Source organism: Colwellia asteriadis (assembly GCF_039523295.1).
Lineage (GTDB): Bacteria > Pseudomonadota > Gammaproteobacteria > Enterobacterales > Alteromonadaceae > Colwellia > Colwellia asteriadis.
The window spans coordinates 1-57,671 of record NZ_BAAAFA010000009.1 but is presented as its reverse complement, the minus strand read 5'-3'; the positions used below and the strand labels follow the sequence as shown (position 1 = coordinate 57,671).

Genomic DNA, 57,671 nt, shown 5'->3' with positions numbered 1-57,671 from the left:
AGCGTTAAATAAGAATGCTGTTGCAACCATACCGCCGAACACACCTAAAACGATGCGCCATGAAGCAATACCTTTATAAAGGATATATGCACCACCAAGTAAAATAGCAAAAGTTGATACTTCACCAACTGAACCTGGGATGAAGCCCCAGAATGCATTCCACCAATCAGCGTTCATTGAATAATCAACAAGACCTTGGTTAGCTGCACTTAGCATAGTAGCACCTGAGAAGCTGTCAGCAGCAACCCAAACAGCATCACCTGAAATTTCAGCAGGGTAAGCAAAGAATAAAAACGCACGACCCGCTAATGCTGGGTTTAAGAAGTTTTTACCTGTACCACCGAAAATTTCTTTAGCGATAACAATACCAAAAGTAATACCAATAGCGACTTGCCATAATGGAATACTAGCTGGAAGAATAAGCGCGAATAAAATAGAAGATACGAAGAAACCTTCATTCACTTCATGTTTACGAACCGCTGCAAATAATACTTCCCAAAAACCACCAACAACAAAAGTTACGGCGTAAATAGGTAAGAAGAAACAAGCACCGTATAGCATCATACTAAAGGTACTCGCATCTGCAGTTAATACACCACCTAAAAAGGTGAATAAATCAACTTGCCAAGATTGTGGTAAAGCATAATCCGACGCTAAAGCATCTACAGCTTGATAACCAATGTTATACATGCCGAAGAACATCGCAGGGAAAACCGCCAACCATACAGTGATCATGATACGTTTTAAGTCAATACTATCGCGAAGGTGAGTTTTGCCTTTATTTACATAACCTGGAGTAAACAAACCTGTTGCAATGGCTTCATATAGCGCGAACCACTTTTCATGTTTGCCGCCTTTTTCAAAATGCGGCTCAATATCTTCAATAAACTTTTTCAAGCCCATGACTAACCTTCCTTCTCGATTGTGGTTAGGCAATCACGTAGAAGTACGCTGTAATCTGTTTTGCCTGGGCAAACAAATGTACAAAGCGCTAAATCTTCTTCGTCTAGCTCTAAGGCACCTAGTTGTTGCGCGCTGTCGGTATCACCGGCACAAAGATCGCGTAATAATAAGGTAGGTAAAATATCTAACGGCATAACACGCTCATAGTTGCCAATTGGCACCATAGCACGCGAACTACCATTAGTGGTGGTCGTCATGTTGAACAATTTACTTGGGAATAAATGCGACATGAAAGCACGAGTTACTGAGAACTTATTAGGTCCTGGGTACATATAGCCCATAAACTCTTTTTCACGACCTTCAAGAATCAATGAAACTTGAACATCGTAACGACCAAGGTAGCCGTGAACAGCAGAAGCTGTAGCACCTAATAATAACGAACCAGAAACTACACGTAGTTCACCATCAACAGCTTCATCAGCGGTTAATTGAGCTGTACAAGCGCCTAAAACAGTGCGAACTAAACGCGGGTTTTTCGCAGCAGGGCCTGCAAGCGAAATAACACGTGTACTATCTAATTCACCAGTAGTGAATAACTTAGCAAAAGCAATTACATCTTGATAGCCAATGTGCCATACCACTTTGTCAGCACTAACAGGCTTTAAAAAGTGGATGTGCGTACCAACTAAACCAGCAGGGTGTTTACCCTTAAATTCAGTAACGGTTGCATTGCTATCAACAAGAATATTTGCACCTGGAGCTTTGCTAACAAATACTTCACCGTCAGTTAGGCGAGATAAAATGGTTAAACCATTTTTAAATGCTTCGCTTTGCTCACCAATAACAACTTCTGGATCAGCAGCTAATGGATTAGTATCCATAGCGCTAACAAAGATTGCTACAGGCGTGCTATCTACTGCGGGTATTTTGCTAAATGGGCGAGTTCTTAACGCAGTCCACAAGCCAGAATCAATTAAGTTCTTCGTCACGTTCTCACGTGAGATAGAAGCTAACTCGCTTGCTGGGTAACTGGTAAATGTTTCTTGATCGTAACCATCAACATCGATAACTACTGATTGTAAAACACGTTTTTCACCACGGTTAATTTCTTTAACAACACCGGCGGCTTGAGCTGTGAATTTAACGCCAGGATTTTTCTTATCTTCAAAAAGATCCTGACCTTTTTTAACGCGATCACCCACTTTAACAAACATGGTTGGACGCATACCCACAAACTCTTCACCGAGTGTTGCAACGGTTTTGATGGACGGACCATCATGGATTACCTGCTGGGGAGCACCTTTAACAGGAACATCCAAGCCTTTTTTTATTGTAATCATAAACACTTGCACTACTTTTGATGGGAGTATAAAAGCTAGTTCATTAACTTATCTAATAAACACCTTAGAATTAAGTTTAAATTAATCCTTAGATATCAATTAGATAAAACTTAACTTGCCAACTTCAGTGTATTTCAGTGAGTACATGCTTTTTTAATGTTGCCATTAGAGAAGCAGACCCACCGGCTCTAAGTTAAAATTTTCTGGCGCGATATTACCATAAAACGCTCTTTTTGTTCTACGACCATTCGCTATTTTTCATTACAATTTAGTCTATTAATATAATTTTTTCCTTTATTTTGACTATAAATCAACCAAATATTTATACGTGATAAAAAAACAGCCTTTTTTAGCAAAGAAAACCCAATACGTTTAACAATAAATACAAGATGAAATTGGTAGCTGGTAGCAATTAGGTTAGAACGCGTGATTAAGGCTTAACCGAGAAGAAATCAAAACCTTAAGGGAAGAACTTAAGGTAAAAAACTAGCGAGCTAGTTTGAGGGAGTATTAATTAAAATAGAAAAATCACAGAAATTAACGCAAAAAAAAGCCTACAAAAAATGTAGGCTTTTTCTTTTTATATGGTGCCCCGACCCGGATTTGAACCAGGGACACGAGGATTTTCAATCCTCTGCTCTACCAACTGAGCTATCGGGGCATCTACTTAAACAGAGCTTGTCCGTGAAAGTGCGCGTATAATATAGTGATTTAATTGGTGTCGCAACCGTTTTATAACTTTTTTTCGATAAAAGGTATTGGTTGCTACATAATCCATCAAACTGAGCAATTTAGCAACAACCCCATAAAAAATCACGACATTAACTGTACACAGATAACAGAATTTAATGCGCTTACCGTTATTAATGATAAGTCGCTGGTGTAATATTTTTAATAATAAAAATACCACCCCAATATTTACGCCATTCATTACTCGGCAACGTTTGTTGATAGTCATTTGCAAAAACTTGTAAATCACCTGGAGCTGACGATAAATCTTTCATATCAATAAAGTTAATTGGGGCACTACTGTGTTTATGCATAAACTGTTCAATAGCATTGTCAGCAAGTGGGGTTTCTCAGCACTACAGGAAAAACGGTTTTTAAAGTCATAAGTAACGTCCGTTGTGTGAAAACTATCGCTAACTTATCCCTATTTAAAGGGTATGACAATATTGAAATATTTTAGGCTAGAGATCAAAATCACTGAAATCTAAACTATCGTCATTTGCAATACTGCTATTGGCTTGGTTGGATTTAGCTGGTGGGTCTAGTAATGAGGGTTGTGGGCTTTTTACTACTTCTTGCTCCACCACTTTAACTTTAGCGGCCCCTGCTTTACGTTTTTTACGTTGCTGACAGCGCTTGATTACTTTTTGCTTATCATCATGATTAAAGCTCGACCAATTCAAGCGTTCGTCACGCGTACGCATACAGCCAATACAATGACCTTTGTCATCTGCTTGGCAAATTCCGACACATGGGCTTGGAACATCAAAAAACTCTAATTGCATTTAATTTTCACAAAGGTTTTATCAATAGCACTTATAAAAAATGCGCTGTAGTTATGTACCCGTACCACTTAAAGATGCTCGCTTCTAATTAGAGCTGAACCCTGCATCTTCAGGTGGAGCGTGTATAAGAGTATAACTTACAGCGCATTAATAAGAAAAGGAAAGAAAACCGCTACGCTAGTTTGTCACTAACAATATGGTAGTCAGGGTCTTCTATAACATTAAGTTCAACAAGCTTATCTGCTTTTTCGAGCAGTAATTTACACTCTTCATTTAAGTGCTTTAAATGCATAGTTTTATTGCGCGATAAATAACGCTCAGCCAAGGTGTCAATAGCTTCAATAGCAGAGTGGTCAACAACACGTGCATTTTTAAACTCAACAATGACATCTTCACTATCATCTTCTGGCGTAAACTGCTCTAAGAAGTTAGCAATAGAGCCGAAGAATATCGCACCATCAACTTCATAATAAGTTGAGCCGCTTTCAGTCAGTGAGCGTGTTACCCGAATTTGTTTAGCATGTTCCCAAGCAAAAACTAACGCTGAAACAATAACACCAACTACCACGGCTACCGCAAGATCTGAATATACGGTAACACCCGAAACTAAAATAATAACAAAGGCATCGGCTTTAGGTACTTTGTTTAAAATTCTAAAACTCGACCATTCAAATGTACCAATAACAACAATAAACATAACACCAACCAACGCTGCTAATGGTATTTGTTCAATTAAGTCAGAAGTAAATAAAATAAAGCCAAGTAACGCTAACGCTGCTGTTATCCCTGATGCACGACCTCGGCCACCTGAGTTAACATTAATCATAGATTGACCAATCATGGCACAACCACCCATACCGCCAAAAAAGCCATTTACTGTGTTTGCTGCACCTTGAGCAACACACTCTTTATTACTTTGGCCACGGGTTCCCGTTAACTCGTCAATTAAAGTGAGTGTTAATAGTGATTCAATTAAACCAATAGCAGCAAGTACTAACGCAAATGGTAAAATTATTTTAAAAGTTTCTAGGGTAAAAGGAACATCAGGAATAGAGAATGTTGGTAAACCGCCAGCAATAGAGGCAACATCACCAACTAGCTTGGTGTCTAAATCAATTGCGAAAACAAGCACTGAGACACTAACAATGGCAACAAGGGTAGATGGAACCGCTTTAGTTAGTTTTGGAAATAAATGAATAATTGCCATGGTCAGAATAATTAAGCCCGCCATGATATACAATGGTGCTCCTTGCATCCATTCAAGCTCTCCTGCACTGTTAGTCACTTTAAATTGTCCAAGCTGCGCTAAGAAAATAACAATAGCTAAACCATTAACAAAACCTAACATCACTGGATGTGGCACTAACCGAATAAATTTACCGAGTTTAAATACTCCCGCGAGAATTTGTAAAATACCAGTCAACAATACGGTCGCAAATAGGTACTCAACCCCATGAATGGCGACTAAACTCACCATAACAACAGCCATAGCACCCGTTGCACCAGAAATCATTCCTGGGCGACCACCAAAAATAGCGGTAATTAACCCCACCATAAAGGCCGCATACAAACCGACTAAAGGCTCTACGCCAGCAACAAAGGCAAAGGCAACGGCTTCAGGTACAAGTGCTAAGGCAACCGTTAAACCTGATAGCACATCATTTTTCATGTTAGAGACTTTACTAGCGTGTAATTCAAACATTTTTATCTCATTGGTTTTATTAGTATATTATTAGTGATTTAATAACTTACTAAGTAATTAGCTGTAACTATCACCTAAGCATAGGCGATAACAGGAAGGATTTCTGTGATTTTTAAGCGCGGGAATACTATAGATATCAACGGAAAAAGTCAATATTTGCTTACTTTTACAACACTGTAACAATTACTGATGCTTGAATAAGCGTATATTACCTTAGGGTTAATTTTCAGCGCACTCTCTTTGTATAAGAAAGCTTTTAATGGCTTCTTTGGAGCTTAAAATATGGTGCTTTAAAATAGCCACGGCTTGTTCAACGTCCCCAACTTTACACGCAGTTAAAATTTGTGCATGTTCAGGGCCTGCTTTAGAGATGCCACCAGCCCATAATAAATGCATACGAATATAACGATCAGCATTTTTATTTAAGGTATTCACTAATTCTTGAGTTTGTGGTTTATTTGCTGCGGAATATAAGCAATTATGGTACTTAGCATTTAATTCACTCCAAGTATTCGTGGCATTTTCTTTACCTAGCGCATTATCGAGTGCGGCTAAAATCTCAGTCGCCTCTTCCAGCTTTTCATGAGTGAGTAAAGGTAGTGACGCGGCGAGTAAGTCACATTCAAGCATTACGCGTAAATCAAACAACTCGGCAACATGGTTAGAATTTAATTGTGTCGCCGTTGCACCTTTGTGAGCTTCAAAGGTCACTAAACCTTCGCCTTCTAATTGCAATAATGCTTCACGAATAGGGATACGACTAACATTAAGCTCTTGCGCCAATGCCGCTTGCCTTAATGGCTCACCCGCTTTTATTTCACCACTGAGGATTTTTTCTCTTAGCGCTTCTACTACTAACTGTGTTCTAGTTTTATATACTATGCTCATAAAGCGCCCAAACCAATTTAATTATCATCATAGAATATTGATTATAAAAGCCAAATATTAATAACTCTAAACTGAACTACTAACGAACAACCTATATAACCAACTTCAAAACCAGATCAATAAAGCGTCAAAAATACTATAATGATTGACGCTATTCGTAAGCTATATCTATTCAATAACCCACGATACTTCTTTAAGTGCACCATTACGTAAGAACTTAAAATTAACTTTGTCACCTTTGCTATAACCAGCAAGCTTTTGCTTCATCATAATCGCTGAGGCTAAGTCTGTAATAGTATAGCCAGCAACTTCAAGTAAAATATCTCCACCTAACAAAACTGGAGTATGACCAATAACAACATTAATATTACCGCCTTTAAAGCCAAGTTTGTCGGCTAACGTTCCAGGAATAACGTGCTGAATTAACATGCCATGCCCTGCTGCATTATTTAAGGCGTAAGACTGTTCTTTATTAAGTAAAAAAGGAATGAAACCAGAAAAAGTACCAGGGTCGCCATTAATTACATCGTGAATAGTATCAACAGAAACCACAAATCCTAAACCATTGCTACCACCGGTTTTAGACAAAATATGACTCACAATACCCACTATTTCGCCATTAAGGTTAAACATAGGGCCACCAGAGTTACCCATATTTATCGCTGCATCAGTTTGTAATAACCTTGGTACTAAATTGCTGCCTGGAATTTTTTTACCATCACGGATACCACTTAAATAACCCACAGACAAACTATGACTTACTCCATAAGGTGCGCCAATAACAACAACTTGCTCCCCTACTTGGTAATTTTTAGCTTTAGCTAATACGAGTGGCTTTACAGCACTAGGTACTTTACTCACTTGGATCATCGCAAGATCAATTAATGGCTCTATCCATACCACATGACCAGTACTTTTACTGCCATTAGAAAAAACAACTTCAATGGCGGTTGCTTTATCTACTACATGAGCTGCAGTAAGTATGCGCCCTTCTTTACTTACTAACGCACCTGAGCCTAACGAGGTCGACTTTTCAGCTTGATCAGCGCTATATGAAACTTGACCAGCTTTAGGCGCAGCAATTGATTGAACATGCAACTCTACAACTGCAGGGTTAACCGTTTTATAAAGTTTCTGTATTGAGTTTTCTGCTGCCTGTATTACATTGCCATACATCATTGTTAGCATGACAATTGGAAATAATAACGCTCTTTTCATGGTTTACAATCCAGTGATTTATAATTAGCTTCAGTTTAACTAACTACAAATAAATAATCAGTTCTTTTCTTACGTTACGGTAAGTTAAGTTTTTGCTCCATTAGCATCAGTGCTAACCCGCAATGTCCTTCTTCTGTCTGTGCACTACATCAATGAAAATACTCAATAAGCACATCAAAAAATACTGTTTTAAGTTAATATAAGCCCCTAGATAAAAATTTATATTTAAGTGTTATTATACTGCGATGAATTTATAGAGGATAACTGATGGAAATTATTGCGTTATTAGCATTACTCGCATTACTTTGGTTAATATGGCAACTGGTAAAAGCTAAGCGATTTACTCGCTTTAAGCAGCTAATAGACAGAGAATTAAAAAGCCAAGTTATTGACAATATTATTGCTGAGTTAGAAGAAACTCGTAGCGATGTTTACCCTAACAATGCTTGTCATCAAGAAGCAACCATTGCTTTTTGGACTCAATACAAAAGTAGAATTCTTCATGCGGCATTGCAGCGAGAAATAATAGGTCAACAGTGGTTAAAAGATAGCGGTAATTTGCGTAATGCCCAGCATCTCTTTCATGTAGAGCGCCAATACTTACCTTAATATAACGTAAAGCGCATACAATAAAGAATATAAAACAAAAAAGCGATATCCATAAAATGGATATCGCTTTTTCATTAAACTGGGCAGAACATTTTAATCGCTACGACTTAAGCATTATAACTTTAGCGCTATGATTTTTTGAACTGTAAATCCCAAACGCCATGACCTAAACGCTGACCACGGTTTTCAAATTTTGTTAACGGACGAGAATCTGGGCGAGGTACATAATCATTGGTTTCTGATAAATTTTCATATCCCGGCGAGTTTTGCATGTCTTCTAACATACATTCCGCATAGTTTTCCCAGTCAGTTGCCATGTGAAAAACACCACCAACTTTTAGTTTGTTACGAATACTCTCAACAAAGTCAGCTTGTACAATTCGACGTTTATGGTGTTTCTTTTTATGCCAAGGATCAGGAAAAAACAACTGCACTGTATTTAAGCTATTATCAGCAATACAATCGGCTAATATTTCTATAGCATCGTGCTCATAAACCTTTAGGTTACTAACTTCTTGCTCTACCGCTAAAGAAATACAAGCGCCAACTCCCGGCTTGTGAACTTCAATACCAATAAAGTTGAGCTCAGGCGCTGCTTTAGCCATTTCAACCAACGACTTGCCCATACCAAAACCTATTTCTAACACCACAGGGTTATCGTTGCCAAATAAAGCTTGTACATCAATTAAACCATCGCTGTGATTTAACCCCATATTTTGCCAATGATCCGTTAACGCTCGCTCTTGTCCTTTAGTTAATCGCCCTTCGCGCTTAACAAAGCTACGAACTTTACGAATGTACTTACCTTCTTGTTCAGCTTGCTCTATGGTTTTATGTGTTTTTTCTGTCATAACATTTCTTAATTTACTATTAACTGGACTGGTAGCTGAGCTCATAAGCAAGCATTAACCTTATAATAACCTCGATATGAGTTCAGCTATTTCTATCTAGCGACCTATGCGCTAACTTTTTAGGTAAGACTACGCCCACCACACATCATAAAGTTCACTCACAGCTACAGAACTAGCACCATGTGCTGTTAACCATTTTTCAACCGCTGCACGATGTTCTTCGGTACATGAACCAATGGCATGAGTACAAATTAAACCGTGCCATAAAGTATCGCCTTCACCACCAAAGCTTAACCCACAAGGTTGAATAACTTCTTCGAAAAATTTATCTATAAAGGCATCAAGCTCTTCACCGGTAATACCGTCTTTTAATTGCCAAGCAACATCAAAACCTAACTCTTTAAACTCATCAACACGTAATTTTTTACGTAAACGACGGCTACGATTTTTTGCTGTAATTTTCATTTGAAGATCCTAATAAACATAATTGCCGCCATTATACCCAAGCTACTACAAAATACCTATACCCAAAGCATCCCAAACCACTAAGCGAATAAAAGCAAATTGGCAACTAACGATAAAAATACCACAAGCAATAAATTACTCTTGTTAAATGATTAGGCAAATACTTTTGAGCAACACTTAACTATTGGTTACACTGCAGCAAATATTGGCAAAGTATTAGTGAAATAACATTATCAATACCTTAACAACAATTGAAAAAGAGTCTGCATTAAAATTTGGTGAGCAAGTCGTTCGCTGGTATCACAAGCAAGGACGCAAGCATTTACCATGGCAACAAAATAAAACGCCTTATCGAGTATGGATTTCAGAAATAATGTTGCAGCAAACCCAAGTTGCAACAGTTATTCCTTATTACCATCGTTTTATGGAGAGCTTCCCAACCATTAATGATTTAGCCAATGCTGAAGAAGATGTAGTACTACATCATTGGACTGGACTAGGTTACTACGCACGCGCTAGAAATTTACACAAGGCAGCAAAAATAATTCAGCAAGATTATCACGGTAAATTTCCTGAAAATATTGAACAAGTTATTGCTTTACCCGGTATAGGTCGTTCAACCGCTGGGGCTATTTTAAGCTTATCTCTGAATCAGCATCACCCAATACTCGATGGTAACGTAAAACGTGTTTTAGCCCGAAGTTATGTGGTAGAAGGCTATAATGGCCTCACTAAATTTGATAAAGCACTTTGGCAGTTAAGTGAGCAATTAACGCCCGCTATAGAAACCGCCAGCTTTAACCAAGCCATGATGGACTTAGGCGCGACCGTATGCACCCGCAGTAAACCTACATGCGAAGTTTGCCCTGTTGAAAGCGCCTGTTTAGCTAACGCTAGTGATCAACAAGCCAACTTTCCACAAAAAAAGCCCAAAAAAACGATTCCAGAAAAAAGCACTATTATGATCATTCCTCGACTGAGACAAAGTTTAAATGATCATTTAACCAATAAAGCCACAAGCAAACACTCAACCAAATATTCAACCAAGGTACTGATGGAGAAACGCCCACCTGCCGGTATTTGGGGCGGCTTATGGTGTTTTTATGAAGTTTCGAGTACTCGTGATATACCAAAGCAACTAAAACAGTTATCACTTAAGGCTATTTCAGAGCAAACGTTACCAACATTTCGTCATACTTTTAGCCATTTTCATTTAGATATAACGCCAATAGTTATTGACTGTGAAATGCTAACTACAGAACAAAGCGTGGCAATAGCTGAGCCTAACCAACAAACATGGTACGATTTACATCAACCTCTTGATGTTGGTTTAGCCGCATCAACCAAAAAGCTATTAAGCTTGTTAACCAAAAACATTAACGATACAGGCGAAAGTCATCAAACTATTTAAGCGCGACACACCAACGCTTAATAGGGTAAAATGATGCTATTAACCTTTATTATTTTTATCTAATACTTTATTTAACGAGAAACATTATGAGTCGCACAGTATTTTGTCAAAGCTTAAAAAAAGAAGCCGAAGGTTTAGGCTTTCAATTATACCCAGGTGAAATTGGTAAACGTATTTATGACAATATTTCAAAAGAAGCTTGGGGTATTTGGCAGAAAAAGCAAACCATGATTATTAATGAGAAAAAAATGAACATGATGAACCCTGATGATCGCGCTTTTTTAGAAGCCGCTATGATCGGATACTTATTTGAAGGTAAAGAGCCTGAAATAGAAGGTTACGTACCACCAAGTAAATAACGGCTACTTTATGACTGTTTTATGTGTATTTAGCAAACACACAACACTTTTTAGCTTTAAAATTAAGCAAACAAACATTTTTTATAAAAAAAGAGTTGACGGCAAAAAGGAAAAACAGTCTAATAGCGCTCGTCTTAACGGGGAAGCAAAATAAACCTGTTAAAGATAAAGCCCCGATAGCTCAGTTGGTAGAGCAGAGGATTGAAAATCCTCGTGTCCCTGGTTCAAATCCGGGTCGGGGCACCATATTTTTAAGTAGTGAATTTAATTCATTATTTTAGTGCCAACGCACACAGTTTAGTGTGCCGACTTAGCTCAGTTGGTAGAGCAACTGACTTGTAATCAGTAGGTCGCCAGTTCGATTCCGGCAGTCGGCACCATTTATTTAGTAGCTTAAATAGAAATATTTATACTGAAATAAATAAAAAGAAGCCTTAACATTTGTTAAGGTTTTTTTATTAGAAAAAAATTTAGTGCCAACGCACACAGTTTAGTGTGCCGACTTAGCTCAGTTGGTAGAGCAACTGACTTGTAATCAGTAGGTCGCCAGTTCGATTCCGGCAGTCGGCACCATTTATAACAAAGCCTCAGCATTTATGTTGAGGCTTTTTTATTTATCTGAGCTTACAACTTGAATATAACCCGATAAACTGCCCTACTGATAAATCAGTAGCTAAGCCGTCTTGGCAGTTCGATTCCGGCAGTCGGCACCATTTATTTAGTAGCTTAAATAGAAATATTTATACTGAAATAAATAAAAAGAAGCCTTAACATTTGTTAAGGTTTTTTTTCGTCTCAATAAAAGCGATTACCTGCTGGAACTGCCCTACTGATAAATCAGTAGCTAAGCCGTATTAGCAGTTCGAACCCGGCAGTCGGCACCATTTATTCCGCAAGGAAGAAACGAAACCTTAGCAGTAATGTTAAGGTTTTTTTTCGTCTCAATAAAAGCGATTACCTGCTGGAACTGCCCTACTGATAAATCAGTAGCTAAGCCGTATTAGCAGTTCGAACCCGGCAGTCGGCACCATTTATTCCGCAAGGAAGAAACGAAACCTTAGCAGTAATGTTAAGGTTTTTTTTCGTCTCAATAAAAGCGATTACCTGCTGGAACCACTATAATTACTCCACTACTAATAAATCGCTTATCGAGCGAGTTATCATTTAGCAGATCCAGCGGAGTTCCCCGTTAAAAATGATATTTAACTAACGCATTAACATTGCGTTCATCAACTCCTGCTACACCGTACTTACTATTCCAATGAACATATTCTATCCCTACATATAACGGAGTATCTAAGCCTAAATAGCTTGAAAGATTGTACTTTAGTTGGCTAGTTGCATTTATAGATGAAGCAGAAGTAAAGCCATTATCTTTTTGGTAACTGCCCATAACATCAATAAAACCATCAACTAGAATATTTTCATATAGTGGAACGGCCCAAGAAAGTGTTAATTGTTCGCTACTGTCACCATCGCCATTATATTTATAATACAGGCTCAATTTAGCGTATTGAAAATAAGGAATATTTAAATCTGTTCCTAAACCGGCTAGCCAATTAGTTTCAGGACCAAACTCGGCAACTGGAGTAAAGTATAAGTTTTCGATTACTCCTAACTCAAAAGCCGTTATATGAATACGGGGCGAAACCTCAGAGTAGGTTGAGTTATCCCCATTTGATGATTCTGCTCTGTCCATAAATAAAAACATATCACCCCAACTATTAGCACTAGCATATTCAAAGGTAATAATTTGCCTATGGTTATCTCCTAACTCATAACCGGAGCCATTAAGATAGGTGAACGACGGGCTAGACCAATTGGTTTTAGCCATTGAAGCAGTATTGAACAACACAGCTAGCAAAGTTATCGTTAATAATATGGGTTTTAACATACTTACGCTCCCGTTAGACGGAAAACGGCTAATTGCTCGCTTACTTGACTGGCCGAGTGCTTCATTTCTTCACTCTTAACATTTAAAGTATTAATGGTATCGGCATTACGTTCAACTGCAGACTTAATAGTATGCATGTTATTACTTATTTCGTGAGCAACTGCGCTTTGCTCTTCTGCGGCTGACGCTATTTCTTGTGATTGCAAACTAACAGCCGAGACCTTCTCTTGAATATCTCGCATTAAGCCATTAGAGTTTTCAATATAGCAAGGTTTATCGTTTTCAACTTAGTCATAGCTTACTACGCTCCTTTGATTGTCATCACTAAGTACTCATATTATTAATAGCAATGACGATAGACATTACAATTATCCTAGTTCAGTTTAAGTAAAAGTTCCTATTTTAACTTAAACATAACAAACTGTTATTAGAAGGGGGAAGCTGTTGAGAAATTCAATAAATTAAAAATAGAAGCAAAAATCTACTAGACATAAGGGCAAGGAGTAGGCATAAAAAAAACACCAATTATGAAAATTGATGTTTTTTAAATATTTAAAAGTAGTTAAGGTTACTTTATAAATCGACGTGACGCTAAACCAATCATTCCTAATACCAAAATAGCAATTGTTGATGGCTCTGGTATTGATACTTGTTGCTGAGTACTAATGCGGCGCAAGGCAGTACCAATAAAGTCATATTCCATATAAGCATGACTGTATCCATCTTTGTGTTTACTAACCCTCCCGGTACCTTCATATAAAATAAAGCCACTGGTAACTCCACCAGGTGTAAAGTCTTTTACATGAAACCAAGTTTGATTAACTGCATTAGTATAACCAAAAAGCGGTTGCAATATAGCATTCATGACATTATTTGAAGTGCTATGAGTAGCGGTTTTATATGCCGAGTCTCCACCTGCATTATCAAAAAGTTCAAAAACATTATCAAAAGTAGCTAACTCCCAACCATAAAAGTCTCCACCTGCTTGTAACTGTATCAATATATCATTGTATGAGTAGTTAACAGTCTCACTGAGCTTTAACCAGTCATGACCTGAGTCGGTGTCTGTGAAGTAATTAGTATTGTCAATTAGAGTAGCATTGGCAAAGCTACTAAAGATCACCATTAAAACGGTGAATGCGATAGCATTAAATTTCATTATATATCCCTTTGAATTATATCCATTAATTTATGAAGTAATCTGACTGAGTTTTGATTACTCATTAAAAAAGCAAATTGTGTACCAATAAATAATAGTTATATTATTCAATGACATAAGATAAAAACATCAATAACAACGCTAATAACTGTAAAGATAACTGACACTATCTCTTTGAATTTAAATGATAATAGCTATAACGGAGTACTTAACACTCCTTAAATAATAAAGCCTACAACTAGGTCCATTTAGTATCTTTGTACTATTATCAACACAGATAAATACAAACATAACCTTGATTGTGTCCTCCTTCTTTAAAATAGCGATTATAAACACGTTGCTAAGGTAAGGTGGTTGCTCCCGCCTTGAACCATTTGTAATTAAAACCCACCGCTGAGCACTCTTGTTGTTAACCTTTCCATGTTATCACCATTCCTTTTAAGCACTTTTATTTTCTCTTAACCTTAAATGTCCTTACCCCAAGAAATTATAGGCCGATAGTAAGCTGTGAAAAAATCACATTAGCTCGCTTACGCCATATAGGTACTTCAGCATCTTCTTGAAAATATTTTTGCTCAATTGACCAAGTTAACCACGGTTTTTCAAGCTCTTTTTGTGCATAGTGCTTTGGGTTACTCAGCGCTGAGCTAAACGGAAAGGTATACACTTTTTCTTCAAGTTCACGTTCAATTGCCCGTTGCTGTTTAATATGCATATCTCGCCAATAACGCTCAGGACGACTATGTTGCTGGTCATATTTAACGGTAACGGGATCTAAGTGCCGATAAGCCTCTAAGTCAGGCATATCTGGCAAGGGTAAGCTGTTATCGGCAAAGCGTTGAATTAGCTCCCACTCCATTCGACAAAAGTTAGGGTTATGAGGATTGTCCTTAACGCTGGTTTGTAAAAAAGCACCACTGTAAGTCGCGTGATCTTTATGGGCAATACACAAGGCGTGAGTTGAGCCGCCATATTGATTTTTAAGCTGCATTGAATAAAACGCTTCCATATCACTTAACGGAAAAGTGGCATGTCCAAATTCATTTTTTTGTGGTTTACCTTTAACTCGCCAAGTAAAGCTAATAGTTTGTTTTTCCCGGTCAATATAGGCGCCTTTATAACGACTAAAAATAAGGTTGAAAACAAAGAACATATTAAGGAAAAAGAAGTTCCAACTCAGCGTTGCCACTAAAAACCACCACGGGTAATCAGCATCAACACTGTACATTGCAGGGAGCGCAAATACTGCACACATAACAGAAGCGCTACCACCAAGACCAATAGGGGCAAAGGTGATAAGTATCTTAAATATATTACCTGTCATGCTATATAAAGGATAGAAACGATGTTTGTCAGCAAATATTCTGCCGCCGCTGGTTATTTTTTTGACGTAATCGGCTATTTTTCGAGTAAAGTGAAGGCCATGAAAAACATAACCTTGACTATATCCCCCTTTCATTCCTTTTTTAAAAAAACGATTATAAACACGCTGCTCTGGTAAGGTGGTTGCTCCCGCCTTAAACCATTTGTAATTAAACCCCACCGCTGAGCACTCTTCTTGTTAACCTTTCCATATTATTGCCACTCCTTTTAACCGCTTTTATTTTCTATTCATCTTCAATAACCTTACCCCAAGAAATTATAGGCCGATAGTAAGCTGTGAAAAATCACATTAGCTCGCTTACACCATATAAAAGGGTCAGAGCCGATTTAAATTTGCTTAAAGCGGCTCTGGCCCCTTCTATTCTCAGAGATTTAAGCAACTGTCCTCGTTAATTATTCTTACATAATCATAGGGTAGCAAACATAACGTAAAAACCAATTAGGTTTAAATTCTATCGGCTTGTCTGCAATAAACGTTGCTTCACGCCATGGGTAATAGCATATATCAGGAACTTTATAACCCAATTGTAAGGCTTCATGTAGGCTTATAACGTCATTTATTGGGTATTCACAAAACTTATCTTCGCTAATGTTTTTGACTTTATTTATAAATTTTTTATCAACACGTTTCCAAAAACCAAGTGGTCTCTTGTGCTTTTTATCATGAGCAATAGTAGTAGGGTCATACTGTCGATAACGCTCAAATTGTGGAATATCAGCCAAAGGCACTTCTGTATTCATAAAATTTTTTATCAGCTCCCAATGTGCCAAAACAAAAGGCGCCGAAGAAAATTGCACTACCTGATACATTAAATCGAGTTTGTAGTGCAGTAAGGTAAACCCATAGGTAGGATGACCACGCTCATTATGAACAGTACGATGGTGCGCATTAAATTGCTCAAAAGGTAAATGATGATAACCGCTACGATCATCTTTAGCGATTTCTACCATCCCCGTGCGCCGATTAAAAATGACATATTGCCCTGCTGGGACTATATTTAACTTCTCAAGCCATAGATATAAGCATCTTGAGAGCTGCAAAGATAAAAAGCCAATAACCAGTACATCAGTATCATTAACAATACTCTTCCAGCCTAAAAAAATAAAGCCAAGTAGCCCCCATGACAGCACCATAACTATAGCGATGAGGTGCAGGTACCTCCACATCCGAAAAAAACCTTCCTTAAAGTTTTGTGATAAGGAGTCAAGAGGCAAACGAAGTTCGTTATCTGCAATGTTTAATTTCTCGTAGACCTCATTATATTTAAATTGATTAACATCTTGATTATTGTCCCAGCAAATACCCGTAATTTTTACTCGAGGGAACACCTCCAACTGACACTGTGCTTTCGCTAAGTGTCTTTTACGCGCTTTTGGTCCCGCAATATTTTCTCGATAATAAGAATTTGCTTTGCCTTTGTAGGCAGTACTTTCGTAAGCTTTTATCGTTTGACTGTTGGTGTTAATTATCATATTCAACGTCCTTGATTAACCATGCATACTTTAATGAAATAATGCATGGCTCTATTGTACTTTGTCCCTTAAAGTACGAGGCGCCATTAGTGCGACTTGCTAATAACTAGGTAAAACTACCACACATGTTCACGGTTAACTTGCTTATCATCAGGGTCAAGATATTGTTTCATTACCGCTGGAAATGGCCCAGTTTCCAGCGCATTTTTATCAATAGTGTAATAATATTCTATGCTTCTATGTAAGTTAGGGTTAACTGGAGTATTTATGTCCATAAACTCTAAATACCCTGCCCAACCTCCTTGGTCAAGACCACCAAAACGTAAAATATATTGCGGTGCAAACAGGTAATAACGCTTAGGGGTTTTCAAACAACGGATTTTAGCGGTTTCCCTTGCGCCACCTCCACGGGCTGATTTAACCGTACCACCGTCGTAACATTCAATATCTTCATAAGGGATATAAAACGAACGACGAAACCAGTTATGGGGGGTTTTAACTAATCCTGTATGGCGCTCAAAAACAAATTGGTCATAACACTCAACAACGTTTTTAAAGTAATTCATCCCAATCGCTAACAAGAGTAATAATGGACTTACCCATAAAAGGTCTATAATGGGCAGAAACAAAGCAAACAACACCGCAAAGAATTGTAGAATCAACAATGATGTAACAAAACCGTTAAGGCGACCTAAAGTCGCTATTTGGCCATCACATAAATTACCAAAACCATCATCCTTATCATGCAGTACTCTGTCCATGGGCTCGCCCCAGGCCTTACTTTTATATGGTCGAGACGCTTTAAACTTACAACCATTTAACGTTTCGGCTTTTGCTAAGCGCGCTTCGTAACTTTGCTGGTGCAAATAGTCTTTGGGTATTTCTTGATGATAGACGCCTAATTTCCGATATTTATATTTGTTATCTATTCGTAAATCAATAGCAGCTGCTTCTTCAGGGTTTTCTTTATCCCAATCCTTCATTATTTCAGCAGCTGCAGCCGACATTTCTTCATCAGTGCGGTTATCATAATAATATGAGCCATCTGACAGGGTTACTTTTATGCCAGGTGGGGTTTGGTTATCATTACTGTCTTCATCTATTTCGTCTGCTTGTATTATTTTTATCTCTGTCACCACATACTCCTTATTACGCTACCTTGTCAAAATAACGCTACTGTTTCTTATGTATTTTGTTGAAGGTAATGGTAGAAAAGAGCAGGCACGAAATTGAACATTGTAAAACCTTATGTGAGTACTTATTGATTACGTACTAACTACTCACTATTTAGCTGTTGTATTTTATTGAATAAGCACTTCACCAAAACGGTTTTTATTCTTTTCACCTTTTACAAAGCCTAAATAAATTATGCACCCAATCGAGCCGATAATAGGTATTAAAAAGCATAATGTCATCCAGCCAGATATATTAAGGTCATGCCAGCGCTTAATTGTAATCACAAGGTTCATCCAAGTTAAGAGTCCTAACGCTAACAACAAAGTCAAATACAAAATACCTAAAGAAAACCACGTTTCTTTCATAGGGTAACTACCCGTTTCTGATAATCCATAGAGAATGGATAAAATCACACCAGCATTAGCCACAGCGACAAACCAATAAACACTTCGCGTTACTCGCCCTCGCCATGAAAAAAGAATTTTTGCGGCAGAAAGATCTAGCGCTTTACTACTCCATAAATCAAATAAAAACACAGGTAAGAATATACAAAAACCAAACTTGTAAATTAAATGAATTGTAAGTAGAAAGGCTTGAAAGTATTCAATAGAGTTAGGAAAAATGCTCCTAATAGGGCCGAACACACTATAAAAAATCGATGTGACTAAACTGCAAACGATATAGCCCACCAACCAATAGCGCCCTGGTATATTTTTTAAAGATAGGCTGATCGCTAAAAAACAAATATAAAAAAGCGGTTCAGATAAATAATAAGCAAAGTTGATTGAGCTTTGAACGCAATCGAGCGTGGTATTACAAAACATTACAATCCTTGTAGTGTGTATTAAAGTGAAATGTAGACTACCTGACTCAATATTTTTGTCAATAATATGAGAACAAAAAACGGCCCTAAAATGCAATTATGGTTATGAAAAAAAAGAACTTTCCCTTTTACTTTGCAAGCTCGTCTGTTTGTTCATAGAGACTCGCGGGTTTTATATTAGTATAGGATTAACTAATTTTATTAGTGCAATGTCATGGCTTCTTCAGGCTGATAACCTTTATGAACATATACACTTCGTACTTCATGATTACTATTATTTAACTGTAGGAGAAAAGGGATCAGAGCCGATTTACCTCAGCATTGAATGCTTAAAGCGGCTCTGCCCCCTTCTATTTTCTTTTATTTTTTAATAAATGAGATATCGTAATTTATCTATGAACCCGCTTTTTAACATAACGACGCACAGTGCATTAATGAAATAGCCGAAAAGTAGTGCAAGCATAATGGCAACCCAACGGTTTTTTATAAAAGAAGTGTAGCCCTCAGGTACAGCAATTATGCTAGATTCCTCTATACGGGCTGTATAACTAAAACGGAAAAATACAAGTAAAGAGACTAACCCAGCACTATAAAAGCAAGCCACTCTAATCATATTCATAGGTTCAATCCAAACCAAACCTAATACCCAAATTGATAACACCGCGAGGGTATAATTTATAATGGCAACGAATCTAAAAACATTCTCCATCCCATTACCGTGAATTTTTGCTAAAAAAACAATGAAACAGCCTAGTACTGGTATCATCCATAATGGATCTGCTACCGGTTCAATATAAGTATATTCAATACCTAAGCTTTCATCGCTAGATGAATCCCCATAATTCCATATATATGAGTGATAAAGTTCACATAGAAAGAGAAGTGGCATTGTAAATATTGCCACACCAAAGCTACCTAGAGCACCAGACTTATATGACAAAGTTACGTTGAACGTGTCTTGATTTTTATTTTTTTCCAAAATGAAACTTCCTTGTAAGTTAATAATATGTTCTATGGCACAGTCGTTAAGATCATAATTAAGTGCCTATACTGATGATTCGGTGCTGGAACATTAATTTTTATCGAGCAAAGCCGAATAAAATATCTTGTCGCTTAATGTCCATCAACAAACAACCTAGCTTGGCTTATTAAAATGAATATTGAGTAACAAATGCATATTTTATGTATATCCCATTATGATACCGCGGTATAAATTGGTTTTTAAAAACTATTTTTTTCCCATCAGCATTAAACGTAACATTACAAGACCGTATGCTTTCATTTCTTACAGAGCCTCTACTTCCTTTAACAGAATAACAACTTGTATAAGCTATTTTATTTGATGGAATATACTTAGTCTTAAAGGGGTAATTAGCTTGAATTAATGTAAATAGTACCAAAACAGCAGTCCCAAAACTTACAACATTGGCATAAGGTGTTAGCTTCTCACAATACGAAAAGTAAACAAAAACAACCAACCCCATATATAAAAAAATCCAAAGAGGCTCTCCCCCCATATTTAATATAAAATAACTATTACTGATCCAAGCCCCTACAATAAGTATTCCACAAAAGAAGTAATAACATAGCAACCACTCTATTCGTGTGCTTTTGTTTTTTCCAAAAAAAGCCAGAAAAAAACTACCTATCAACCCATAGAGAATAGGTATAGTTATCCAGGAAAAAAGCAGTAGCATGTACCATAAGTACCCATCAATATCATTAAGGAAATCAAATAATGAATAATGATCTGATATCATTTTGAGAATAAAAGGAGATAATAACCAACAACCAAAAGCACACCACTTATATTTAAACATTAGTTTCAATGTAACCCACAACCCTTTATTTATAAACGTTGTGATAGTGCCTAACGGAAAAATTAACGCTATAGAGTCAAGATCATTTTTGGCAGTAGTCATCGTATTAATATTATTCCTTCCATTAATTATTTCAGTCATAGGTATTGACTCTGTTTCTAAGCTTTCTCGAATACACAACAACCTCAAAAAACATAAAGGACAGTCGCTTATAAATTATTTGAAAAAACATAAGCAAGTGAGTAAAGGGGGTCAGAGCCGATTTACCTCAGCATTGAATGCTTAAAACGGCTCTGCTCCCTTTTATTTCACCAATATCGCAGTAACGACATTAAACATTAGCCCTATCAACACTAATTTCATAAATATCCTTTTTATTTGAAATTTACTTATCACTACAGCAAAAGGTGTAAATCATAAGCGCGTTGAATATTTTTCTTTAATAGCTCAGGATCATCACTAAAAGGGGCAATAACAAAGTCAATTTCTCCATAAGGGTATTCAATGGTTTCTTCATAGTTAGTATGAAAAACGTATTTATAATTATTTTTAATTTCAGGGGCGAGAGGGTAACTATCTCTAACATCAGTATCGCGCCAAATAGCCGCTTCATCACTATCGATATAAGATTGTACTGATGACAGAAGCCCATAAGGGATAGGTTTATTTTTATCCATAAACTCGGTTAATAGTGTCCAGCGCGAGCAAGCTTCATCATAACTATCAGCAAAAAGTATCGCATACTGAAAGTCTCGTTTTGCTGAACTAGGATACATTTTAGGTATTATAATTTCTGCTGGCATACCTGAACCCAAACTAAAACCCAAAGTGCCAACGTAAATCTCAATGTGTTCAAACGGTATCACCAACTCAGGACTACCACCAAAAGTAGGAAAATTAACATTACCAGTTTTACGGTCACAGACGACAGCAAGCACTTGTTTTTTTTCGACTTTTTAAATTGTATTATAGCGAAAGTAACCAGTAATATTTGTACATAATATTCAATAGGCCAGTTAAACATATCGTAACCAGGGTAGAAAACAGCCCACGTACCACCTGCCATAAACATGGCGAACTGTGCAAGTAACAAACAAAAAAATAGCGTCATCGCCATGGCACCATTAGCCCAATGATCTGAATCCTTTATTGACCCTGTCATCATTAACGAAGTATAACGACCGTCGGTGCTAAAAAATTTATCTTGAAAGCCAATAATATCCTCATAGTTAGTTTCTACTTTGCGAAAATACTTGCCTAATTTAAGTGGTTTTTTCGGTGGTCGTGAGTCAGTAGTGACTGTCTCTGTATTTATCATGTTATTGCGCTAATCCTAATTCTTTTTTAAACGGCTCTGCTCCCTTTTATTTCACCAATATCGCAATAACGACATTGAACATTAGCCCTATCAACACTAATTTCATAAACATCCCTTTTTATTTGAAATAATCAATCACTACAACAAAATATATAAGTCGTGAGCGCGTTGAATATTTTTCTTTAATAGCTCAGGGTCGTCACTAAAAGGGGCAATAACAGAGTTAATTTCGTCATAAGGGTACTCAACCGTTTCTTCATAATTAGTATGAAAAACGTATTTATAATTATTTTTAATTTCAGGGTCGAGAGGGTATCGGTCTTTTACATCGGTACCTTGCCAAATAGCTGCTTCATTGTCATCTATGTGGGACTGGACTGATTGCAGAAGCCCATAGGGAATGGGTTTGTTTTTATCCATAAACTCGGTTAATAAAGTCCATCGTGAACACGCTTCATCATAATTATCAGCAAAGAGTATGACATCTTGAAAGTCTCGCTTTGCTGAACTAGGATACATTTTAGGTATTATAATTTCTGCTGGCATACCTGAACCCAAACTAAAACCCAAAGTGCCAACGTAAATCTCAATGTGTTCAAACGGTATCACCAACTCAGGACTACCACCAAAAGTAGGAAAATTAACATTACCAGTTTTACGGTCACAGACAATAGCAAGCGCTTGCTTTTTTTTCGACTTTTTAAATTGTATCGCCGCATAAATAACCAGTAATATTTGAGCTAAAATATCGTAACCGGGCTCAAAGACAATCCATCTATCGTGATAGATAAAAGCAAGAATCTGTATCGCTAAAAAACAACAAAAGAATATCATCGCCAGAAAACCCATTGCAAACTGATTATGATCTTTAAATGATCCCATCAACATCAGTGAACTATAACGACCATCGGTACTAAAAAAGCCATCTTTAAAGCCAATGATATCGTCATAATTGGTTTCTACTTTACGAAAATACTTACCTAATTCAAGTGGTTTTTTCGGTGGTCGTAAGTCAGTAGTGACTGTCTCTGTATTTATCATGTTATTGCGCTAATCCCAACTGTTCTTTTAGTTTGAAATTCAAACTGCATTCCATTGATACGACTCCCTGTCTAGTAGCTCTTTTAGGGATAACTTACAGTTATTAAGGTTGCTATATCCCTATAGTCAAATGAGAAGTTATTCGCTTGCTCTTTTACCGCTTTCTATACATCTTTGGTGCTTAACATGAATCTTCCGCCAATGGTTTGATATATCGTTCACTTGTGTTTTCATCCCTCGAATACTAGCTAAGTTATTATAACTTTATGACTGCCCTTGTTAATCTTGAGCTAGTTTTCACACTCTTTCTTTAGTAAGAGATGAGTATACTTTACCCCAGCTAAAACCACAGAAGTAATGCCGACACACACCAAGAAATCTGTAGAAATATGACTGTAATTAAGATTCAATAATATATTCAAACTAAAGAGTGCAAAGGCAGCCCAAAAAACCAGATGTACTTTATGAATAACATTGATGAAATTACTTATTTTCTGGCTAATGATTGACACGAAATAATAATATGCTCCAAACAAAACGAGCAACAAACCAGCACCAGCGGCTTCATTACCATATTTAACTTCATAATATTGTTGTGTACTTACTAGAATAAAAGGAATAAGAAAAGCAATATAGCTAAAGACTAACATTTTTTGAGAGCCTTGCTTTTTACTCGCTAGGTTTTCTTTAGGCTGACAACGTTCAGCTTTTATTCTAACTCTTACTTTAGCACGCTCTGAACGAGTTCTATATTGCTCAGGCGTATCACCTGACTCTGTCAAAAAATCAATAATTGCACTGAGTACTTGTTTGGATAGCTTTTTTAAATTATTCACTTTTACGTCCTTGTTGCTATAATCACTGAATCAAATTTACCAAAATTCCTTATCTAAATATTTACCATTTTTTCGATCGTAAAAAGGGGCTTGCGCATACAACTCAGGTGTTAGTGTTTCTTTTTTCACCTCTTCTGTTGACTCCCTATCTTCAAGTAAATTTTGCCAATTTCGATAAAAGCCTTTCGGAATAGGCTTAGTTTTATCCATATAATGATTTACTTCCGTCCAAAGAATTTGTGCTGACTCTGGTGTTCTTGGCATAAAACTAACCGTATAAATCTTTTGCCACCACATTGTTTTGGGGAATTTTTTGGGGGCGAGAAAAGCAACACGATGCATCACCCCTTTACCGGACGATACTTTACTGGTGTATAACTCAACATCTTCTATGCCTACTGAAAAATGCTTATCACCATTACCAATAGGAAAAATAACCAAGCCGGTTTTACGCTCAAAACGGATAAATTCATAAACACTTTCGGTATATTTTAATTTAATTAGATAGGTGATCCCTAAACCAGTAAGTAAACATAGCCCCCCTCCTCCATATAAAGCATATATATTAGGCTGTGCAATATATGTTGACATCGAATATAACCCCATGAAAAATAATATAGCTAATATATAAGACCATGATGTTTTACCTATATAAGCCATATTCATCGCGCCCATAGATAAGTATTCTGTATTAGTAAATAGTTGACCGTTATTTTGATCAAAACTCAGTTTAGCCAACGACTCGACTTTATTCATACCCTTACCAAGTCGAAAGCTTCTTGGCTTACTGTTTTTGCTATCTAAAATAGTATTATCCACGATCGGTTTAACAGAATTATTGCCGTTAATAAAGTACGTTAAACTCCAATACATAATACCGGCTAATAGTAATAGCATTAAGATGATAACAAGGGTTGTATCTTCCATAAATGATCTTCTTTTTTCTTATTAATAGTATTTAATATGCAGTTTTTTCATGTTTATGCATCGTTCGGCTTAACCAGCCTGCAGTTCCTTGACCAAAATCATGAATATGGATGGTGATTGTATCTTCAGCCCACACTTCAGACTTTTCAGGTACACCTTCCTCATCGCGTATGCCAATAGGTAAACGTAACTCCTGTTTAGAGGTAGGCGTAATGGTTGCGCCTTTACCTTTAGGGTAGGTTCGATAACGCATTCTAACGTCTATTTTTTCACAGCCAAATTGATCAAAGTATGGATACAAACATTCTTCATGAAAAGACAATCTAAAACCAGTATTACCTTGATTAAGCGTGATATTAACACCATCCCAAAAGATATCTTGCGGTGTTTTTACCATACCTTCTTTGGCACTAGCACTTAGCACGTGCCATTTTTTAGTGGTTGACCCCGGACGAATAGCAATTTCTATTTCTGTATATTCACTACCATCTCCTGGTATATGCCCTGGAATTTGAACGTTAAACTGACCAAACTCAATCTCTCCTTCGCGCCCCTGTTTATTATGACCCCTTTTATTTTTCCTTTACCTGCTGTTTAGGCGTAGTCTTGTTATCAAAAAGCATGGGGTATACAAAATATCGAGGAAACCAATGCGCTTTAAAGGCTAAAATCTCATCTGAAATAGAATCTGCCTCACGCCACGGGTAATAACAAATATCAGGTACTTTATAGCCGCACTGCAATGCCTCATGTAAGGTATTAACGCCTTTTGAAGGAAACTTGAATTTTACCTCTCCACTTATCTTTTTAACTTTTTTGATAAACTTTTTATCAACCCGATACCAAAAATTAAAAGGTCTCTTGTGTTTATTGTCATGATTGATGGTTGTTGGGTCGTACTGTCGATAACGCTCAAATTGCGGAATATCTGACAGTGGCACCTCAATATTCATAAAGTTTTTAATTAGCTCCCAGTGAACCAGTGCGTCCTCTACAGAGTTAAAATGAGCAACCTGATACATTACATCTAATTGGTAGTGCAGTAACGTAAAGCCATAAGACGGATGCCCCCGTTCATTATGAAGAATGCGGTGATGGGCATTAAACTGCTCAAAGGGCAAATAATGGTAACCACTACGTTCATCATTAGTAATTTCAACCATACCGGTTCGCCGGTTAAAAATGACATATTGTCCTGTTGGTACAAGGTTTAGCTTATCGCACAAGCGATGTAAATATTTTGAAATAAGTAATAGTGGAAAACCAATAAGAATTAAATCTATATCATTATGAATATTTTCCCAACCACCAAATAGGAAGCCAATAAGTAAATATGACGACAATAGAATATAACCAGTTAAATGGAGAAAAAACCAACCTCGAGCTAAAATTTCTTTTACGTTTAAGGACGAGGAGTCTAACGGCAAGCGCAGCTCGTTATCGTTAATCCTTAACTTCTGATATATATCTATATAACTATACTGTGTAAGATCTTGGTATATATCCCAGCAGATGCCAGTAATTTTTACTCGAGGGAACACTCCCAACTGACATTGTGCTTTCGCTAAGTGTCCTTTACGCGCTTTTGGTCCCGCAATATTTTCTCGATAATAAGGATTTGCTTTGCCTTTATAGGCAGTACTTTCGTAAGGTTTTATCGTTTTACTGTTGGTGTTAATTATCATATTCAATTTCCTTAATTAACCACGCTTTATCAGGTATGTCTTCTCTAGGTATTTTATTTGCAGCCCACTTATCGCGTTCAATTTTATCTATATAAGGCAGTGTAGTATGAGAGTCTAAACAATATTGCGCTTTAACTTGCCAGTCGACTTCTACGTCGTCACCCCAGCTTGCATTAAATGGAACCGAGTAGGTAAAACCGGTAATTTGTGGGTCACCAATTAATTTTTCATTATTTGAGTTTTCTTCAATACTATCAATGTTTTGATGTTGAATAATACGCCAGTTATCATGTCCTACCCGTCTTGTTTTTTCAGCGTGTAATACTCCATTATCAGTAATTAGGTTCACCACCATAATAATTTCTGATTGACCAACAATATAACCTGGGGTCATTATTTCAATATTTAAGAAGTAGCTCTGGTTGGCTATTTTTTGAATAGATAAGTCGATTGTTGGTGAAAAAAGTTCATTACGTAATGCGGCATAGCACTCTAGTGGGTAAGTTTGCCACAGTTTATAATCGTCAATACAGCGCCCAGCAACATTCTTTGAGAATGGTCCATTAATAGCCCACTTTTCAAGGTTGTTATCGGTAAATGCAACCGCCATTAAGGTTACCACTAAACCGAGTACTATTAGCGCCCAACCGATAGGAGTTGATAATGCTGCAACTCCTATAAATAACAATCCCGCGATAGAAAAAACTGCTGCACTGGCATGTAAAAAAGCAGCATCGTTGTCTTGACTTTTGGCCGCATTGGCTGAGTCGATTAACGATAACCCTGCGCCAATAAGGATACCAAAGCCTGTCAGGCGAGAAGCTAAAGCACCACCAAGGAACGCTCGACCATAAAATTCTTTAATTTTAGATGAATACAAAGCAGCAACCTCTAAGCTACCTGCAGCCAAGATAAATACACTCCCCCAAATTTCAGCTTGAAATTTCCCTTCAACTTTATTACCCGCTTCAAATTTAGCCAACAATTGAGTCGCATTAAACACTTCAAATGCCAACATTACTTTTGGTAAGAATGCTTCTAACGCTTTAACACCATTAATTTTAATCGCATCTGCTGAGCCTAGTTTAAACTTAGGGTTAGCATACAGGTAAGCGTAACGGTGTTTATTAGGTACCACAACCAACTCCCCCTCTAACAAATCATAGTTACCCATTAACTTATTATAATCGGTCCAGTTGGTGTTTAGCATTTCACCTTTATTAGTACCGAAGCTTGCTGGATCATGAGCCGCAATGACCTTACCTTTAGCATCGGTTATAGTTACTGCATTAGCTGGTGGATTTTTAGTGGCTTGCTTGGCGCGCTTACGGCGCTCAGCACGACGAACACTCTCGCGTTTATAATTTGTAATGCCTACCACTCCTGCAGAGTCACCTATAACATCAGCAGCTCTGCGGATGTGTATATCTGAATGAGCACTAATACCTGTTGCTTTATTCGTTGCAACCATTATATTTCTTATTTTTATGGTCTGTATTGTTAGGCTGCCACTAGCATATGCTCTACTTATTCGCCCCCAAGCTTCCGTAATAGCGCCGACACATATTTTAGCTGAGCCTAGAAACACTTTTAACTCACTGTTAAATAGTAAAGACTCTTGATCTTGATTATTTTTATGTAGTTGCTCATGTACTTTTTGAAAGTCAGCATACCGAAACTTACCTGAACCGTCATTTTTTTCAGACGGTTTAGTTGGGCAATGCCCTTCAACACTCAAGTCATACAAGTCGGCAGGTGGTGTGAAATATTTAATTAGCCAATGATCATCAGATAAACCTGACTCTATAAACTCTCTGGCTGAATCCTTTGCAATATTTTCATTTTGTAAGCGTATGGCTTCATCTTCCTTTGCAGCCATCCATGGGCGGAATGCTCCTAAGTTATCACCATCAAACACCATAACATTGAAGATGTCAGCTAAACATTTAAAACCTAATAAATAATCAATACCGTCTAAAGTAACAAGATCTTTAAAAGCATTTTCCACGGTAATATATTTATCTGGTTCACTGTATTCTTCTTTAGGCTTATCGGCAATAAAATCAAATAGTGCTTTTTGATTTATTGGTAATTCTTTAAGATTATCTTCTAGAATATCACTTGACAAATACTCTTCTAAGAATGTTTTATCTATATTTTTTGCGCCACTACGTAAGAATTTTGCCGTTGTAGTACGCTTTTTGTAAACCGTTTTTTTAGTTTTTATTGGTTCAAATGAGCTCTTAGTTGGAAAAAAATAATGTTCTACTTGTGTTGTCGCCTGTAAATCCTCATTAAACATTGACTGGTAAGCGAGTACCCCTGAATCAAAATGAGGCTTAGCCATTATTTGATTATTTTCTTCCTGTACAGCAAGATAATTCACTTGACATTTATGTAATAAATTTAGAGCAATACCTACAGGGTCTTGCACATACACAACTTTATTTAATTGTGCATCCTCTAAGTCTATTTTTTGACAACGGCTTTCTAATAACACTTTAGCCGCTGTGGGGTTTTGGCAAAAGAAAGGATTGTCAACTAATCTTTGTCGTGGATCATTTTTATACAGACCACCTAGTGATGTAATATACGCCCATGACCACTGTACAGGTGAATATGCAATGTGAACTTCTGCATCAGTTAAACTTTGACCTTCATTATTTAAACCGATTGTTTTTTTAGGCGCCATACAAGTATTACATAACATAGATTTATATAAACGCTTGTCTTCCCCATAGTAAGCAACTAAATCAACATCAGACAGCATACCATCATTTAAAGCTACTATCTCTCGCCATAAATAACCATTAACAAACAAATAGAAGTAACCATGAATAGGCGAAATAACATCACCTTTTTGATCCACAATCAGACGCTCTGGGCTTTTTGCAAGCGTAGTAGACAATGTTGACTCTGTGAACACCTTTAATTTGAAATTTATAAAGGTCGCCATATCTTCATCTGCAATAGGAGAGTCATCCGAATAAGTTTCACACATCCCCAATGGGATATTTAACTCTCCTAAGTAACCTTGTATTTTATAATTAATAGGCTGATAGGGAGTTGACTCTACCCCTTCGAAACTAATTTTTGCTCTCTCACCAACTACATCATCAGTATTGCCCAAAGAACGCTGCTGAGTTGTTGAACCTAGCTTTGATACAATATGTCCGAGAGACACAGCCTCTCTATCTACTCCATAAACTATTATCGAAGAAGAAAAACCTGACTCTTTCTCTAATAAAGCCGCTTTCGACTCAATACCTAGTTCGCGCGGCATTGGCCCGCCGGGTTGGTTAAGCGGCATGGGTGGGGTGTTTTTGCTGTTTGATATCATTAAATCACCCTGCCTAACCGCGCATACGCCTTCAATAAAAACATCTGCAGAGCCTATTAAAAACTCAGCCTTACCTTGGGTTACGCCACTAATAATACCTTTACGAGTACCCGCTTCATCACCAGTGCTTTGCGAGAAGTTACTGCCTAAATTACACGCAGGGTTACCGTTAATTTGCACTGAGCTAGCGGTACTCGCTGCATCAGATGATTGCGCTACATTGCAATAAGGAATAGGGATAACTGAAACCGGCGTTGGGGTCATACATACGTCAATGGTTTGCAATACTCCGCCACTGTCAGCATGTACGGCAGTACGCCCATTAATTAATACATTGGTGCCACTAACTGTTGCTACGGTAGGCGCTTCTGCCTCAACGTCTTTTTCAAGGGGTTCGGTAGTGCCTGCTTCCCAGCCAATATGCGCTTCAACTAAGGTTAAAAACGTCGCGTAATCTGACAGCTCAGCGTTAACGCCAAGCCCGGTTACGGGCTCTATCCACGGTAAAATAGGTTCGTTTTTTTCATCATTCCACTCGGGTGGCGGAATAATATAATCAGGAATAAATTCATTGACCATGTCTCCTAAACTAAAGCCGCCATACTTAGGGCGCTCACATTCAGTGATAAAAGCATCTTGGCTATCGGCTTTGGTTGGAAAAATAGCAACACCGTATGCGCTGCCAAGTACGTTATGGCTTCTGGCAGAAATATTTAATGGCAACAAAGCAACGTTATTGTGACGCCATGCTTGATTGCCTTCACTTCTTACGTCAGCACTTAGGCTGTCAATGTCGTACTGAATACTTTGGCTTTGCTTGCCTGCTCCTGCGTTGCAATAGCTGGTCATAATAAATCCCTTTATTTCTTGGTTTGTCTTTTTATTTATCTTTTAATATCTACTAGGTGCTTTAGGTAGATATCTGTATTTTTATCTATAACTTTGCTTTTACTAATTCATTTAAACGTTAAGTTATGCCTTCATTGATGCGTTAGGTTATATGCTTATTTATACGTCAGCTATAGGGGTTATTTTATATACCTTAGCTTGTTTGCAGTTAGTGCTCTGGCTATTCACTTGGTGCTCTACCAACCATAACTCGGTAATATTTTCTATTGGGCTATGCAATAAGGCCGCCGCACTGGCAAACGCGGTACTTAAATTAGCGACACCTAAATACCCCAAGGTTGTGGTTTGGTTATAAAGGGTAAGTGTTTTAGCGGGTGTTGCTGATAATGGCTGCTCTGTTGGTTCATTTTCAGCACTTACTTTACCCGCTATTGACTGCTCAGGAATTGACTGCTCAGCTGCGCGCTTTTTTTGAGTGAGTGACGGCTCTGTTAATGCATTATTAGGCTGATGATAAAAACTATTGGTTTGACCATACCAGTGTGTTGTCCACTGCTCTGAATTAGCGCCAACGTGTAATACCGTACTCGGTAATGAAAACTGTGCCTGAGTAAGCTGCGCTTTTATGCTGTGCTGTGGGTGTGTACATAACGGCTCAATAGCAATCAACTTTTTATGTTCTATCGTTGGGTAATGCGTTGGTATTAATAAAGTGCTAGTTGCTCCTGCTGCCGGCATTATGCCTTCAGGTCCTTGTGTACATTGCACGTCAATAACTTTATGTAATGCATTAACACTATGATATTCCAGTAATGCGTCAATATTGATGATAAGTACTGGTTGCTCAAAGGTTGTTGCTTGTGTGCTGTGGTTGGCACCTTGGCTGGTAATTTGATTAGTAACTTTATTGATAATTTGGTCAAGTGACGAGTTGTGCTCATAAGCAAAAGCCACTTTATCGCTAAAGTGCGGCAAATACTCTTTTATATAATGAAGTGCAATTTCTTGCCATGCCTTTTTAACACTGTTCACTTGCTCATTATTAGCAATGTTTACTGTGCTTTCTTGTACTGAGATTTCTTGTACTGCGCTTTCTGACTTAGTACTTTCTGACTCGGTATTAGCAGGTATATTGAGCAGTATTGAGGTTGAAATAATAAGCTTTTCTATACTGTTTATTGCCATTGTTGATGACAGCGCCTTGAGCTGATTTGCAGTTTCTTGCAAACACGACACCAGTAATAGTTGCTTTTGCGTTACGCCGCTTATTCCGTCAAGCGCAGGTAAAGGCACCGTAAAATAAGGTTGAGCTTGACCTTTATCAACACGTATTTCTAACGGTGATTTTTGCCCAAAAAACATATCGGTTGTTAATGCGCCATATAATGCCCGCTCAGACGTGCCTGATGCATTAATGGTGCTTAAACTTAAGGCATTAAAACGGCTGGTACTCATGCCATACTCTCTTGTTTTTCTTGCTGTACTACTATTTGACTATAAGGGGTAATAGTTAGTTCGTTATCATTACTATGTTTATTTTTAGGAACGCTTTTACGCCACACTAAGTGAAAGGCGTTGGCGTCAGTGTCAAGCACTAAGGTATCGCATGTTAATTCAACAAAGTGTTGTGCTTCGCCATTAATTAACGCCACTAGCGGGGGTAAATACGGTAACTTTACCCTAGTTACATGATGGTAATCTTTATTAGGTGATACACCTTTAAGTTGCAATGTAATGTTGTTATTAAAGTGTAGTGTTAATTGTTGGTCGAGCGGCGCACAGTTAAAAACGCTGTCGGTTAAGCTACTTTGGTATGGATATTCGCCACTCATTAAAGCGTCTTGCTCTATTTCTGGAATAAGCTCAACTCTAGGCTGCCAAAATAGCGGTAATGCGCCGTAACTTGCAGGTGATATTTCTTTTTTAGGGTGTTTTAAAAAGTCTTTTGGGTATTCAACTTTAGGTAATGGGCTGCCCTTAGTGTTTTTTACGCGAAAGCCTTTTCCTGCTGGGTTTTTACCATACATTTTATCGGGATTTTCACTATCAATACCACCATAAGCATTTTCATAAGTGAGCGGTGTTGCTTTAAGCGGTTTAGGGTCGGAGGCTACTTTACCGAGTAACGATTGTTGCCATATTCGATCACCCGTTACTCGCAAGGTTTTGTTAAATACTGGATTGTTATCTTGAGTTAACGCCACATAAACTTCAATAACCTTGGCTTGCTTAGCCTTAGGAGGGTAAGCGGTTAAATTGCCATACAGCTCAAAACCTTTTTTAAAAGCGACAGCTTCATTAGCGAGTTTTAATGACGAGGTTGTTGGCTCAGCTAACATTGCATCAGCCATTATAATCGGTTCGCTATTTTCCATAGCAAACACAGTACCATTATCGTCATATTCAAACGACTGCTTGACGATAATAGTGCCGCATTTGGTTTTATTCGCTTGCCAGTTTTCAACCAGTGTACTTTGCCAAGGGCTTAAATTATGCAACATGTAACGCCCCTTTAATTACGTGTTTATTAGTATCACTACGCGTGCTTTTTGGTGTTTGAGTTATGATTTTTTTCAGTGAAATAGCAGATAACTGTTGGCTGTAAAGTGTTATAGCACTATCTATTACTGGCGATAATAACAAGGCGTGTTGCACGGCTTTACCTTGTAAACCTTGTAGTTTTTGGGCAGCATCATTATTACTAAATTCAATACCGGTTAGCATTTTTTCACCGGGCTGTTGTAGTAACGCTTGGCGGTGAAGTTCAGCTTGATCGGTATTAGGTAAATTTTGTTCGCCTGCTTGTTTATGCTTATTGTTGTGATCTTGCAATTGTGGCTTTTTTAATAAAGGAATATTAGTGATTAATAACCAAGCACGATAAGCCTCATCACTAGTTTGTGCAATGGCCATTAACGTAATAAAAATATTAAAAAATATTTTATGCTGAAAGTGACTTAGTACATTAAAAGTATGTTCTGGATAATCCTGGCAAAAAATAATGCAGGGCTCTATCCAGCGACTGTCACCTGATAACCCAGCTAGTACTAATAAAGTTGCTTTTTCATCAACATCTGGCGTTTTAGCAAAACGATTAAACAACGCATTTTTAGCGTTAGTTTCATCAATAATTAAGCCCTTAACAAAACTGGCTTGCGCAATAGAAAATTGTGCATGCTGATAACCTTTAGCCAGCTCTTGTGTGGTAACGTTAGCTTGACCAAAAAGCAAACAAGCCACACTCAATGATGGTGTAAACTGCTCGGCAAGCACTGATTGACGTATAACTTGCAGTGGTTCAGCTGGCCAAGGCACCGCTAAGTGCACTAATAACTCTAATAATTGGCTATTACGGTACAGTGTTTCTTCTAAATAACTGTGTTCAAAGGTCAGTGCTAATTTATTTTCAAGGTATGCTGAGGGTAATAAACTTACCAATAAAATAATAGCATTAGACAGAGCAAGCGCATCGGCTGACGAGGTTTCTTGTTCATAATAAGCAAAGAGCTGCTCACTGTTAAGTTGCTCATCGCTCAGTATTTCTAACGCTGATACCAGCGCTAAAATTTCTGATGGCAGTTCATCACGCTTAACATCAAGCAAAGCATAAAGGTGAGCGCATAAGTGTTGCTCAAGCGTAGCAATACGCGCTTGTTGGTAGACAAGTGAGCTATGCACTCTACTACGTTGTTTAAGCAATTTTACAACTTGCTGCTGGTGGATATTAGCTCGCGCTACAACTTCAAACATTTAATGATTCATACTATTTAATGGTTTATAACAACAGGTTAATTTAGACGAATTGGCCAACCAGCAATAGAAAAATCACGTTCACTATTGGCATTAACTTCGGTGGCATCTAAAACAATACGTCCATCTTGGTAAACCTCTATTGATCCTTTTTCCGTTGATAAACTCACGCTTTTCGCACCTTTAATAGTCACGTGGCCATTGTTGTCACTAATGTGTGCAGCTGGGCTATCACTCGGTTTGGCGATTAATGCAATCACCATTAATCCTTGCCCTGTGTTTAGCACCAACACCATATCATTATGGGCAGCACAACTAATGTGCTTTGCTTGACCACTTACCGTTTTAGTAGTGCCTTGAGTAGATAGCTGAACCTGTTCAATTTTTCCTTGCGTATCAACAGACACCACTAGAGCAAGTTCGGGTTGAGCGGTAATTTTGGTTTTTTTAGCCCTAATAGGCGTAACTGAGGCTGTCATTTTATATCCTTATAATTTCATTTTGCATTGGTTGGCTTAAACTTGTTTACTTTTGGGCTGCTACGTTTAATTGTTAGTAATTGCATTACCCTTAATAACAATATTACTGGCACTTAAGGTGATACGGTTGGCATCAATATTTAAATTACCACCTGCGTCGATTTCAATAGAGCCGCTACCTTGTGATAAATGAATACTGCCATTGTTATTACTTTTGATAACGATATTAGCGCCCGACTCAATAGAGAGGTCGCCCGCTTCGGCTTTAACTTCAACATTACCTTCTTGCGCATATAGCGAAGTGTCTTGCGCCGCCTGCATATTTAAATCACTTTGTGCATTTAGGTCGATATTATTCTCAGTTGCCTGATATTTAAGCCCACCGCCTGCCCTAACATTCACCGCGCTACCTGCGGTTAGTGAAATATCATTTTCACGTGTTTCTATTTGTAGATAATCTTGTACAAAGGTGCGCATAATATTCTGCGTAGAAACAATATGGTTTCCACCTGCGCTAATTAATAAATCATACTTTGCTTGAACGCTTACATTACCTTCGGCAGAGGCAAGCTTGGCAAGGTGCTCGCCATTACTAGCGTCCATAGTTAATGCGTTACTCACTCCTGGATTACTGAGCACTATTTTTTCTCTACCACTAGCATCATCCATTAATAGTTGATGACCTGCTCGGGTAACAATAAGGTTTTCAGTTGGGTTGGTAGATGTAACGGGGCTTGGCGCCTCTGCATTATAAACAGCCCCTAAAATAATAGGTCGGTCTAAATCACCATTTTCGCCACAAACAATGACTTCGGTGCCTGCGGTTAAAGGGAAATTCATACCATGACCACTACCACCATATGGCTGTACCATACGCGTTGCTTTACTTTCTCCGCCTTCACCGTCTTGGTTAAAAGGCAGTTTAACAATATAGCGACCCTTGTCGTCGAGTTCTTGCTCTATGGTCGCGTTAAACGAGGTAAATACGCGCGCACTTTCAGGTACTTCACCTTTATAAGGGGTATTTACGGGGATTAAATGCGCTTGGTTTTTATAATGGAGATTTTTAACTTTATCGCCATAATTTACGCCACCTGACTGACTACCTACATGAGCCACTTTGGTAACAAAATACGAGCCACTGTAATCATCGTGATCAAGAATATTTACGATACAACCAGGACGAATAGCACGACAGTCGCTATCAATAATCAGCACATCTTTTTGGCAGTCAATGGCTTGCATACGAATGCTGGCTAAATTCCCGCCCATGTCAATCGCTTCATAGTTTTCCCCGTAAATGCTTTCGCTGCCAAAACCATCAATAGCGCTATTGGTTAGCCGATCAACATTAAGGTTACCAGGGGCTTCATAGTTGTAATCATTTAGAAGCACTTGTTTGGTTAGCAAGGTTGACTTTCGACTTACCGCAAAAATACTTTCACTCGCACGTACAGTGCCAGAAGGCGCTTGATATAAAATATCAAGCGATGTAGCGCTACCAGCAAAAGCGCTGCTAGTGTTACAAATAGTTATTTTAACCGAGCCTGAGCTTTCAATAGCACCATAAACAAAACCGTACTTACGCATAAGGCGATCAACAAAGTGGTAATCGGTTTCGTTATACTGCACAACCATGTCAAGTGACGGCCCGTTTGCCTTCATATCAAGTTTTTCCATCGGAAAACCTGATTTTTGAAAAACACTATTAATAACGCTATCAACTGACATTCCTGTAAACACACGATTTGAGCGTTTATGCTTTAACAAGGATAAATGAGAGTTTAAGGTTAAGTTATAATGGTAACCTTGGTAGCTTTGCCCACGGGCAACAAAATGACTAACCACACCACTAATAGTGCGATCAGACATACCCCATAAAATAGAGAGAGTTGTGTCTTTACCAATAACGGTGTTAGCTGAAATTAAATCATCACTCAATAGCTCTATTTCAAAACAGTAGTCACTACAAAGCTCATCCGTAACCGAAACCATATCGGTTACTGATATTAACCCGCTAGGTACGCCAGTAATTGTCAATTGATACTGACTTTGATTTGCTTTGATTTGTTCAAAAAACTCAAACCCACTCATTTAACTCTCTCCATTTAGTTATTTGATGCAATTAAGCTACCGCAGTTTCTGCTGGGGAATCGGCAAATATAGCTTCTATTTTACCATTATCATCAAGTGTTAAGGTTAAAATATCTGGCATATCATCTTCCGCCATAAACTCTAATACTGAGCGCGCTATACCTGGTAGTATTTGCTGCTCTATCATAGCATTAACCATGCGAGCGCCTGAATCTGACATTTGACATTGAGAGGTAATATAACGTACCACATCGCCGTCAACACGTAATTCCATTTGGTGATTACTCATTAAGCGTTTTGCTACCGCTTCTAGTTTTAAAGCGACAATTGAGCCTAAAGCGTCATGGTCTAATGGTAAAAAAGGGATCACTTGCATACGGGCTAACAAGGCAGGCGCAAAAAAGGTCAATAGCTCAGGTTTAATTGTTTCAATTAGGCTACCTAGCGTTGGCCGTTGCCATACACTTTCTTGTGCGAGTGATAATTCACAAACACCTTCTTCATCATGGATATCGCTATTGGCATCGCTATTTAGCTCAACGTTAGACTCTGTCACACTGTCAGGTTCCACTTCTGTTAGCGCTGTTGGTTCCGCGACTTCGCTATCTAAAGTTTCTTCAACAAGCGGCTCTTCGCATTGATCAATTAATGTTTGTGAGCCTAAATTTGAGGTCATTAAAATAATAGTATTTCTAAAGTCTATTTCACGCCCTTCGCCATCACGCATAAAGCCACGTTCAAATACTTGATAAAAGAGGTTCATTACATCAGGGTGTGCTTTTTCTACTTCATCTAATAAAACAACCGAGTAAGGTCTTTGTCTAACCGCTTCGGTTAGTACGCCACCTTCACCATAACCAACATACCCTGGTGGTGAGCCTTTCAGTTGTGACGCGGTATGTGACTCTTGATACTCACTCATGTTAATAGTGGTTAAAAACTTTTCACCGCCAAACATTTCATTAGCGAGTGTTCTCGCCGTTTCAGTTTTACCAATACCTGACGGTCCGACAAGTAAAAATACACCTAATGGCCCTTCTGAGGCGCTTACACCGGCTTTGCTTACGCGTAATGATTGCGCAAGTTTTGCTAAGCCATCGTTTTGACCAATAACGACATTGCTCAATGCGTCTTCTAAAGAAATTAATGTACTTATTTCGTCTTTAACCATAGAGCCTGCTGGAATGCCGGTCCACTCAGCAATAATTTCAGCAACGGCATCAGCATCAACTTCAGAAAAAAGCCCATTGCCTTCGGCATTTTGCTGCTTTAATTGCTCGCGCATTTGCAATAACTGCTCATTAATATTTTCGCCATTTGCTTGTGCTGTTTTTAATTCATTAATGATATTAAGTGTAGATTTTTGGCTTTCTCTGTCACCTAACATACGCGCAAGCGTTTCAGTTGATGTTATTTGTTCACTGTTCAGTTGCTCAATTAAGCCACTTTTTATACTAATGCCTTGCGTTTTTTCTGTTTGCAAGTTGTCAATTCTTCGCTCTAAATAAGCAAGATGTTCTATTTCTGCTTCAATAGCTGCGGGTTCAGTAGCACTAGACATACGTACACGCGCAGCCGCAGTATCCAGTACATCTATCGCTTTATCGGGTAAGTAGCGTCCGGTAATATAACGGGCTGACAAGGTAACCGCGGCTTCAATAGCGTCATCGGTAATTTGAATATTATGGTGACTTTGATAACTCGCTTTTAAGCCAGAAAGCATCAGTTTTGCGGCTTGCTCTGATGGCTCTTCTACTTTAATTAACTGAAAACGACGCTCAAGTGCCGCATCACGTTCAAAGTATTTTTTATATTCCGACCATGTAGTAGCGGCCACAGTACGTAACTCTCCACGTGCTAATGCGGGTTTAAGTAAGTTCGCGGCGTCACTCATGCCTGCATCACCGCCAGCACCAATTAAGGTGTGCGCTTCATCAATGAACATGATAATAGGAATGTCTGACTCTTTTACTTCATCAATCACTTGCTTTAATCGACGTTCAAATTCACCTTTAACGCCAGCGCCTGCTTGTAATAACCCCATATCAAGAGTTAGCAGTCGTACGTTTTTCAACTCGTCAGGTACTTGTCCGTCAATAATGCGTTGCGCCATACCTTCGACAACAGCGGTTTTACCCACACCAGGCTCACCAACCATAATCGGGTTGTTTTTTCGACGACGACACAGCACATCAACCATCATGCGTATTTCATCATTACGCCCTAATACAGGGTCAATTTCACCACGTTCAGCTTTGCCAGTAAGATCATCACAAAAATCTTGTAAGGCTTGGCCAGTTTGTTGCGCACTAGAAGATTGAGTGCTGCCATTATTTGACTCAGGTTGTTTAGTAGCTAAGCGCTCACATGAACCTGCACAAATTTTTTCTTGATTAGCGCGTAAAAAATGCACATCAATTTTTGACATCAATTCAGGTAATGCCAGCACGGGGCTAAAGGGTGCTATATCAACTAAGGCATCAACTAATGCAACACCTGTGATCCAGTCGCCACCATAATTCATGTTGCTACTTAGCCATGCTTTTTCTAACCATTCATATAAACGTCTTGAAAAAACGGGCTTACTTTTACTACCCGCTGGTTGTGTGGTTAAGTGAGCTAACAAGGCTTGCCATATTTCATCTTGATCAACACCAAAAAAATGGAAAACACGCTCTAGGTCACCATTAGCGCCTTCTTCCATTAGTTTTATTAGCAAATGCTCAGGCAATACTTCATAGTGAGTTCTGCTACTTGAAAAACCTGCTGCATTTTCTAATGCCGCAGCAGTATGTCCATTTAACTTATCAATAAGTTGTTTAATGCCTTTTACATCCATTGTTTTATCCTTATGGCGATTTAAGTGTGTTGAGCCATTCGTTGTTTATATTGACTGTCTTTAAATTTTTTAAACTCTATAAGTTTTGATACTTCACCTACATGACTATTTATACCAAGTACTAATGCCTCATCCCCTAATAATTGGCTCGCTTTGTAGTCGTGATCGACATACATAGTACATTCCCAAGGTAGATCTGTTGGTAGTTGCGAGTCAACCAAGCGCTGTAACTGGAAGCCATTTTTACCGCCAGGGAAAAAACTATTCGCGGTATCTGCTGGCATTTTTCCAAGTTCAATCGTAACTTTTCCTCCCGAAACCAAAGCATTGTCACCTAATATTAAAGACTCCCCTAATATCGAGGTATCACTATTACCAAGGCTTGAGCTAGTACCAATTGGCTGCCAATGAGGGCTAGAGTCATCTATTCTAATTTGTTCGCTATAAAACTCATCATTGAGTAATTTGGCCATACCACAAGCGCTTGATACTTTAAGCACAGTAACACCTGCACTCGTAGCGGTATTTCTTCTCCCTGATAATATGCCATTCAATACTTGTTCAAATTGCTCAGAGCCAATGCCTTCTATTGTTAATTGTGTCTTTTTCCACGATTGATATAACAAGCAATAGTAAAGGTGATTAAACATATCTAGAAACGCACGTGTTCTGGCACCTGACTCTTCATCGCTTGCTGCTTGCTCTAGCAAATAATGCGGCATAGTTGAGTCTGCGCCGTACAATCCTGAGTAATTAGATTGCACATGAAAAACACCACGACCTTGTTTTAAGAGCGTACCTTTTTTAATGTCTGAGACGGGAAAGCCTAACTCTTTATTGGGTGTAATAAGCACTCGGCTACTTACACCTAACTTCATTTCATCTTGCTCTGCCCATTCTGTTTCAAGCAGGCGAAGCGCTTTAAACAGGCCAAATTTCCATGGCTGTGCTTGAAGTTTTTGTAAATTATCTGAGAGCTTACTCCAGCTAGGATGTTGTGATTTCATTAAATGTGCGCACTCTGCCCAGGCTCTATTTCCCAGACAAATTCCTGGTAACTCGGGATACATTCTATACGTGTCTGCATGCTTTGATTGATAGGCGCATACATAATAAAAAATTGATGTAACACTGAGGCAAAGTGGTAGACATCTGATTGACAAGCAAATTTACTTTCATCAAGACTAATATGAAGCTCTGCACCTTGCACAAAGATGCCGCGTTTTATTTGGTTTACTTTATTACTGCGTACCTCAATAATTGACTCTATTCGCCTTTTATTTTCTGCACGGGTTGACCAATCAAATAATGCCAGCAAACGTTTTAGCTCATTAGCATCAGCTAGCGACGAAAACTTTAAGTTTAATAAGCTAATGAGTTGCCAGTGTTGAGAATTATTGGGGCATTCTGTGTAATTAGAGGGGCGAGCAATATTACGTACCTTTAATAAAGAGGGCATACTCTTACCACCTTGGTTAAGCTGCCCCTCTCTTATCGTTTGCTTAGGCCAACGACCATTGTATGCGGTTAGCTCTAGCGATACTGTTTCATCGATACTGTTTTGCTCTATTGGTAACGAAACATAATGTACTGGTACAGCATCACCAATATCTTTGATTGTTAAGGTATATAAACGCTGTTCGTCACCAAAAATACTGTGATAACGTGGTGTATATTCGTAAGCTTGTGATGTTAGCCTCTCTCGTCCTTCGACACTATTAACGGAATAAGTAAAAATGCTATTGCGTTTATCGCGATCGGGCACCACCATATATTCTGTTTGATTTAATTCTAATCTTACTGGCTCAGCATCTTGTGCAAATAAATTAATACCAACAACACAATTAAGTTTCATATTAGCTGCGCTGAGTTTATGGCCAGGTGGTAGCTTAATGACTGACTTAATAACTATATCAAAGCTATCACAACGCTCTGGCAACTCAAATTGGCTATTAAAATCTATGTCGATAAAATTAAAACGCTCTTTACCATTAAAATAATCATGCAATAACGCATAGCCAGGATGACTTGTTGATGCATTTGGCAATAAAGCGCTACCCTGGTTTAAATTAGCCGGTAAAACTTTAGCTTTAGGTAGTTTTCTATTAAACTGTTTATTAATGTCACCAAAATCAATGGAAATAGCTTCACTAGCACTCAATAGTAAATGGTATAAGCCACTAACCAGTGGTGTATCGCCATCTAAATAAAGGCGCAGTTTACTTAAGTCATAACTTTCTTTTTCGCCCTGACAAATCCACTTTACAGTAAAACGTAATTCAGAGCCTTCAAAAGTATCATGGCTTTGCGCGGCAACAATTTCTAAGGGCATCACATTAATATCATGACAAGTGGTAAACTTGCACTTTACATGTTCAATAGCATGCTCAGTGGTGATCTCTAAACCTTTCTCTACCAACAACGATTCTTGCATCGTATATTTGGGTGTAAACTGAAAAACAGTGGTTGACGGGTAAAAATTTAACAACGCTGGGCACAACTGCCTAAGCACTTGCTCTGATACTTCAGGAAGCGATTCGTCTAACCTTTTTTGAATATTAGCATTAAGGTAGGCAACCCCTTCAAGCAAACGCTCTACATGCGGATCTCGTTCTTTAATCGAGTCTATATTAAGCTGCCCTGCATGTTCTGGATAATGCTCCGCAAACTGCTTTCCCGCTTGAGTTAATAGTCGCATTTGAGCATCAAAATATTGTTGCACACATCTTCCTTGTTAAGTTTATTACTATCTAATCTGTAAATCTTTAGTCAATAGTTTATTGGTCGTTTAAAGCTGATTTCCTAAACACGTCAGCTTTACCACCTGATGCAAACTTAGTGCTAAATTGCAACGATAAACCACTCACTAAAAAAACCTGAATATCTAAATTAATAACGCAATCGTTTTGATTAATGTCCTTCGCTAATACATTGACATGGCGAACACGGGGCTCGTACTTTTCAATTAATTTTTTCACTTCAAACGCTAAGGTTTGCTGGGAGTAAGGTAAGCCTTCATAAATATTTTCGACATCAGGTAAACCATAATCACTCATATGAGCGAGCACGCCACGGCGAGAGTTAAGTAATGAGTTTAAATGTAAACAAACATTGTCTACTTCTTCTCGTTGCTCAGCCTCTACTGACTGATAACGAACCGGCTTAGCTAATTTATCAAATAAGGCCATAACAATGATATTACCCAATAAAGTAAAAATTCAGAAAAGGTACCGCTTAAAAAGCGGTACCAGCGTTAACTAATATTAACGACCTTCAGTCCATGAATCAGTGAACTCAATGTTGCCATCAAGGTATGTCCATGTGATTTTTTTATAACGTAATGAAACAGTTTCAAGATGCGGGTAACGCTCTTTATCTAAATCTTTAACGTTATGCATTGTTGGTGCAATTGACGTGATTTTTACATCTTCCAATTTTTGACAGAAGTACTCTCTTTCAGTACCCGTGTCATCAATGCGGTACCACTTAAGCTCAAGTTGCTTAAGTGTTTGACCATTAGCACAAGCTTTGTATAGGTATGGCGTAGAAGCATCAACTGCTTTTGTAATAACAAAAGGTTCATGTTTACGAGTACCTGTTAGTTCACCTGTATCGTTATCGATTGGAATACGTAACTCGTGATCAAAATGTAAAATTTCAATAGAACCTTCACGTTCTGCAACAGTTACTGAACCTTGGATATCATTTGCTTGGTCATCTTTCAACCACATATAAGCAGGAATTGCCATTGGGTATATCTCCTTTAAATTAACTAAATTTCCTAATTGATGGCATACACCTCTGTAAAATAAAATGCTATCCTACGGAGGTGCCCCAAAAAGCCCAGTGCCTTATGCCAAGGGGAACATCCCCTGAGCTGGCTGCAACCAGCTCAGGGAAATTACGCTATCTAACAATGACTAACTTTACGTCCTCAAAATAAATACTTGCTTGCCTGAGTGATTTATCTTTCAAAACTAACAACACACTATTTTCGCGAACTTCTTTAACATTGCCAGAAATAACCTGTTCATTTTTCAACACTAAATTTACATTTTCACCTATAGCTTGGTTAAGTTGTTCTGCAAATTGATACTTACCGCGAGTTGCCTCCACACCTTTTGCAGACACTTGACAAAATACGCCAATCATCAATAAAACAACGATTAATAAACAGCTACTCTGTTTCATTAACTTAACTTCCTATAGGCTCTGCTTATTACTTTTCTCCTGGCATTTGTCCTACCAAGGCTAAACGTACATCAACGCCTTCTACTTGGAAATGCGGCACAATATAGGTATTAACGCGGTAATAACCTGGGTTGCCTGGTATTTCAGAGACAGTTACACTGGCGTCTTTCAATGGGTGAGTAGCAATTAACTCTTCATCTGGGTTGTTCATTTTGGTAACCAATGAACCTAACCAGTCATTAAGCTGCTGCTCTAATTCATGGCGCGGCTTACTTGAACCAATATTTTCACGTTGTAATACCTTCATATAATGCGCGATACGCGATACTAAGAAAATATAAGGTAAACGTGAATTAATACGGGCATTAGCGGTTGCTTCGTTAGTATCGAACTCTGTTGGTCTTTGCGTGCTGTTAGCAGAGAAAAAACAAGCAAAATCAGAGTTTTGATAATAGCTTAACGGAATGAAACCTTGCGTTGCAAACTCCAACTCTTTAGTTTCTGAAATAATAACTTCTGTTGGAATTTTAGTTTCAAATCCGTTACCGGCTTCAAACGAATGCATCGGTAAGCTTTCAACTTTACCACCTGATTGTGGACCACGAATATTTACAGCCCAGCCATTTTTATGAAAGCTTTGAATGATATTGGCCGCAAACGTAAATGACGCATTACCCCATAGGTATTTGTCATCATTTTCACCCGTAACATCTTCTTTATAATTGAAGTTACGCACTGGATTACCTTCACCATAAGGTAAGCGCTGTAAGTAACGTGGAAATGACAGACCAATATAACGTGAGTCTTCGGTATTTCTAAAGTTTTTCCAACGTAAAAACTCTGCTCGGTCCATGTAAGAATTAAGATCTTGAATTTTAGCGACATCTTCTAATGAGTCTTTCAAGAAAAACTTAGCCCCAACACTACCTAAAAATGGACAATGTGCTGCAGAAGACACGCGAGAAATTTCTTGTAGTAAACTCACATCGGGCGCACTACAGTCAAACTCAAAATTAGAAATGATATTCGAATATGGCTCGCCACCTGGGGTATCATATTCTGCAGTATAAACATGCTTGTAAAGCGCTGACTGTGTGGTATCAGGTGCTTCATCAAAGTCATCACGTAAGGTTTCTTTATCAACATCAAGTAGCTCAATTTTAATATTTGAGCTATTTGGCGTACGGTTAATAATATATTGTAATGAGCGCCATGCTGACTCGATTCGTTGAAACTCTTCATTATGCAAAATTTCATCGAGTTGCTCTGAAATAATATTGTCTATTTTCGAGACATAATTATCAAGTAAGCCTTTATCGATACGAGTAACATTAGAGTTACTTGCCATATCTAAAAATACGCTTAGTGCGGCTGTTAATCGCTCGTCAGCTTTAGTTTCAGCTAGGCTATTTGCATCGCGAAATGACTCAATAGACACCTGGTCAGCTACTGGCGCAATATCAACCAAGCCACAGATGTTTTCATAGGTACTTTTAGCAACCGTTTCTTCAACAGTTGCTGCTACATTTAATTGTTCTTGCATTGACATAACTAAATCCCTCTATTCTGCCGCTTGGGCTTCTGCCAACGGTGCTATGGCTTCTAATTTTGCTTTTAACTCTTCAAGCTCTGGTTTGTTTTGTAATACACGCTCAAGCTCTTTGCGTAATGATGAGTTATCAAGCAAGTTTGATTTCAAGTCTTTAAGCAAATTACGCATCGCTATCATTTTATTAAGCTCTGGAATTTGCGCTGCTACTTGCTCAGGATCAAATGATTTAAATGAATCAAATGTTAAATCAATACCAATAGAGCCATCACCAGTGATTTTATTGTCTACATTAAACTTAGCTTGAGGCGCTGTATTTTTAAGAACTTGATTTATGTTGTTTTTATTAATAGATACCCGTTCTCGCTCAGCTAACTCTTCTTGGTTTTTACCATTAGAATAGTCACCCATTACCAACATTTTTAGTGGCAACTCTTTAGAGCTTGATGCTCCATTGGTTTCAAGCTCTAGAGATATATTTACGCGAGCTCTCGGAATTTCTTTTTGAAATGTATCAGACATAACTTTCCCTTTATTATTTCAATGTTATCCAACGCGCAAATAGCGCGAACTATTAAATTAACCTAGGTGCATCCTAGGCACGTTCCCAATAACTTGGGCTAATTAAATCCAACCTAAAGCAACTTCAGGCTGAGTTAAAATCATTTTTCCTTTCAGAATTTTACTACGCTCAGCTAGGTCAACTTCACCACTTGCTGCTAACGTGTCGAAACATAACACGGCATTTCGCCACACTTGCATAGCCAATGCAGGTTGCCATTGGTCGAGTTGTTGCTTTTCAATGCTCTCAACCAACTCTAAAAGCATTGGACCAGCAAAGTCATAACGCTCTGCGAGTAAGCATAATTTAGCTTTTATTAGCAATACCTGCGCGCGTTCATAAGCATTGCGTGTTACTAAAGTACTCACGGTTGTTAACGCAACCTCTAACTTACCTTGTTCTACTTGCGTTTTAGCTAATACTTCTGCTGCTTCAAACGCTTCATCATTAGGGTTACCTACTGTCGTTGATTGGGTAAACTGCGCGCTAATATCAGCAATAACATCTTTTGCTTTAGCACTACATAATGCGCTGCCATCATCGTATGTTAATTGGCTTAACTGTGGAAAGCGTACACTTAGCTGATATAAAGAAAACTCTAATTGCTGCGTAATAGTATTCTTCCCTAACCCCTTTAAAGCACTCAGCTGCATTATTTGTAAATCTAAATTAAAATGCATTGCACCTTCCATAAACAGCGCTTCTCCAAGTAACAATGCAGACAAGAAATCTTCATTGGCAAGTGCATTAACTATTGGGGTAAACGCCGTATTTCTTGGTGCAGGTATACGTGTTCTTCCTTGCTCGTTAGGGGGTAATTTCATATCTGACCACCGAGCTGCTCTTGATAAAGCGATAAAGCGTGATAAATTTTGCTTTTCTTTATCAAATGCTAATAGTTTCCGTAAAGCCTCATTGAATTGGTTGTCAGAATCAATAACATTTATTATGGGTGCACTCTTGATTGATCGCTCGCTAGTATTAGCATGCCCCGTATTTTCAACAACTTTAGCTGCTTGAGGCTCTGCTGAGGTATTAGTTTTTTCCACCACAGCTTTCTCAATTTCAACTGGATATTTTTTATTCAGTTTTTCAGCCCATTGCACAAACTCAGATAAGGGGCCTGCATTTTCATCTACTTTCTTTAGGGTTTCTGTACTATAAATAGCTAATTGCTTTTGTAATTCAACAATACGTTCTGGCTCAAAGTTATTTTTCTGCTCCACTAATGCAATAATGCGGCTTTGCTGACCAAGTAACCATACATGTACAGCTTTACGTGCTTTATCTTTTATTGGATGTAAGTCATCCCAAAAGTCTGTAACAAAGCCATTAATAAGAGCAAAACCATTCACTAACCCTTCAACACCATAATCACTTGCTGCTGCAAATAACACATAACTCGCAATACGTAAGTCTTTTGATTTATCGCTAAGCAATTGAGTGCTCGTAATAAAAATTTTTTTACAATCGAGTTCATTAACGCCTGAAAAGCTCGACTTTAAAAACTTAAAATCTTCTTCATACTTTAAGTCTTCACCGCAGATAACCTCGGTGAACGGAGTAGAAATATTATCTAACCAGGCTTGCCAGTTATCGTGTGTATAATGTTCTATCATAACTACGCTTTACACCAACGACGCAAAGCATCATACATACTAACATTATTCATTTTCGCTAATGATAATGACGCTTCTGATAAGGGCTCTGTGGCATTCAGCGCCTGAAGATCAATAATATTATTGTTTATCGATGAAGCAGACCAAATACTATCAAAATAAGATGGTGGCATTGGTGTAGTAAATATCGTTAAGCTAGCTGCACTACCGCAGCTCCCTATTTGATAAAAAACCCAAGGACGCCAGTTGTGATCTGCAACAACTACCGTAACTAAATGCAGCCAAAAAGCGGCAACCAACTCAAAACTATCCCCTAGACAGGGCATTGGAAAACGCAAACCTTGCTGACTACGTAAACACCCTCGATTAGCTATAGAGTTAAGCGTTAATGATGACTCATGAATCAGTAAGGCTCGAACATCTACATCTGCTATACCTACAGCATTCCATAATGTTTCCATTGGTATATGCCTAAATTTATCTAATAGCTGATTGATTCTAGCGGGCTGTTTCAAAGCATAAACAATATGATCTAACTTACTGGCTTGCTTTTGCATTGCTTCATCAGAGGTAGCAGAAAAAACTTCATCAACAAGCTGATATAAATGATTGAAATCATTGCTCTCATGTAAAAATAAAGCTGCAGGATGCAATCGATATAACTCTTGACCCGAGTTAACAAAGCTTACAAACGGATAGTGACGACCACTGCTGTCAATACTAGGTTTAATAACGCCCACTAAGTTAGCTTCACTTTCATTACCGGCCATAAAAAACAAGTTAGTTAACCCAAAACTAGTATCAGTACCTTTTTGCTGTAAAGAGTTACGAGAGGCATAAGAAAAGCCTTCTTTTATCCAATGGTCAAGCGCTATCGACTCCCTCGAGTTTACTTGAAATTTTAGAAAGTCGGGTTTAAATGCCGTTTTACCCAAATAACCATATTCATTCTTACGCAACACTGCTGGTGCGCTAACTTTGTTACGCTTAAATAAACTAAACATGGTGCATCCTTAATTTAACCTAGCAAGTGTTTTCACACTTTTTGTAGGTGCTACAAAAAGGGTTTTAGGTAAGCTAAATGACGTCATGGTGCTTTTATTAAAAATACCATTACTACGCCCAGACTTAAGCATAAACTTTGCTGACAACTTTATTTCAGTGCTTTCATCTTGCTCTTCAAGAGACCAATTAACAGCATACTCTGTTCCTCGGATCCATTTTATATTGGCAACACTTAATACTCTTAACAATGCCCAAGGACCTGTTCGCTCAATGCTTACTTTATTACCTTGACGGTCAATCGCATAAATACGCGCAGCTTCGGTAGTCCCTTTACCCGGCCAGCTAAACTTACGCCACTCTTCAGGTTCATTTCTATAACGATAAGACTGCTCGCTAAAACCTAAGTAAGTTTCACGAATACCTTGTTGCGGTACAGGCAATACTTGAAACTGAAATTGTGACGTATCACTACCTTTAGAAAATAATGAGCGAGTAACGCCATTGGCTTTGTGAAGACCAGCTAAAAACTTCTTACTAAAGCCTATGCCCATGTTATTCCAAGTACGCTCTTCCCACTTACCTTTACGTTTTTTCAAAAACGGGTCTAATTGTTCTTCAACAAATTTCCATAAAATACCCGAACGCGCATTCAGCAATTCAGAAACATCGGCAACAGCGGCATCTGGTCCTTTAGAGTGGAATGGGAACTTTCCTCTAATCCCTTCTTCGTATAATGTAAACACTTGCTCTTGCCATTCTTCATCTAGCTGGCGACGAGAAACGGTTGCAATAGCCTGGAATGTAGAGCGTAAAGGACTTTTAAATAACCCTTCTAATGATTGTTTAGCAATAGGGTCTAATGCTCTAAGCTGACTTTCAACAACGATCCAAGACCCTTGTAAGCCACTGTCAGAGTCTTCTCCACTGAGCAAGTCTTGTGCAAACTCCATCACTTGGGCGTCAGACTCATTACTACTCATCAAGGTTTTTACATCACTATGTACCGTACTTAATATGCTGATATATTGTTGTAAAAAGTCACTGACTTGACCTTGCTCTTTCGTATTGGTAAAGCGCCTTAAGTCAGCTAAGCGTCCTTCTAATTCAGGCACACGCTTCATAATATTTTTTGAGATATCAACATTACTTTGCTCAGCAAGCAATTTAACATCAAGCGATACTGAGTCTAAGGCTGAACTAGGATTATCACTTAAATTAATGTTTTTATTTATGTTTAACATTAATTCGGCAAAAGGCCCTTCAAGTGAACTCAATGTACCCATTGAAATACTGGTATCAGCCAAGCCACTAAAGGATTTAACCTTTGCCGACTCAAGTAACGCAAGCCAATGGTTAGCATAGTCTTTAAAATATAATGAACGTATTGCTTTTTCTAATACCGTTGCTTTGGCGCTATCAACTAGGTTTTCACCGTGTTCATTAGCCGTTCCCATAGTCCAATCACCAGAACTAACAACCGTAACAACACGTTTCATTTCAGCATGAAAATATTCTTGCCAACCTTTTCTGGTGAACGCATATGGAATTTGATAGTCGCCTACAAATAGCTTTTCATTTTTATTATTCAGTAAGGTTTTTAATGACGTGGCCTTTTTCTTAGCGGCTTTACTGGCAATAATTTGTCTATATAGCGGCTCAGGCTCTGGTTGAGTATCAAGCTGTAAACGAGCAAGATTAACCATTGCCTCATCACTTACCCAATAAGCAATACGACCAGCATTATCAATATCTGTACCTAAGTGCTCTATATAGGCTGCTAAAATAAGATCTATTTTACTAGAAAAGTCTTGAAATTCTTCTTGCGCCAATTCAAACCCTAAAATAGGTTGCCAATGCTTTTTTAGCTCCGCAATAGCAAATGTTTTATCCATTTTGTCAGGGTGTAATGAAAACATAAGCTGTAACTTTAATAAGCTGTAATACTCTTGTCTTAGCTCATTTTTTCTATCCATGTCTTCAGCATCTTCCCATTTAGCACTTAATTGCAGTAGCTGCTGATTTACTGAACGCTGAATAGGCTGTGAGATTAAGGCTTCCATTTCTTGCAATAAAACAGAGGTAACAGCATCAAGGGTTTCATCACCTTCATATATGCCTAAAACAAAGCGCCATGGTAGCTCTTCTTCAAAAGCTAATAACTGTTGCTGATGATCAAAAACATCAATAAACGCTTGAATTCGGTCAGCCGGCTCATCAGTATTTACCGCTAATTCAACTAAGGTATCAACCTTCTCTTGACCTGAAGAAATTAACAAAGAGTTCATGGTATAGGACGTCATCAATAACGCCACTGCACCGGCAATACTCGCTAATGTAGCCGAAACCGATAAGCCTTTTAACCAGCGTTGTATTTTACGTTCGCGACGGTTGCCTCGAGTTAGATCTTGCAGCTTAAAAACAACATCATTAAAAAAACGATTAATGAAGTAACTTTTAGTTATCGTTTCTTGATTTTGTTCAATAGCAACCGAGCAAAATTGCTCTCTAACGCCTGACAAAATACGTTCAACTGGCGTGCCTTCTTGCGTACCCGATGTAAAATAAACACCTGCAAACCAAGGAACTTCTTGATAAGGATTAGCTTTAAAGAGTAAGTTAACAAACTCTGTTAATTTAATTGAGGCAGCTTTAAACTGATTTGGAAAGTCTACAATAAGCGCCTTGCGATGTAAGTTTCTTTCTCGAGCGAGTTTGCCTAAGCGCTGTTCACATAAACGCTCGTATAATAACTCCATACGCTCTTCAAATAACTCAGCGGGATCTTGACTTTGATCTTCACTTTCATCCAGTAAATACGCACCCCACACCTGCTCCCTTTCTTTCTCTGACAAGTCAGCAAAGAAAGGTTCAAAACCACTAATTAAATCTGCTTTAGTAAACGTAATATGAACAGGAAAAATAACCCCTAATTCATTAATGAGTTCTTGAATACGCTCGCGCACCATTTTCACATGTTGGCGAATACTCTCACTATCACCTGTTAGAATATCGGCAACACTAATAGCAACAATTACCCCATTAACGGGTAATTTAGGACGGTGTTTTTTTAATAAGCCTAAAAACGATAGCCACTCTTTATTATCTGATGATTCGGTGGTGTAACGTCCTGCAGTATCAATTAAAACCGCTTGATCTGAGAACCACCAATCACAATTTCGTGTGCCACCAAAGCCCTGAACATGAAGTTCATTAGAATTAGCATAAGGAAAATGCAAGCCAGAATTAGCAAACAGTGTACTTTTTCCAGTTGCCGACGGACCAATAATCATATACCAAGGCAGTGCATATAACGCTGCATTACCACGGTGCCCTGCGCCTAAATGTGATGTTTTTAATGACTGAAGTACATCAGTCATTTTAGTTTGTATTTCTTCTATTTCAGCTTGTGAACCTGCATTATGTGTGGCCAATTCAGCAACAAGCTTATCACCTGAACGCTTAGTCCATAACCAACGAGCGATTAAAAAAATAACAAATGCAGCAAATACCGCAAGCATTGCCATTATTTTTTTATCTACCGTATCTAACCCCACTAAATGGCCAGCAAACCATACAATGCTTAATACAGCAATAAAGCCAATAAATTGCCCTGCGGCTCTTGAAGATGCTAAACCAAGTAAAAAGTGTACTAGGCCACTTGTATTGCGTCCTGCCATGTTATTCACTTTCTCCATTATCTTCTGGTTTGTTAAGTTGCTGTAATACAGCTAATTTTGTTTCAATTACTTGGTTGCTACTCTTTGCATCTTTACTGATCACATAATGAAAGCCCATATATAGAAACATAATCACACTAAAGCAAATGCTAAAAATAACCCAATAAGGTAGGTTCCTACCCACCTTCATTACAAAACCTTCACTTGGCGTTCCATAAGTAGAGAGTTGCGTATTAACAACCTCTGTTGAGTCTTCTAACTGTGCTCGTATATCAACAATTAGGGCTTTTAATTGTTCAAGCCCTTTAACCTTATAAGTGCCTTCAAAACCCAGTTGCAAGCAAATATAATAAACCTCTAAGACTTTAAGTTTATTTTCACTACCCATGCGTAGCTTTTCCATACGCTCAAAAAATTCTTCACCTGCACGGTTATTGCCATAAAACTCTAATTGTAATGGTCTGCTCATCCAGCTCATTTTAAAACTGGCACCTGAGCTCATCACTAACTCATCACAAGTAGCCGTTAACGCAAACTTAGCCTCTTGCATTTGTGATGTGGTTATCTGATTTTCATAACACTTGCGCTCAAATTGATCAAAACACTCAATAATTTCTTCGCGAAAATTATCAGAGATTTTGCTCACATCGCTATGTATTTTTAATGGCATTAATGCATGTATTACCGGGGCAATACAGGCAAGAAGATCGGGAGTTTTTTCTGTAGAATCCATCAAATATTTCTCTAACTTATATCCATGCTTTAAAAGCAAGCTTAATTTTTATCAACAATCACAATTTCTATACTGGCTTGTTGCAAACTATAAGGCACAAATACTGCCAAACTTTGCTCTTCAACAATCTGTTGCCAAATATGACCATGAGACTCTAAACGAAAGTACTCATAGCCACTTTTTACCGCTAATTTATTTGGCGTACGCTGGCAGTGGCTAACCGATAGACCATTAAGTGCTGACGTAACAATAATATCAATTTTATCAGCAGAGCCTATTTTCACTTGCTCGCCAAATGTATCAATCCATTTACTGTCAGAAGACTCAAAATATACCGCTAAATAAAAATCGTTATTGGCCAACTGAGCAGAGTCAATAGTAGCAATTTGATAAAGTGCATCAGAGAGCTTTTCAAGTCGAAGCCCTGACATTTTTTTAGGTACAACACCATCGAGTAACTGTGTAATCATTTGCTCAAACTGAGCAAAAACTTCCGTTAAATTTTTATGTTGATATGACGGTAAAGACTCTATTAGCTGACTATGCTCAAATAATGAAATACGACTTAACAATTGCGTAAACTCGCTATATAAGCGCTCGGGGTGAACATTAACCATTTGCTTTAAATGCGATAACATTTTAGCGCTAGGTAGCATGCCACTGAGCAATAAAAAGCTATTCATTTCATTTGGCCCAAAGTCAGTAACCGCTCCTAAACCTTTTCGTCTATTTAATAAAACATTAGCTTTAGCGTTAACCAAGTTATTTGTACGATTGAGTAACTCGTTTAAATACCCAGACGCACTAATATCTAATAAAGGAGGAATAAATTTTTCATTCAACGCAAAGTGACCATCTGCGCCACGTTCAATTTGAAATAAAGGTAAAACATCAAAATAGGTTTGAATGTCTGCGTCGGTAAAAAGCATTAACTTAGGTTGAGCGATCATTATTTCACGAGTACGTGAAGCATCATGTTGATCATTGACCTCTATATAATCGGCTTCAAATGCTGATAATTGCCCAGTGTTGTTATAACCACTAATACCTGAGCTGGCATTATTAGAAGCAATCCCGACATAAATAGTAATCACCGCTTGATTTTGTGGAAGCGTCAGCGTTAATTCATGATTTAGAGTACGACTAAACTCAATATAGCGGCCATTCTCTAAAACAAAATCAAGCTGCAATATATCAAGTAAACCACGAGCGAGTGCAGTTGAGTCAATAGAGATACGTTTAAAGCCATACGCAATGGGTGACTGAATAAATTGTCGTTTTGCTTGAACATACTCTTGATATTCATCAAATAATTGTAGGTGCTGTTGACCCAGCAAAACCCCTTCAGCCCAAATAGGCTTTTTATTTGCAGACAGTGACATTATTCAGTTTCTTTTTTTACATTCGGCAATGAAATAGCATTACTGGTAAGTAATACATCTAACGACGTAGATAACTGTACCGTTCCTGAATCAAGCTCATGATACACACGCCAATTTTCATCTGAGCGGTCTCTAAATAACGCTAAAACTGCAACATACTTAGCTTCTTCAGCTTGCTCAAAATCAATACTCAGCTTATCTGATGGGTTAACCGTTCGCTCTGCTACTGTGATCAATGAATTAGCTAAAACTGACTTGTCTGATTTCCATAGCTCTTCAAATGTTGCGCTTTTAAAACCTTGCACATCGGTTAATTGGTATATACGCAATACCACAGGTAGTGCTTCATCAAATTCATTTAAATTTAAATTGTCAGTTGCTGATACATCAAGTTTGACTTGGGTTGAAGAACAAGCTGTTAAAAAACAAACAAAACAAAGTGTTGCAAATAATTTTACTGATTTCATGATACTACCTAGTTATTTTATTATGGGATTTTATTGATTAATTTTTGTTCTAGAATTGGGCAGATAACTTGTTCAAATCGTGACTTAGCACAAGATTTCCAGTCATTGTGTTTGCCTAATAACTTATTGAAAATGCTGGTATTCGACTTCTGTTTTTGAGTATTGTTAAATGCTTCAACAACAAAGAGATCCATAGAAGAGATCAATTTAGATTGTACTGATAATAAGTCGTTATTAAGCAAGGAGAAGTCGTCAACGCTATAGTGTTCAAATGAACAACAATCAGCAAGTTCGGTATTAATGAGCACCAAAAACAATTCTAACGTTTGGCTGCTAAATACACGGTGATAAGCTAAACCAACTTGGTCTAATAACGAAGAAACTAAGCGGCTTTGCGTCCAAACAGAAGAAATAAAGCATTGTTTAAAAGCGTTTTGAGTAGGCGATTCTGCTGATGAATTTACTGAAGAATGATCACTTAATTGTTGTGATGGGTTCACATTATGTTGAGCAAAGTCCATATGCTGTATTCATCCTTAAATTAATGCTAATAGTTAACCAACTTACCTAAACTAATAAATAAGTAGTAACTGTTGCTGTGCTTTTAATCAGTTATGCGACCAAGCGGCACAATATTCATCCTTGATTTGCTTCGGCATGATAGCCGTTTTTATTGGCATGTCAAATGAAAATTTATCTCATTAAAATGTTCCCCCGGTAGTCAATTGATTTTAAAAGAATTAAAATAAAATATACAATATTGAACAGTTAGCCAAAATAGAACAAAATTTAAAAACAGGTTGCACTGCTTGATAATTTAGTTACCATGCGCTACAGGATTTTATTTTGAATTTTTCGTTAAGGATGACGATTTGGCCACCCCGCGTTTATTAGTCACTTGTGCAAACACCGTCTATGCTGCAAATTATTTACAAGGCAGCGATACTTTAAGTGAAAAGTCTCACTATACGGTAATTGTTGATACGCTCGACATAACAACTCTACAACAAGGTTTGGGCCAACCCGCTTGCTTAAATTTCATTGCCAGCGATGGTTATGCTCGCCCGTTAAACCTAACTCTACTTGCCATTGAAGACAAAGGGCTTATTGGCGCAAATTTGGCCCAGCGCGATAGCTTAAAAAGACGTTACCAACTTACCCTAGGGCCACGACTAGCCCTGCTTGACCAACAGCAACACTCGCGTATTTTTATTGACGTTAACTTAACGGACTTATTAGTCAAACTACTAAGCGATGCGGGTTATCACGAAGGCCAAGTATCTTTTACCCTCGCCACGCCACCGCCACATTTAAGCCAATGCGTACAAGCAATGGAGTCAAACGCAGCATTTTTTAATCGTCTACTGCGTCAATACGGTTTGTTTTATTGGTTTGACTCAGTCGGTGACGATGCGGGTATTGTCATTAGCGACAACAACTCATCAAGCCCTTATCTTGAACGAGGCTTATTACAAGTTCATCATGGCTCAGGCTTTAGTGCCGACATAGTACCAAGCCAATCAGTAAGTGATATTGCCGCCCAAGGTTTTGTCGGTTTTACCCAATGCCAATACACCACGCAAGTTTCACAAGGGCTTGCCAGCGCGATATCGGCTGACTATCGCCTTGAAGGAGAAGACCTTACCGCTCATAATTATGCACAGCCAGTATCGTTAACCGCCGATGCTGCCAGTACTGTAGCGCAGCACCAAAGCCAAGCACTCAATATTTTTGAGCAAGTGATTACCTTAACAGGTAACGTGCCCGATATATTTGCAGGCTGCTCTTTTTCGCTGCACGATACCTCAGGCATTAATGCCAGTGGTGATTATTTATGTATTAACGTTGAACATTTTTGCCAACAACCATCCGATGAAACCAGCCAAGACGGCTTAAGTAAATATTACTGTGTGGTGAGTGCTATTCCGCGTAGTCAGCCTTTTAAATTACCGTTTGAAGAATTTGCACCATTGCCTATGGTGTTTTCCGCGAAAGTTGAGTCAATAACAGCTTCAGCCACACTCACCGACACCGGTGAATATTTCACTAAATTAGGCTTTGACCAAAGCGCTCAAGCACCTTTAACCAGCACCAAACCTTTACGAAGGTTAGTGAATTATGCATGTGCTAATCAACCTCATGCCACCGGCTGGCATTTTCCGTTAATTGATAATACCCAAGTGTTAATTGGTTGTTTAAACAACGACCCATCGCAAGCCTACCTCCTTGGTTTTGACATGAACGACGACCAACCGGCGGTGGTAAACAGTGAAAACCATTGGTATAACCGCCTTATCTCACGCTCAGGTCACGAGTTGCGCTTTGATGACGATGACATTA

The 57,671-nt window shown here is 38.2% G+C and carries 50 protein-coding genes and 4 tRNA genes (1 of these 54 running past the window's edge); 7 read left to right on the top strand and 47 right to left on the bottom strand.

Translation table 11 applies throughout. The annotated features are described in order from the left end of the window. The 8 genes from ABD005_RS13265 to ABD005_RS13230 all read right to left on the bottom strand — a co-directional run. Nucleotides 1-903: the 5' portion of an NADH:ubiquinone reductase (Na(+)-transporting) subunit B gene (locus tag ABD005_RS13265; RefSeq protein ID WP_343817987.1), read on the bottom strand. 300 nt of this gene lie to the left of the window's left edge; 903 of the gene's 1,203 nt are visible here — the first part of the coding sequence; it begins with the start codon at nucleotides 901-903; its stop codon lies off the left edge, out of view. Between the two features lie 2 nt (nucleotides 904-905). Further along, nucleotides 906-2,243 (bottom strand): Na(+)-translocating NADH-quinone reductase subunit A, encoded by a 1,338-nt coding sequence (locus ABD005_RS13260; protein ID WP_343817986.1) that lies wholly within the window; start codon nucleotides 2,241-2,243, stop codon nucleotides 906-908. Nucleotides 2,244-2,828: 585 nt separating this feature from the next. Then, nucleotides 2,829-2,904, bottom strand: a tRNA-Phe gene (locus tag ABD005_RS13255). A gap of 202 nt (nucleotides 2,905-3,106) precedes the next feature. Continuing rightward, a complete protein-coding gene (locus ABD005_RS13250) occupies nucleotides 3,107-3,286 on the bottom strand; it encodes a hypothetical protein (protein WP_215981006.1) in 180 nt (59 codons plus the stop codon). 147 nt (nucleotides 3,287-3,433) lie between these two features. Beyond that, a complete protein-coding gene (locus tag ABD005_RS13245; RefSeq protein ID WP_343817984.1) occupies nucleotides 3,434-3,757 on the bottom strand; it encodes a DUF1289 domain-containing protein in 324 nt (107 codons plus the stop codon). 172 nt (nucleotides 3,758-3,929) lie between these two features. Then, on the bottom strand, nucleotides 3,930-5,459 hold the full coding sequence (locus tag ABD005_RS13240; RefSeq protein WP_215981004.1) for a SulP family inorganic anion transporter: 1,530 nt from the start codon (nucleotides 5,457-5,459) through the stop codon (nucleotides 3,930-3,932). A 219-nt stretch (nucleotides 5,460-5,678) separates the two neighbouring features. Then, nucleotides 5,679-6,347 (bottom strand): GntR family transcriptional regulator, encoded by a 669-nt coding sequence (locus ABD005_RS13235; RefSeq protein ID WP_343817981.1) that lies wholly within the window; start codon nucleotides 6,345-6,347, stop codon nucleotides 5,679-5,681. A gap of 168 nt (nucleotides 6,348-6,515) precedes the next feature. Further along, nucleotides 6,516-7,565: a S1C family serine protease gene (locus ABD005_RS13230; protein ID WP_343817979.1), complete on the bottom strand. Its 1,050-nt coding sequence runs from the start codon at nucleotides 7,563-7,565 to the stop codon at nucleotides 6,516-6,518. A gap of 267 nt (nucleotides 7,566-7,832) precedes the next feature. Here ABD005_RS13230 and ABD005_RS13225 point away from each other — a divergent pair, with 267 nt between their 5' ends. Continuing rightward, complete coding sequence (locus ABD005_RS13225) at nucleotides 7,833-8,174, top strand: hypothetical protein (RefSeq protein WP_343817977.1); 342 nt, start codon at nucleotides 7,833-7,835, stop codon at nucleotides 8,172-8,174. 128 nt (nucleotides 8,175-8,302) lie between these two features. Here ABD005_RS13225 and trmB read toward each other — a convergent pair whose 3' ends face one another. After that, on the bottom strand, nucleotides 8,303-9,025 hold the full coding sequence (gene trmB / locus ABD005_RS13220) for a tRNA (guanosine(46)-N7)-methyltransferase TrmB (RefSeq protein WP_215981000.1): 723 nt from the start codon (nucleotides 9,023-9,025) through the stop codon (nucleotides 8,303-8,305). Nucleotides 9,026-9,154: 129 nt separating this feature from the next. Further along, a complete protein-coding gene (locus ABD005_RS13215) occupies nucleotides 9,155-9,490 on the bottom strand; it encodes a 50S ribosome-binding protein YggL (RefSeq protein WP_215980999.1) in 336 nt (111 codons plus the stop codon). Between the two features lie 250 nt (nucleotides 9,491-9,740). On the opposite strand from ABD005_RS13215, the gene mutY reads away from it, so the two are divergent. From mutY to ABD005_RS13190, 5 genes are all read left to right on the top strand, one after another. Further along, a complete protein-coding gene (gene mutY / locus ABD005_RS13210) occupies nucleotides 9,741-10,901 on the top strand; it encodes an A/G-specific adenine glycosylase (RefSeq protein ID WP_343818218.1) in 1,161 nt (386 codons plus the stop codon). A gap of 86 nt (nucleotides 10,902-10,987) precedes the next feature. After that, a complete protein-coding gene (locus ABD005_RS13205) occupies nucleotides 10,988-11,260 on the top strand; it encodes an oxidative damage protection protein (protein ID WP_215980998.1) in 273 nt (90 codons plus the stop codon). Nucleotides 11,261-11,430: 170 nt separating this feature from the next. Next, nucleotides 11,431-11,506: transfer RNA gene (locus tag ABD005_RS13200), tRNA-Phe, on the top strand. 58 nt (nucleotides 11,507-11,564) lie between these two features. Beyond that, a tRNA-Thr gene (locus ABD005_RS13195) sits at nucleotides 11,565-11,640 on the top strand. A gap of 117 nt (nucleotides 11,641-11,757) precedes the next feature. Further along, nucleotides 11,758-11,833, top strand: a tRNA-Thr gene (locus tag ABD005_RS13190). Between the two features lie 616 nt (nucleotides 11,834-12,449). Here the strand turns inward: ABD005_RS13190 and ABD005_RS13185 are convergent. The 37 genes from ABD005_RS13185 to ABD005_RS13005 all read right to left on the bottom strand — a co-directional run bounded on the left by ABD005_RS13185 (nucleotide 12,450) and on the right by ABD005_RS13005 (nucleotide 55,852). Further along, entirely contained in the window at nucleotides 12,450-13,154 is a 705-nt protein-coding gene (locus ABD005_RS13185) for a nucleoside-binding protein (RefSeq protein ID WP_343817974.1), read from the bottom strand. Nucleotides 13,155-13,156: 2 nt separating this feature from the next. Further along, nucleotides 13,157-13,396, bottom strand: a complete 240-nt coding sequence (locus tag ABD005_RS13180; protein WP_343817973.1) for a hypothetical protein — start codon at nucleotides 13,394-13,396, stop codon at nucleotides 13,157-13,159. A 326-nt stretch (nucleotides 13,397-13,722) separates the two neighbouring features. Beyond that, the gene (locus ABD005_RS13175; protein WP_343817972.1) at nucleotides 13,723-14,313 is read right to left on the bottom strand and encodes a PEP-CTERM sorting domain-containing protein; all 591 of its coding nucleotides are present in this window, start codon (nucleotides 14,311-14,313) and stop codon (nucleotides 13,723-13,725) included. 487 nt (nucleotides 14,314-14,800) lie between these two features. Continuing rightward, nucleotides 14,801-15,856 (bottom strand): hypothetical protein, encoded by a 1,056-nt coding sequence (locus tag ABD005_RS13170; RefSeq protein ID WP_343817971.1) that lies wholly within the window; start codon nucleotides 15,854-15,856, stop codon nucleotides 14,801-14,803. A gap of 239 nt (nucleotides 15,857-16,095) precedes the next feature. Next, complete coding sequence (locus ABD005_RS13165; protein WP_343817970.1) at nucleotides 16,096-17,169, bottom strand: hypothetical protein; 1,074 nt, start codon at nucleotides 17,167-17,169, stop codon at nucleotides 16,096-16,098. A gap of 116 nt (nucleotides 17,170-17,285) precedes the next feature. Next, nucleotides 17,286-18,305: a hypothetical protein gene (locus tag ABD005_RS13160; RefSeq protein ID WP_343817969.1), complete on the bottom strand. Its 1,020-nt coding sequence runs from the start codon at nucleotides 18,303-18,305 to the stop codon at nucleotides 17,286-17,288. A gap of 165 nt (nucleotides 18,306-18,470) precedes the next feature. Beyond that, nucleotides 18,471-18,881 carry a DUF805 domain-containing protein gene (locus ABD005_RS13155; RefSeq protein ID WP_343817967.1) on the bottom strand — a complete coding sequence of 137 codons (411 nt, stop codon included), beginning with the start codon at nucleotides 18,879-18,881 and terminating at the stop codon, nucleotides 18,471-18,473. 654 nt (nucleotides 18,882-19,535) lie between these two features. After that, on the bottom strand, nucleotides 19,536-20,147 hold the full coding sequence (locus tag ABD005_RS13150; RefSeq protein ID WP_343817966.1) for a hypothetical protein: 612 nt from the start codon (nucleotides 20,145-20,147) through the stop codon (nucleotides 19,536-19,538). A gap of 169 nt (nucleotides 20,148-20,316) precedes the next feature. Further along, on the bottom strand, nucleotides 20,317-21,129 hold the full coding sequence (locus ABD005_RS13145) for a hypothetical protein (protein ID WP_343817964.1): 813 nt from the start codon (nucleotides 21,127-21,129) through the stop codon (nucleotides 20,317-20,319). 254 nt (nucleotides 21,130-21,383) lie between these two features. Further along, nucleotides 21,384-21,791 (bottom strand): hypothetical protein, encoded by a 408-nt coding sequence (locus ABD005_RS13140; RefSeq protein ID WP_343817962.1) that lies wholly within the window; start codon nucleotides 21,789-21,791, stop codon nucleotides 21,384-21,386. Between the two features lie 59 nt (nucleotides 21,792-21,850). After that, on the bottom strand, nucleotides 21,851-22,306 hold the full coding sequence (locus tag ABD005_RS13135; RefSeq protein ID WP_343817961.1) for a hypothetical protein: 456 nt from the start codon (nucleotides 22,304-22,306) through the stop codon (nucleotides 21,851-21,853). A gap of 138 nt (nucleotides 22,307-22,444) precedes the next feature. Next, nucleotides 22,445-23,347 carry a hypothetical protein gene (locus ABD005_RS13130; RefSeq protein ID WP_343817960.1) on the bottom strand — a complete coding sequence of 301 codons (903 nt, stop codon included), beginning with the start codon at nucleotides 23,345-23,347 and terminating at the stop codon, nucleotides 22,445-22,447. A gap of 290 nt (nucleotides 23,348-23,637) precedes the next feature. Further along, the gene (locus ABD005_RS13125; RefSeq protein WP_343817959.1) at nucleotides 23,638-24,183 is read right to left on the bottom strand and encodes a hypothetical protein; all 546 of its coding nucleotides are present in this window, start codon (nucleotides 24,181-24,183) and stop codon (nucleotides 23,638-23,640) included. Between the two features lie 36 nt (nucleotides 24,184-24,219). After that, a complete protein-coding gene (locus tag ABD005_RS13120; protein ID WP_343817958.1) occupies nucleotides 24,220-25,110 on the bottom strand; it encodes a hypothetical protein in 891 nt (296 codons plus the stop codon). 31 nt (nucleotides 25,111-25,141) lie between these two features. Next, entirely contained in the window at nucleotides 25,142-25,534 is a 393-nt protein-coding gene (locus ABD005_RS13115; RefSeq protein WP_343817957.1) for a hypothetical protein, read from the bottom strand. A 148-nt stretch (nucleotides 25,535-25,682) separates the two neighbouring features. Next, nucleotides 25,683-26,795 carry a hypothetical protein gene (locus tag ABD005_RS13110; protein WP_343817955.1) on the bottom strand — a complete coding sequence of 371 codons (1,113 nt, stop codon included), beginning with the start codon at nucleotides 26,793-26,795 and terminating at the stop codon, nucleotides 25,683-25,685. After that, nucleotides 26,785-30,984, bottom strand: coding sequence for a PAAR-like domain-containing protein (locus tag ABD005_RS13105; protein ID WP_343817953.1), 4,200 nt, complete (start codon nucleotides 30,982-30,984; stop codon nucleotides 26,785-26,787). The genes ABD005_RS13110 and ABD005_RS13105 overlap by 11 nt, the downstream gene beginning before the upstream one ends. Before the next feature lie 159 nt (nucleotides 30,985-31,143). Beyond that, the gene (locus ABD005_RS13100) at nucleotides 31,144-32,439 is read right to left on the bottom strand and encodes a hypothetical protein (protein WP_343817951.1); all 1,296 of its coding nucleotides are present in this window, start codon (nucleotides 32,437-32,439) and stop codon (nucleotides 31,144-31,146) included. After that, entirely contained in the window at nucleotides 32,436-33,485 is a 1,050-nt protein-coding gene (locus ABD005_RS13095) for a DUF2169 family type VI secretion system accessory protein (RefSeq protein WP_343817949.1), read from the bottom strand. Before ABD005_RS13095 ends, ABD005_RS13100 begins: the two co-directional genes overlap by 4 nt. After that, a complete protein-coding gene (locus ABD005_RS13090; RefSeq protein WP_343817948.1) occupies nucleotides 33,475-34,734 on the bottom strand; it encodes a hypothetical protein in 1,260 nt (419 codons plus the stop codon). The genes ABD005_RS13095 and ABD005_RS13090 overlap by 11 nt, the downstream gene beginning before the upstream one ends. A gap of 38 nt (nucleotides 34,735-34,772) precedes the next feature. Then, nucleotides 34,773-35,213 carry a hypothetical protein gene (locus ABD005_RS13085; RefSeq protein WP_343817947.1) on the bottom strand — a complete coding sequence of 147 codons (441 nt, stop codon included), beginning with the start codon at nucleotides 35,211-35,213 and terminating at the stop codon, nucleotides 34,773-34,775. A gap of 66 nt (nucleotides 35,214-35,279) precedes the next feature. Continuing rightward, a complete protein-coding gene (locus ABD005_RS13080) occupies nucleotides 35,280-37,307 on the bottom strand; it encodes a type VI secretion system Vgr family protein (RefSeq protein WP_343817945.1) in 2,028 nt (675 codons plus the stop codon). A 31-nt stretch (nucleotides 37,308-37,338) separates the two neighbouring features. Further along, complete coding sequence (gene tssH, locus ABD005_RS13075; protein WP_343817944.1) at nucleotides 37,339-40,146, bottom strand: type VI secretion system ATPase TssH; 2,808 nt, start codon at nucleotides 40,144-40,146, stop codon at nucleotides 37,339-37,341. 20 nt (nucleotides 40,147-40,166) lie between these two features. Further along, a complete protein-coding gene (locus ABD005_RS13070; protein ID WP_343817942.1) occupies nucleotides 40,167-41,153 on the bottom strand; it encodes a type VI secretion system baseplate subunit TssG in 987 nt (328 codons plus the stop codon). Next, the gene (tssF, locus tag ABD005_RS13065) at nucleotides 41,153-42,868 is read right to left on the bottom strand and encodes a type VI secretion system baseplate subunit TssF (protein WP_343817940.1); all 1,716 of its coding nucleotides are present in this window, start codon (nucleotides 42,866-42,868) and stop codon (nucleotides 41,153-41,155) included. Before tssF ends, ABD005_RS13070 begins: the two co-directional genes overlap by 1 nt. A gap of 55 nt (nucleotides 42,869-42,923) precedes the next feature. Continuing rightward, the gene (tssE, locus tag ABD005_RS13060) at nucleotides 42,924-43,334 is read right to left on the bottom strand and encodes a type VI secretion system baseplate subunit TssE (protein ID WP_343817938.1); all 411 of its coding nucleotides are present in this window, start codon (nucleotides 43,332-43,334) and stop codon (nucleotides 42,924-42,926) included. A gap of 75 nt (nucleotides 43,335-43,409) precedes the next feature. After that, on the bottom strand, nucleotides 43,410-43,895 hold the full coding sequence (locus ABD005_RS13055) for an Hcp family type VI secretion system effector (RefSeq protein WP_343817936.1): 486 nt from the start codon (nucleotides 43,893-43,895) through the stop codon (nucleotides 43,410-43,412). Nucleotides 43,896-44,052: 157 nt separating this feature from the next. Then, the gene (locus tag ABD005_RS13050; protein WP_343817935.1) at nucleotides 44,053-44,337 is read right to left on the bottom strand and encodes a hypothetical protein; all 285 of its coding nucleotides are present in this window, start codon (nucleotides 44,335-44,337) and stop codon (nucleotides 44,053-44,055) included. A 28-nt stretch (nucleotides 44,338-44,365) separates the two neighbouring features. Further along, nucleotides 44,366-45,886, bottom strand: coding sequence for a type VI secretion system contractile sheath large subunit (gene tssC / locus ABD005_RS13045; protein WP_343817934.1), 1,521 nt, complete (start codon nucleotides 45,884-45,886; stop codon nucleotides 44,366-44,368). 12 nt (nucleotides 45,887-45,898) lie between these two features. After that, nucleotides 45,899-46,408, bottom strand: coding sequence for a type VI secretion system contractile sheath small subunit (tssB, locus tag ABD005_RS13040; protein WP_343817932.1), 510 nt, complete (start codon nucleotides 46,406-46,408; stop codon nucleotides 45,899-45,901). A gap of 102 nt (nucleotides 46,409-46,510) precedes the next feature. Next, nucleotides 46,511-48,067, bottom strand: coding sequence for a TssA family type VI secretion system protein (locus ABD005_RS13035; protein WP_343817931.1), 1,557 nt, complete (start codon nucleotides 48,065-48,067; stop codon nucleotides 46,511-46,513). Nucleotides 48,068-48,069: 2 nt separating this feature from the next. Continuing rightward, complete coding sequence (gene tagF / locus ABD005_RS13030; protein WP_343817930.1) at nucleotides 48,070-49,071, bottom strand: type VI secretion system-associated protein TagF; 1,002 nt, start codon at nucleotides 49,069-49,071, stop codon at nucleotides 48,070-48,072. Between the two features lie 9 nt (nucleotides 49,072-49,080). Then, on the bottom strand, nucleotides 49,081-52,749 hold the full coding sequence (tssM, locus tag ABD005_RS13025; protein ID WP_343817929.1) for a type VI secretion system membrane subunit TssM: 3,669 nt from the start codon (nucleotides 52,747-52,749) through the stop codon (nucleotides 49,081-49,083). A 1-nt stretch (nucleotide 52,750) separates the two neighbouring features. Next, complete coding sequence (icmH, locus tag ABD005_RS13020; protein ID WP_343817927.1) at nucleotides 52,751-53,482, bottom strand: type IVB secretion system protein IcmH/DotU; 732 nt, start codon at nucleotides 53,480-53,482, stop codon at nucleotides 52,751-52,753. Between the two features lie 41 nt (nucleotides 53,483-53,523). Beyond that, nucleotides 53,524-54,864, bottom strand: coding sequence for a type VI secretion system baseplate subunit TssK (tssK, locus tag ABD005_RS13015; RefSeq protein WP_343817926.1), 1,341 nt, complete (start codon nucleotides 54,862-54,864; stop codon nucleotides 53,524-53,526). After that, the gene (gene tssJ / locus ABD005_RS13010) at nucleotides 54,864-55,331 is read right to left on the bottom strand and encodes a type VI secretion system lipoprotein TssJ (protein WP_343817925.1); all 468 of its coding nucleotides are present in this window, start codon (nucleotides 55,329-55,331) and stop codon (nucleotides 54,864-54,866) included. The genes tssK and tssJ overlap by 1 nt, the downstream gene beginning before the upstream one ends. Nucleotides 55,332-55,351: 20 nt before the next feature. Further along, nucleotides 55,352-55,852: a hypothetical protein gene (locus ABD005_RS13005; protein WP_343817923.1), complete on the bottom strand. Its 501-nt coding sequence runs from the start codon at nucleotides 55,850-55,852 to the stop codon at nucleotides 55,352-55,354. 351 nt (nucleotides 55,853-56,203) lie between these two features. On the opposite strand from ABD005_RS13005, the gene ABD005_RS13000 reads away from it, so the two are divergent. After that, on the top strand, nucleotides 56,204-57,671 hold a 1,468-nt coding region (locus ABD005_RS13000), incomplete at its 3' end, for a contractile injection system protein, VgrG/Pvc8 family (RefSeq protein WP_343817921.1).

What these genes read in the sequence shown, in the direction of transcription:
- ABD005_RS13260 (WP_343817986.1), bottom strand. Translation starts at nt 2,243, where the DNA reads ATGATTACAATAAAAAAAGGCTTGGATGTTCCTGTTAAAGGTGCTCCC.
- ABD005_RS13250 (WP_215981006.1), bottom strand. Translation starts at nt 3,286, where the DNA reads ATGCATAAACACAGTAGTGCCCCAATTAACTTTATTGATATGAAAGAT.
- ABD005_RS13245 (WP_343817984.1), bottom strand. Translation starts at nt 3,757, where the DNA reads ATGCAATTAGAGTTTTTTGATGTTCCAAGCCCATGTGTCGGAATTTGC.
- ABD005_RS13240 (WP_215981004.1), bottom strand. Translation starts at nt 5,459, where the DNA reads ATGTTTGAATTACACGCTAGTAAAGTCTCTAACATGAAAAATGATGTG.
- ABD005_RS13235 (WP_343817981.1), bottom strand. Translation starts at nt 6,347, where the DNA reads ATGAGCATAGTATATAAAACTAGAACACAGTTAGTAGTAGAAGCGCTA.
- ABD005_RS13230 (WP_343817979.1), bottom strand. Translation starts at nt 7,565, where the DNA reads ATGAAAAGAGCGTTATTATTTCCAATTGTCATGCTAACAATGATGTAT.
- ABD005_RS13225 (WP_343817977.1), top strand. Translation starts at nt 7,833, where the DNA reads ATGGAAATTATTGCGTTATTAGCATTACTCGCATTACTTTGGTTAATA.
- trmB (WP_215981000.1), bottom strand. Translation starts at nt 9,025, where the DNA reads ATGACAGAAAAAACACATAAAACCATAGAGCAAGCTGAACAAGAAGGT.
- ABD005_RS13215 (WP_215980999.1), bottom strand. Translation starts at nt 9,490, where the DNA reads ATGAAAATTACAGCAAAAAATCGTAGCCGTCGTTTACGTAAAAAATTA.
- ABD005_RS13205 (WP_215980998.1), top strand. Translation starts at nt 10,988, where the DNA reads ATGAGTCGCACAGTATTTTGTCAAAGCTTAAAAAAAGAAGCCGAAGGT.
- ABD005_RS13185 (WP_343817974.1), bottom strand. Translation starts at nt 13,154, where the DNA reads ATGTTAAAACCCATATTATTAACGATAACTTTGCTAGCTGTGTTGTTC.
- ABD005_RS13180 (WP_343817973.1), bottom strand. Translation starts at nt 13,396, where the DNA reads ATGCGAGATATTCAAGAGAAGGTCTCGGCTGTTAGTTTGCAATCACAA.
- ABD005_RS13175 (WP_343817972.1), bottom strand. Translation starts at nt 14,313, where the DNA reads ATGAAATTTAATGCTATCGCATTCACCGTTTTAATGGTGATCTTTAGT.
- ABD005_RS13165 (WP_343817970.1), bottom strand. Translation starts at nt 17,169, where the DNA reads ATGATAATTAACACCAACAGTCAAACGATAAAAGCTTACGAAAGTACT.
- ABD005_RS13145 (WP_343817964.1), bottom strand. Translation starts at nt 21,129, where the DNA reads ATGACTGAAATAATTAATGGAAGGAATAATATTAATACGATGACTACT.
- ABD005_RS13140 (WP_343817962.1), bottom strand. Translation starts at nt 21,791, where the DNA reads ATGCCAGCAGAAATTATAATACCTAAAATGTATCCTAGTTCAGCAAAA.
- ABD005_RS13135 (WP_343817961.1), bottom strand. Translation starts at nt 22,306, where the DNA reads ATGATAAATACAGAGACAGTCACTACTGACTCACGACCACCGAAAAAA.
- ABD005_RS13130 (WP_343817960.1), bottom strand. Translation starts at nt 23,347, where the DNA reads ATGATAAATACAGAGACAGTCACTACTGACTTACGACCACCGAAAAAA.
- ABD005_RS13120 (WP_343817958.1), bottom strand. Translation starts at nt 25,110, where the DNA reads ATGGAAGATACAACCCTTGTTATCATCTTAATGCTATTACTATTAGCC.
- ABD005_RS13110 (WP_343817955.1), bottom strand. Translation starts at nt 26,795, where the DNA reads ATGATAATTAACACCAACAGTAAAACGATAAAACCTTACGAAAGTACT.
- ABD005_RS13105 (WP_343817953.1), bottom strand. Translation starts at nt 30,984, where the DNA reads ATGACCAGCTATTGCAACGCAGGAGCAGGCAAGCAAAGCCAAAGTATT.
- ABD005_RS13100 (WP_343817951.1), bottom strand. Translation starts at nt 32,439, where the DNA reads ATGAGTACCAGCCGTTTTAATGCCTTAAGTTTAAGCACCATTAATGCA.
- ABD005_RS13095 (WP_343817949.1), bottom strand. Translation starts at nt 33,485, where the DNA reads ATGTTGCATAATTTAAGCCCTTGGCAAAGTACACTGGTTGAAAACTGG.
- ABD005_RS13090 (WP_343817948.1), bottom strand. Translation starts at nt 34,734, where the DNA reads ATGTTTGAAGTTGTAGCGCGAGCTAATATCCACCAGCAGCAAGTTGTA.
- ABD005_RS13085 (WP_343817947.1), bottom strand. Translation starts at nt 35,213, where the DNA reads ATGACAGCCTCAGTTACGCCTATTAGGGCTAAAAAAACCAAAATTACC.
- ABD005_RS13080 (WP_343817945.1), bottom strand. Translation starts at nt 37,307, where the DNA reads ATGAGTGGGTTTGAGTTTTTTGAACAAATCAAAGCAAATCAAAGTCAG.
- tssH (WP_343817944.1), bottom strand. Translation starts at nt 40,146, where the DNA reads ATGGATGTAAAAGGCATTAAACAACTTATTGATAAGTTAAATGGACAT.
- ABD005_RS13070 (WP_343817942.1), bottom strand. Translation starts at nt 41,153, where the DNA reads ATGAAATCACAACATCCTAGCTGGAGTAAGCTCTCAGATAATTTACAA.
- tssE (WP_343817938.1), bottom strand. Translation starts at nt 43,334, where the DNA reads ATGGCCTTATTTGATAAATTAGCTAAGCCGGTTCGTTATCAGTCAGTA.
- ABD005_RS13055 (WP_343817936.1), bottom strand. Translation starts at nt 43,895, where the DNA reads ATGGCAATTCCTGCTTATATGTGGTTGAAAGATGACCAAGCAAATGAT.
- ABD005_RS13050 (WP_343817935.1), bottom strand. Translation starts at nt 44,337, where the DNA reads ATGAAACAGAGTAGCTGTTTATTAATCGTTGTTTTATTGATGATTGGC.
- tssC (WP_343817934.1), bottom strand. Translation starts at nt 45,886, where the DNA reads ATGTCAATGCAAGAACAATTAAATGTAGCAGCAACTGTTGAAGAAACG.
- tssB (WP_343817932.1), bottom strand. Translation starts at nt 46,408, where the DNA reads ATGTCTGATACATTTCAAAAAGAAATTCCGAGAGCTCGCGTAAATATA.
- ABD005_RS13035 (WP_343817931.1), bottom strand. Translation starts at nt 48,067, where the DNA reads ATGATAGAACATTATACACACGATAACTGGCAAGCCTGGTTAGATAAT.
- tagF (WP_343817930.1), bottom strand. Translation starts at nt 49,071, where the DNA reads ATGTTTAGTTTATTTAAGCGTAACAAAGTTAGCGCACCAGCAGTGTTG.
- tssM (WP_343817929.1), bottom strand. Translation starts at nt 52,749, where the DNA reads ATGGCAGGACGCAATACAAGTGGCCTAGTACACTTTTTACTTGGTTTA.
- icmH (WP_343817927.1), bottom strand. Translation starts at nt 53,482, where the DNA reads ATGGATTCTACAGAAAAAACTCCCGATCTTCTTGCCTGTATTGCCCCG.
- tssK (WP_343817926.1), bottom strand. Translation starts at nt 54,864, where the DNA reads ATGTCACTGTCTGCAAATAAAAAGCCTATTTGGGCTGAAGGGGTTTTG.
- tssJ (WP_343817925.1), bottom strand. Translation starts at nt 55,331, where the DNA reads ATGAAATCAGTAAAATTATTTGCAACACTTTGTTTTGTTTGTTTTTTA.
- ABD005_RS13005 (WP_343817923.1), bottom strand. Translation starts at nt 55,852, where the DNA reads ATGGACTTTGCTCAACATAATGTGAACCCATCACAACAATTAAGTGAT.